Origin of the sequence: Geodermatophilus telluris (genome assembly GCF_900102745.1) — a bacterium.
In the GTDB taxonomy this organism is placed as follows: Bacteria; Actinomycetota; Actinomycetes; order Mycobacteriales; family Geodermatophilaceae; genus Geodermatophilus; species Geodermatophilus telluris.
The window spans coordinates 685,240-741,468 of the sequence record NZ_FMZF01000001.1 but is presented as its reverse complement, the minus strand read 5'-3'; the positions used below and the strand labels follow the sequence as shown (position 1 = coordinate 741,468).

The window sequence follows — 56,229 nt, the reverse complement described above, 5'->3', positions numbered from 1 at the left end:
TCCAGCCCCCACTCGGCGTGCCGCTCGTCGGGGTTGCGCCAGCTGATCATGAACACCTGCTGGCCGGCGGAGACGTAGTGCTCCACGATGCTGCGGCCCGGCGCGAGGTCGGTGACGTAGTACTTGTTGATCGTCGGCGGCACGATCACCAGCGGCACGCTGCGCACCCGCTCGGTGGTCGGCCGGTACTGGATGAGCTCGAAGACGTCGGTCCGCAGCACCACCGCGCCGGGGGTGACGGCGAGGTCCTCGCCCACGGCGAACGCGTCGGGCTCGACCATCGAGGGCACCCGCGGCGGGGACACCAGGTCGCTGACCATCCGGCGCACGCCGCTGACCGCGTTGCGGCCGCCGGTGTCGATGACCGCCTTCCACAGCAGCGGGTTGAGCAGGCTGTTGCTGGGCGCGAGGGCGTCGACGACGTTGGTCAGCGTGAAGCGGATGCGCTCGTCGTCCTGCCAGTCGAGGTCGGCGGCCTCGACCAGCTCCGCGGCGGTCTGCGCGGCGGCGATGTGCGCCTGCATGACCCGCTTGAGCAGCGGGTTGCCCGTCCAGGCGGGATCGGCGAAGCGGCGGTCCTTCGGGTTGGGGGCGATCTCCGAGCTGCCCCGGAGGATGCCGCCCAGCTCGCGGACCAGCGCGCCGGAGCGGCGGGCCACGACGTCGGGCTTGCGGGCGAGCGCGGCCCCGAGCCGGCCCACCGTGCGGGCCGGCGGGACCATCCGCCGCAGCGGACCGCGGGCACCGTCGACGAGCACCATGTCCAGGCCCATCACGGCCTCGGACGCCGGCTCGGTGGCCTCCGTCTGCTCGGCGGCGACCGGCCGCCGACGGGGGCGGTCCTGCGTCGGACGGGGGGCGGTGCTGGTCATCCCCGGACTCCTCCAGCTCGCGTGCGTGGCCCACGCCACTCAAGCACAGGTCCCGGCGACCGGCAGGGGGACGGGGTCAGGGCGGGCGGCCGACGAGCAGCAGCACCACGCCGCCCACCAGCAGGCCGAGCCCCACGCCGCCGACGACGTCCAGCGGCAGGTGTGCCGCGACCCACACCCGGGCGAGGCAGACCGCCGTCGCCGCGGCCACGCCGGCGACCCGGGCGCGGTGGCCCAGCCACGGCCAGGCCACGGTCAGCACGGTGGTCACGACGGCGGCGTGGCCGGAGAGGAATCCGCGGCCCCGGGCGGCGGCCCCGCGGACGACGACGCCGTCGAGCAGCCCGTCGGGGCGGCCGCGCACCACGACGTCCTTGATGCCCTTGGCGGCCAGGTAGGTGCCGGCGCCGGCGAGCAGCAGCCCGGCCGCCAGGCGCCAGTGCCGCAGCGCCGCGGCGACCAGCGCGCTCGCCGGGACCACCAGCACGTTGCCCAGCTGCATGACCGGCCAGACGAGCACGAACGGCACCAGCGCCACCCCGTTGACCGCGTGGAACACCGCCGCCTCGGCCGCGGGCACGCTCGTGCGCTCGACCGGGAGCGCGGCGAGGACCAGCACGAGCGCGCCGGCCGCGGCCAGGGCGGCGTCGCGGCCGCGCCGCACGACCGGGGCGCGCGGGCGGGTGCCCGCGCGGCCGGTCACGCCGTCTCCGGCACCAGCTCCGTGCGCGGAGCGGAGTTGGGCTCCCGCCGCCACGAGCGGTTGTGCCGCCAGAACAGGTAGGTGCCCATGCCGAGGGGGATGGGCAGCACGTACGTCAGCCCCCGGAAGACCAGCACCGCCGCCGCCACCAGCGCCCGGTCGCCGCCGGCCGCCGACAGGCCGGTGATCAGCGCCAGCTCGACCACCCCCAGCCCGCCCGGGGTGAACGGGATCGCGGTGAGCAGCCGGGCGAAGGCGAAGACCGCCAGCGTCTCCACCACCCCGACCTGCGCCGCGGACACGCCCACCGCGCGCAGCGCGACCACCAGCACGGCGAACAGCGACAGGTGGCTGACGAGGGTGGTCAGCGTCAGCCAGTGCCAGCGGGCCCGCAGCAGCAGCGCGGTGCGGTCGCGGAACTTGGTGGTGGCCCGGTCCCAGCCGGTCACCGGCGGGCGCCCGAACGGCCGGACCAGCGCCGAGGCCACCCGTCCGCTGGCGGTGCCGATCCGGGCCGCGCCCTCCCGGCTGTGCAGCAGCAGGCCGAGGACGACGACCGCGGCGACCAGCCCGGCGACACCGGCCAGCCCGGCGGCCACCCGGCCGGGACCGGGGTCGGCGGAGGTGAGGGCCAGCAGCACGAGGGCCACCACCGGCAGGGCCAGCTTGGCGAAGTTGTTCCACAGCCCCGACAGCAGCAGCGAGACCGACGTGCGCGACCGCGAGAAGCCCCACGAGGAGTTCATCGCGTACGTCAGCCCCAGCGACAGCGCCGCGCCGCCGAGGACGGTGTTGGACACCGCCGTGGTGGTCAGGGTCGACACCGTCGCCTCGCGCAGCCGCAGGCCCGGCATGGTCGCGACCATCACGAACTGGTAGGTGGCCAGGTTCCACACCGCGGCCAGGCCGAGCAGGGCCAGCGCCGTCCAGGACATGCCGCGCACCGCCGACCAGACGTCGGAGAGGCTGGTGAACTGCGGCAGGAACCACACGAAGACGGCGACGACCAGCGCGAGGGACAACAGCGGCGGGAGCACCCGGCGCCACAGCGGCCGGCCCCGGGGCGGTCGCGCGGGCGGGGCCTGCGGGGCGACGGCGGTCATGACGGGTCCCCCTCCGCGGCGGGCGGGTCGAGCTGCAGCCGCCCGCCGCTCTCCTCGTGCACCTGCGCGGCCAGGTCCTCGCGGCTGACGACGCCCAGGCTCTGGGTGGCCAGGGCGAGCGGCTCGCCCCGGTTGTCCCCGGACAGCCGGAAGACGACGGTGAGGCAGCCTCCCGGGAAGACGTAGTAGCGCTCGCCCAGGAAGCGCGGGCTCACCTGCTCCACCCGCTCGAAGCGGCGCAGCCCCTCGCGCTCGCTGGGGATCTCGGTCGCCCCGGTGGTGTCGCAGTCGGCGTCCAGCTGCACCTCGATGGCGTGCGCGCCGTCGCGGTCGGAGTCCAGCCAGAACCGCGCGGCGCCGGAGTGCGCGTCCAGGCCGGTGAAGGTCCAGCCGACCGGGACGCTCTCCACGCACGGCAGCCAGGTCGCCGTCGGCACCGCCTGGGCCATGAGCACCACGCCGTGCGCGGCGGTGGCGTCGTCGCCGCTCGCGCACGCCGGGAGCTCGTCGCTCACGCTGGTGTCGCCGCCGCAGCCGGTGGCCAGCAGGGGAGCGGCGAGCAGGGCGGCCGCGGCGGCGGTCCGCCTCGACCGGGTCACAGCGGCGACCCGAGCAGGTCGACGCCGACGGCGACGATGAGCAGCAGCACCACCGCGGTGACCAGGCTCAGCCCGGCCCGGCGCCAGGTCCACCGCTGGATGCGCACGGGCGGCAGCCGGTAGGGCAGCAGCCGGAGGAACTCCGCGTGCAGGTCGCGGCCCTGGGCCCGCAGCATCCGGCGCAGCTGCGAGGGCATGGTCAGCCCGCGGGTGGCCGCGAAGGCCTCGGCGATCTCCTCGTCGGAGAACCACAGCCGGGCCCGGGCGTACACCCGTGCGGCGTCGGTGCGCAGCCCCAGGACCAGCATCATGTTGGCCAGGTCGACGGCCTCCCGCCACGGGCTGGGGCGCACCTCGGCGAACGCCGAGTCGATGAGGTAGAGCGTGCCGTCGCGCACCATCACGTTGGCCGGCTTGACGTCGCGGTGGGCGACGCCGATCTCCCACAGCCTCCGGACGACGGCGAGGCCCTGGTCGATGACCGCGTCGTCCACGACGACCTCGGGGTCGCCGATCTCCCGGGCGCCGGTGAGGAACTCGGCGACCAGCAGGTACTCGCGCTCGGGGGTGATCTCCACGATGCCCAGGGGGTGCGGCACGGGCAGCCCGGCGTCGGACAGCAGCCGCAGCACGTAGTCCTCGTACTGCACCAGCCGGCGCACGCTGTGGTACGGCTTCTCGTCCTCGAGCCGGCCGTAGAGCAGGGTGCGGCCGAGCTTGAACCACCGGTCGGAGCGCACGTGCGTGGCGGCGTAGAGCTTGCCGAAGACGCAGCTCTCCTCCTCCTCCGCCGCGTCGCCGGCCTTGACGGTGATCTTCAGCGGCGTCGAGCCGCCCGAGCCGGCCAGGCCGAAGGGCTTGACGGCGGTGGCGACCAGGCCGAGCTGGTCCTGCAGCGCGCGGGTGATGGCCTCCCCGCGGGCGCCGGACACGTCCAGGTGCGCCGGGCTGCCCCGCCGGTAGACGACGGGGTAGACCTCGTTGGGGGTCAGCAGGCGGAACGCGGCCAGGGGGAGGGTGACGCCGAGGACGACGCCGGCGAGGACGTCGGTGGGGTGGTCCTGTGCCAGGTAGAGCCGGGAGGCGGCGGTGACCAGCAGCAGGCCGCACACCACCCACTTGCCGGCGTTGCGGCGGCGGCCCGCGGGCACCAGCGAGTACAGCGTGCTGACGGCGAAGGCGGCCAGCGCGGCCATCGGCACCGAGGGCATGGAGAAGCCCGACCAGGGCCCGAGCACCGCCACCTCGTAGGGCCGCGGGCGCTGCAGTGTGGCGGCGGCGGTGGCGGCGGTCTGGATGACCAGGAGGCCGACGCCCATCCAGACGAACAGGTGCCGCCAGCGCCGGAACACGGCCAGGACGAGCAGGTTGACCAGCCAGAGCAGGTGGATCGCCCGGCCGGTGGCGAGGACGCCCGTCACCTCCGCCACCCGGCTCAGGCCGGGGGAGCGGGTGGCGGCGAGCGCCTGCAGCACGCGGGTGTCGGCCAGGTCGACGAGCGCCACGCTGCCGGTGAGGACCACGACGGCCCCGCTGAGGACGACGACGCCGCTGAGCGCCACCCACCACCGGCCCGAGGCGCTGAGGTGCCGCGGCAGCGGCGGCGGCTCGCCGGAGGGCCGGCGGCGGCGGTGCACGCGCCGGATGGGCGGCAGGTCCGGCCGCGGCGCGGCCGGCACCGGTCCCGTCGCCGGTGCCCGTGGTGCGGGGGGCCCGGTCGCCGGTGCCCGTGCCGTGGCCGCCATGCCGGCTGATGCTGCACCCGATGCGTCCCGCCGACCATCGACCTTGGTCCCGGGCTAGCGTGGCCCCCGCCCTGCCCGCCGCGGGGCACCGCCTCCTCGGGAGGTCCGCCGTGGTGCGTCCCCGCCCGCTCCCCGCCGTCCTGGCCGTCGCCCTGCTCGCCGTCCTGGCCGCGCTGGGCGGCTGCGGCGCGACCGACCCCGACGCCGGTCCGACCCCGCGGGCCGACGGCGCGGTGGTCCTCGCCTCCTACGACTTCCCGGAGAACCAGGCCCTGGCCGAGGTGTACGCCGAGGCGCTGCGGCGGGCCGGCATCGAGGTCTCGGTGCAGCACGGGATCGGCACCCGCGAGGTGGTGCTCCCGGCGCTGGAGCAGGGCGTGGTCGACCTCGTCGTCGACTACCTCGGGACGGCGTCGGAGTTCCTCCGGCCCGGCGCCGGGTCGGCCAGCGACGACCCCGCCGTGCTGCGCGAGGCCCTGGCCCGGACGCTGGCGCCCCGCGGCCTGACGGTGCTGGCGGCCGCGGCGGCCGAGGACCAGAACGGCATCGTCGTCCGGACCGAGCTGGCCGTGCGCGAGGGCATGACCACCCTCACCCAGCTGGCCGCGCTGGCCCCCGGCCTGGTCTTCGGCGCGCCGCCCGAGTGTCCCGAGCGGCCCTTCTGCCTGCCCGGGCTGCAGGAGGTCTACGGGCTGCGGTTCGCCGCCGTGCGCAGCATGCCCTCGCGGGCGGCCACCGTGGAGGCGCTGCTCACCGGCCAGATCGACGTCGGCATGCTGGAGACCACCGACCCGCACCTGGTCGACACCGCGCTGCTGCTGCTCCGGGACGACCGCTCGCTGCAGCCGCGCGAGAACGTGGTGCCCGTCGTGCGCACCGCGGTGGCCGAGGAGGCCGGCGACCGGCTGACCGCCGCGCTGGACGCGGTCAGCGCCCAGCTGACGACGATCGACCTGATCCGGCTCAACCGTGCCGTGGCCGACGGCCGCACCCCGCGGGAGGCCGCCGCCGGCTGGTGGGACGGCAGGTGACGGACCTCCCTGCCGATCAGGTGGCCTCCTCGCAGGGCCTGCCGCGAGCTCGCGAGTGGTGGGGGGCGAGGAGGTCCTTCACGCGATCGCGCTGGTGCCGGTGATCGCGCGGCCGACGATGAGGCTGTTCACCTCGCGGGTGCCCTCGTAGGAGTAGATGGCCTCCGCGTCGGCCACGAACCGGCCCACGTGGTTCTCCAGCAGGATGCCGTTGCCGCCCATCAGCTCGCGGGCCCAGCCGACCGTCTCGCGCATCCGCATCGTCGAGTAGCCCTTGGCCATGGAGGCGTGCTCGTCGCGCAGCATGCCGCAGTCCTGCAGCTGCGAGGCGCGGGCGCACAGCGCCGCCGAGGCGGTGATGTTGCCGAGCATCCGGAACAGCAGGTCCTGCACCAGCTGGAAGGAGGTGATCGACCGGCCGAACTGGTCGCGCTCCATCGCGTAGCGCAGCGCGTGCTCGTAGGCGCCCCGGGAGCAGCCGACCGCCGACCAGGCCACGCTCACCCGCGTCGCCCGCAGCACGTTGGCGGTGTCGCGGAAGCTGTTCGCGTTCTGCAGCCGGTTCTCCTCCGGCACCCGGACGCCGTCGAGGGTGATCAGCGCGTTCTGCACCGCGCGCAGGGCGATCTTGTCCTCGAGGTCGACGGCGGAGAAGCCGGGCGCCGGTGCCTCGACGACGAAGCCGAGCACCCGGTCGGTGTCCACGTCACGGGCCCAGATGACGACCAGGTCGGCGAAGCTGCCGTTGCCGATCCACTTCTTGTGCCCGTCGAGGACCCACTCGTCCCCGTCGCGCCGGGCGGTGGTCTGGATGCCGCGCGCGACGTCGGAGCCGTGCTCGGGCTCGGTGAGGCCGAAGGCGCCGATGAGCTCCATCCGGGCCATGGCCGGCAGCCAGCGCTCCTTCTGCTCGTCGGAGGCGCACAGCTGCAGCGTGCCCATGGCCAGCCCGCCGTGGACGCCCATGAAGGTGGCCACCGAGGGGTCGCCGCGGCCGAGTTCCATGGCCACCATGCCGTCGAAGAGCGCGGAGCGGCCGGGGCAGCCGTAGCCGGAGTACTGGGCGCCGGCGATGCCGAGCTCGGCCAGCCGGGGGATGAGCTGGCGGGGGAACTCCGCGCGGGTCCAGTACTGGTTGATGATCGGCTCGACCTCGTCGTCCATGAACGCGCGGACGCGGTGCAGCGTCTCCCGGTCCTGGTCGTCGAGCAGCGCCTCCAGGTCGTAGAAGTCCGACGTGACGGTGGGCCGGTCGGCCATGGGTGCCTCCTCGCGTGGGACCGCGGTGTCCCGTGCGCCCGCCCTACCCGCGGACTCCCCGCGCAACCCGGCGCGGGCCCGGTGACCTGCGCGGGAGCCCGCCCGTCGTCGACCCGGGGCGGTCTCCCGGCCGCCGGAGGGAGCACCGCGTCGACACCGGGCGCACACCGGGCGCGCCGGTGGCGGCATGCGGACCGCGCCGCGAGGGCAGGGACGGCGGGTCGCACCCGCACCCGTCCCGAGGAGCCCCCGTGCCCCGATCCACCGCCGACCGCACCGAGGACGAGCTCGGCGGCCCCGGCAGCGTGCTGGTGCGCCAGCGCGCCGACCACGTCGAGCTCGACCGACTGCTGCACGAGCTCGACGCCACCACCGGCCGCGCCCAGGAGGACGTGCTCACCCGGGTCGGCCGGCTGGTGTTCAGCCATGCCTTCGCCGAGGAGACCGTGCTCTGGCCGGTGTTCCGCCGCGTGCTGCCCGACGGCGACGCGCTCACCCGGCGGATCGAGACCGAGCACCAGGAGGTCAACGAGCTCGTCGCCGCGCTCGAGGAGGGCGGCCCCGACCACCCGGAGCGGCCGGCCCGGCTCGCGCGGCTGGTCGAGGTGCTGCGCGAGGACGTCCGCGACGAGGAGGACGTGCTGTTCCCCCACCTGCTGGAACGGGTGGACGACGCGGGGCTGCGCCGGCTGGGCCGCCGGTGGGAGGTGGTGCGCCGGGTCGCGCCGACCCGCCCGCACCCGACGGTGTCCCGCCGGCCGCCGGGCAACGCGCTGTCGGGCCTGCCGCTGTCGCTGCTCGACCGTGGCCGCGACCTCGTCGACACCGTTGTCCGGCAGGTGCCGGTGGCGGCCCCGGCCGGCCAGGTGGTCAGCCGCGGGCTGGCCGCGCTCGCCGGCCTGGTGGAGCGCACCGCGCCGGCCCGCCGCGGCGACGGGCCGCCCACCGCCCGCTGACCACACGCCAGTGGCCCCCTCCCGCGTCGGGAGGGGGCCACTGGCGTGTGCTCGGTGCCGCTAGTTCGTCTTGCGGGCCTTGGGCTCGGCGCGGGCGTCGAGCTGGATCTCCTTCTCCGCCCCCGGCACGCCGTCCTTCAGCTCCTTGGTGCGCTCCTTCTCGGCGTCGAACTCGATGCCGAACAGCAGCGCCAGGTTGATCAGCCAGAACCAGATCAGGAACACGACCACGCCGGCCAGCGCCCCGTAGGTCTTGTTGTAGCTGCCGAAGTTGGCCACGTAGAAGGCGAACAGCGCCGAGGCCACCACCGCGACCAGGATGGCCACGCCGGCGCCGGGGCTGATGAACCGGAAACCGCGCAGCTTCACGTTCGGCGTCGAGTAGTAGAGGACGGCGATCATCAGCGCCAGGACCACCAGGATCACCGGCCACTTGACCACGTTCCACACGGTCAGCGCGGTCGGGCCCACGTTGATCGCCGAGCCGATGGCCTCGACCACCGGGCCGCTGAGCACCAGCATCGCCACGATGACGGCGGCGAACAGGATGCCGATCAGGGTGACCAGCAGCTGCAGCGGCTTGAGCTTCCAGATCTTGCGGCCCTCGGGCGTCTCGTAGACGACGTTCGAGGCGCGGGTGAAGGCACCCACGTAGCCCGACGCCGACCACACGGCGCCGACGAGACCGATGACCAGGCCGAAGCCGGCGGTGCTCTGGTTGCCGGCGACCTGCTCGATGACCGGGCCGAGGGTGTCCGCGGCGCTGGCGGGGACGACGGTGGTCAGCGCGTCGGTGAGCTGCTGCGGCGTGGTCAGCAGTCCGATGATCGAGGTCAGCGCGATGAGCGCCGGGAAGAGCGCGAGGACGCCGTAGTAGGTGAGCGAGGCCGCCCAGTCGGTGAGGTTGTCCTCGCTGAACTCCGTCAGCGTGCGCTTGACCGTGGCGAAGAACGTCGTCTTCGTGTCGGTTCCTCGGGGCGCGTTGTCGAACCGGGTGGAGTTCACCTTGTCGTCGTGCGGCGCCGGGTCTCCGGTGGTGTTGCCGCTGAACCGTGTCTGCGCCTTCTCGCTGGCGGCACGGGAGCCGGTGGGGCGGGCCATCGTCGTCCTCCGGGACTGGGCGGGTGCGCGATCGACCCTGAGGTGCCCCGGACGGCGCCGTTCCATGCTCCCGGTGATCACCCGGGCGCGTCGCGGCTCCGGTCAGCGGATGCCGGAGACCGGCGACCACTCCCCGGCGCACGCGGTCGCCCGCTCGGCGCCGTCCCCGTCCCCGTCGCCGTCCGGCTCGCCGGGGCCGCGCCGCCGGGCCTGCACCATCCCCACGACGCTGACCAGCGCCACCGCCGCGGCGGCCGCGAGGCCCAGCAGCGCCACCGCGGTGAACGCCGAGGCGCGGGGGAACCCCGTGGCCGGGTCCAGGGCGGCCCCGAGCAGGGCCACGGTGACCGTGCTGCCGGCCGCCTGGCCCACCGCCCGCGCGATCGAGTTGACCGCGTTGGCCACCCCGGTCTCGCTGCGCCGCACGGCCTGCACGACCAGCGTCGGCAGTGCCGCGTAGGCCACCGTCACCCACACCTGGGTGAGCAGCCCGGCCGTGACGACCAGCCAGGGCTCACCGCGGGCCACCGCGAACACGGTGAACCCGGCGATGCCGGCGGCCGCCCCGGCGAGCAGCGTGGGCAGCGCCCCGAGCCGGTCGACGATCGTCCCGGCCACCGGCGCGAGCAGGATGCCGGCCACGCCGCCCGGCAGCAGGTAGACGACGGCGGCCTCGAGCACGCCGGCGCCGAAGCCGTAGCCGGCCGCGGGCGGTGTCTGCACGTACTGCATGACCACGAGGAAGGAGACGAACAACCCGACGCCGGTGGTCAGCCCGGCCAGGTTGGGCACCAGCATCCGCGGGTCGGTGAGCAGCGCCGGGCGCACCAGCGGCTGGGCGCGCCGCCGCTGCAGCAGCACCCACCCGGTCAGCACGACGACGGCACCGGCGGCGCTGCCCAGCGTGACCGGCGAGGTCCAGCCCCACGCGTTGCCCTGCGAGACCGGCAGGAGCAGCAGCACCAGGCCGATCCCGAGGACGACGGCGCCGAGCCAGTCGACCCGGCCGGTGGCCGTGGGTGCGCGGCGCGGCAGCAGGACCGCGACGAGGACCAGCGACACCAGGGTCACGCCCAGGCCGATCCAGAACGGCCGCCGGTAGTCGCCGCCGTCGCCGGTGAGCAGGCCGGCGGCGACCAGTCCCACGACGCCGCCGACGCCGAGGGTGCTGCTCACCACCGACATCGCCACGCTGAGCCGCCCGGGCGGCAGTTCGCGGCGCAGCACGCTGATCGACAGCGGGAACAGGCCGTAGGAGGAGCCCTGCAGCACCCGGGCCGCCAGCAGCAGCGGCAGCGAGTGGGTGACGATGGCCAGCAGGGTGCCCACCGCCACCGCCGCCAGGATGCCGACGATCACCGGCCGCTCGCCGCGGGTGTCGCCGAGGCGGCCGAGCACCGGGGTCAGGACGGCGGCGGCGAGCAGATTGGCGGTGAGCACCCACCCGGCGGCCGCGGGGGAGACGCCGAGCTGCTCGCCGATCGGCCCGAGCACCGGCACCACCAGGCTCTGCAGCAGCGACAGCGTCGTCACACCGAGTGACAGGGCGAGGACGAGCAGCGCAGGACGCGGCGGGGCGGACGACGACACGGCGCCGGCTCGCCCGGCTCGCGGACCGGCGGACACGCCCCGATGACACCATGCCCCGACCGCTCACCCCACGGCGGCACCGGTGTCCCCACGGGGTGAGGACTCTCACCCCACCCCTCAGGTGAACAGCGCGCGACGACGATTGAGAGGGCGCCGAGCGGGGGACACAGTCTCCGACGACGTGCTGCGGGAACGGTCCCGACAGCGGGGGAACGAACAGCAAGGGGACGTTCAGCGATGGTGTTGTGGCCTGTGGTCGCTCTCGTGGGCTTCCTGGTCCTGACCGGACTGGTGATCGCGATGGGCACCTCGACGACGGCGCGGTACGAGCGCGAGCAGCGGGCGGCGGCCTCGGCCCCGCGTGCCGCGGCCGAGCCCGTGGGGGCGCGCGCCGTCTAGGCCGCCCTCCGGCTCCCGAGGAGCCACCCGCACCCGGCGCGCCCCGCCGCTCCTGTCGCAGGAGCCGCGGGGCGCCGGTGTCTCCTCAGAGGTGGGCCTCCGGGGTGTCGAGCACCGTCCGGTCCAGCGACTCCAGCAGGTCCAGCCAGGTGTGCACCTTCGGCAGCTCCCAGCGCTGGAAGAACCGCGCGGCGGCGCGCTTGCCCTCGTGGAAGTCGCTGGTCTCGTCGCGGGTGGCCAGTGCCTGCTCCAGCCACAGCCAGCCGACGACGGTGTGCCCGGCCGCGTCGAGGTAGGCGCTGGCGTTGGCCAGGGCCAGTGCCGGGTCGCCGGTGCCCCACAGCGTGCCGGTCACCGCCACCAGCCGGGAGAGCGCGGCGTCGACGTCGGCGGCGAGGTCGGCGAACGGCGTGCCGGCCGCCCGCGCCGTCGTCGCGGTGATCGTCTCGGCCAGCAGCGCCAGGCCGGCCCCGCCGTGCAGGGTGACCTTGCGGCCCAGCAGGTCGAGGGCCTGGATGCCGTTGGTGCCCTCGTGGATGGGGTTGAGCCGGTTGTCGCGGTAGAACTGCTCGACCGGGTAGTCGCGGGTGTAGCCGTAGCCGCCGTGCACCTGGATGGCCAGGTCGTCGGCCACCGGTCCCCACTGGGAGGGCCACGCCTTGGCGATCGGCGTGAGCGTGTCCAGCAGCAGGTGGGCGCGCTCGCGCTCCTCCTGCGTCTCGGCGGTCCGCTCCTCGTCGACCAGCCGCGCGCAGTACAGGCCCAGCGCCAGGCCGCCCTGGGCGTAGCTCTTGGCGGCGAGCAGCATCCGGCGGACGTCGGGGTGGTCGACGAGCCGCGCCATCGGCGAGGAGGCGTCCCGGTTGCTCGCCGGGCGCCCCTGCGTGCGGGTGCGGGCGTAGTCGAGGGCGTGCAGGTAGCCGGTGTAGCCGAGCACGGTCGCGCCCATCCCGACGCCGATCCGGGCCTCGTTCATCATGTGGAACATGTAGGAGAGCCCCTGGTGCGGCTCGCCCACGAGGTACCCCACGGCGCCGGCCCGCCCGCCCGGCCGGTGCACGCCCTCGCCGAAGTTCAGCAGCGTGTTCGTCGTCCCGCGGTAGCCCATCTTGTGGTTGAGCCCGGCCAGCACCACGTCGTTGCGCTCGCCGAGCGAGCCGTCGTCGGTGACCAGGACCTTGGGGACGACGAACAGCGAGATGCCCTTCACCCCGGGCGGACCGCCGGGGATCTTGGCCAGCACCAGGTGGACGATGTTCTCGGTCAGCTCGTGGTCGCCGGCCGAGATCCACATCTTGTTGCCGGTGAGCCGGTAGGTGCCGTCGTCCTGGGGCTCGGCGCGGGTGGTGATGTCGGCCAGGGAGGACCCGGCCTGCGGCTCCGAGAGCGCCATCGTCCCGAACCAGCGGCCCTCGAGCATCGGCCGCACGTAGGTGTCCTTCTGCTCCTGCGAGCCGTGCGCCAGCAGCAGCCGGGCGTTGCCCATGGTCAGGAACGGGTAGCTCGACGTCCCGACGTTGGCCGCCTTGAACCAGGCGAACGCGGCCTGCCCCACGGTCTGCGGCAGCTGCATGCCGCCGTACTCCTCGTCGAAGGTGCCGGCCATGATCCCGGACTCGCGGAAGACGGCGAGCGCCTGCGCGACCTCGGGGATCATCTCCACCCGGCCGTCGACGAAGCGCGGCTCGTTCTCGTCGGCCTTCCGGTTGTGCGGCGCGAAGTGCTCGGTGGCGATCTGCTCGGCGAGCTCCATGACGGCGTCGAAGGTCTCGCGGGAGTGCTCGGCGAACCGCGGCCGCTTCGTGAGCGTCTCGACCTCCAGCCACTCGTGCAGGAGGAACTCCAGGTCGCGGCGGGACAGGATGAGCGAGGACACGACGGCCTCCACGGACGACGGTGGCGGGAGAGGCGGGCGCGCTGCCCGACCGGCCCACGATAGGCCCGCGGACCGCGCCGTCCGGTTGAGGACCGGCGCGTCCCGGGTAGCCGGTCCCCATGGACCTCGACCAGGTGATCGGCCGCGCCGCGGGGCTGACCAGCAACGCGGGTGCGGCCCTCCTCGGGCGGCTGCAGCACGTGCGGCTGCCCGGCGTCGGCACGGCGTCGGCGAAGGACGACCCGGCCACCGCCGCACGCCGGTGGCGCGCGGTCACGGTGCTCGCCGAGCCCGACCGGCTGGCCGACCTGCCGTCCCCGCTCGCCGCGCTGGGGGACCGGGTCGAGACGCGGGTGACTCCGGCACCCGGCGACAAGGGCACCGAGCTCGCCGCCCGGTTCCGCGGGCCGGCCACCGACGACGACATCGGCCGGCTGCGGCAGGCGCTGCGCGAGGCCAAGCAGCTGGTCGAGGTCGGCGAGGTGCTCCGGATGGACCCGCGCCCGCACGGCGAGCGGCCCGACACCCCCGGCGGCCGGCTGCTGGACGGCGCGGTGGCCGCGTCCCGGCGGGAGGGCCTGCTGTGAGGGCGCTGACCTGGACGGGCGTGAACCGGCTGTCGGTGGAGGACGTCCCGGAGCCGCAGCTGCTCAACGACCACGACGTGATCCTGCGGGTCACCCGGACGACCACCTGCGGGTCAGACCTGCACCTGCTCTCCGGCTACATCCCGTTCATGCGCGCCGGCGACGTCATCGGCCACGAGTTCATGGGCGAGGTCGTCGAGGTCGGCAGCGGCGTGCGCCACCGCCGGGTCGGCGACCGCGTCGTCGTCGCCTCGTTCGTCTCCTGCGGGAACTGCTGGTACTGCCGCCACGAGCTGTACTCGCTGTGCGACAACAGCAACCCGAACCCCGGCATCACCGAGGGGCTGTGGGGGCAGTCGATCGGCGGCTGCGTCGGCTACTCCCACGCCGTCGGCGGGTACGCCGGCAGCCACGCGGAGTACGTGCGGGTGCCGTTCGCCGACGTCGGCAGCTTCGTCGTGCCGGACGGCGTGCCCGACGACCGGGCCCTGTTCGCCTCCGACGCCGCCTCCACCGCCTTCACCGGCGTCGACCTGGGCGGGGTGCAGCCCGGCGACACCGTGGCGGTGTGGGGGGCCGGCGCGGTCGGGCAGATGGTCGCCCGGATCTCGGCCCTGGTCGGCGCGGAGCGGGTGTTCGTCGTCGACCGGCTGCCCGAGCGGCTGGAGCAGGCCCGCACGCACGCCGGTGCGGAGACGATCGACTACTCGACCACAGACGTTGCGGCGGAGCTGCGGGAGCGCACCGGCGGCCGCGGGCCCGACGTCTGCATCGAGGCCGTGGGCATGGAGGCGCACAGCCCCGGCCCGCAGGGGGTCTACGACCAGGTCAAGCAGCAGCTGCGGCTGCAGACCGACCGGCCGACGGCGGTCCGCGAGGCGGTCATGGCCTGCCGCAAGAGCGGCAGCGTGTTCACCCTCGGGGTCTTCGCCGCGATGGTCGACAAGTTCCCGCTCGGCGCGGTGATGAACAAGGGGCTCACGCTGCGCGGCGCCCAGGTGCACGGGCCGCGCTACATCCCGCGCCTGCTGGAGTGGATGGAGCGCGGCGAGCTGGTCACCGAGCACCTCGCCACGCACGTGATGCCGCTGGAGGACGCACCGCGCGGCTACGAGCTGTTCAAGGAGAAGCAGGACGGCTGCGTGCGCGCGGTCTTCGTGCCCTGACTCTGTCGGCCTACCGGCCTCCACCGCGGCCAGGTGCTGTCCCCGACCTGCGCTGAGCCCTGCCACGCCGTCCCGGCCGGGAGCCTCCGGCCCCGCGCCCCGTCCGCCGTCCTGCGCAGGGCGGCCTCCGTCGTCGTGCGGCGCTCAGCCTCGCGGCCGGGCCGCGCCGCCGTCCAGGTGGTCGCCGGGGATGGACGCCAGACCGGTCGGCGCCCCCTCGACGGCACCGTGCCGGCCGGTGGGCCGCCGGTGGACACCGCCGACGTGGGCGTTCCCGGGGCGGCCGGTGGGCGGCGCGGTCGACGTCGGGGCCGCCGCGCCCGCGGCCTGCGCCACCTGCTCACCGGCGTCGTCGGGGTCGGCCGCCCCGGCGGTCCGGGCCGCCGCCTCGCGCGCGGCCTGGATGCCGGACTTGTCGCTGAGTGCGAGCTGCGGCAGGAACAGGAAGACCAGGAAGCCCAGCGCCGCGGCGCACGCCGCGATGAGGAACACCAGGTCGATCGCGTTCGAGAAGCCCGTCTTGAAGGGCAGTGCCAGGAACGACGGCAGGTCCTGGATGAACGAGGTGTCCGACAGGTCCCCGCCGCCCTGCAGCTGGCCGCTCTGCAGCGCCTGCTGCACCCGGGGGTCGGTGGAGGCGGTCAGCGCACCCTCGATCTCCACCGGCAGCCGGCTGAACAGCACGGACAGGAACGCGGCGGTGCCGATCGTGGCGCCCATCTGGCGGAAGAAGGTGACCGACGAGGTGGCCACGCCCATCTCGCCCGGCGCGACGGCGTTCTGCACCGCCAGGACGGCCGGCTGGAAGTTGAAGCCCAGGCCGGTGCCGAGCAGGACCATGAAGGGCACCAGCGTCCAGATCGACGTCTCCGCGCCCACCACGAACGACATCGACACCAGCGCCGCGGTCATGAGCACGGTGCCGGCCAGCGGGAAGACCTTGTACCGGCCGGTCTTCGAGATGGTGACGCCCGAGCTCATCGCGCCGATCATGATGCCGAGGACCAGCGGGATCATCTGCAGGCCGGCGACGGTCGCGCTGGAGCCGTGCACGATCTGCAGGTACTGGGGGAGCAGCAGCAGGCCGCCGAACATGCCGGCGCCGACCACGACGCTGCCCGCGGTGGCGATGGTGAAGCTGCGGTTGCGGAACAGCCGCAGCGGCAGCAGCGCCTCGTGGCCGTACGCCCGCTCGGCCAGCAGGAACAGCACGAGGCCGACGGCGCCGATGCCGTAGCAGACGAGGGCGCGGGCCGAGGTCCAGCCCCACAGCCGGCCCTGCTCGGCGACGATCAGCAGCGGCACGATGAAGGTGACCAGGGCGAGCGCGCCGGGCCAGTCGATGCGGTGGTCCTGGCGGTGGTGCGGCAGGTGCAGCACCCGGAACACGGCGGCGAACGCCAGGATGCCCAGCGGCACGTTGACGTAGAAGATCCAGCGCCAGCCGTCGACGCCCAGCAGCGAGGTCTGGCCGGCGAAGAACCCGCCGATCACCGGGCCGAGGACGCTCGAGGTGCCGAAGACGGCCATGAAGTAGCCCTGGTACCGGGAGCGCTCCCGCGGCGGCACGATGTCGCCGATGATCGCCAGGGCCAGCGACATGAGGCCACCGGCGCCGATGCCCTGGATCGCCCGGAAGGCGGCGAGCTGGTACATGGAGTCGGCCAGGCCGCAGAGCACCGAGCCGACGACGAAGACGCCGATGGCGAACAGGTAGAAGGGCCGCCGGCCGTAGATGTCGGAGAGCTTGCCGTAGAGCGGCGTGCTGATCGTCGAGGTGATCAGGAAGGCCGTCGTCGCCCAGGCCTGCAGGTCGTAGCCCTGCAGGTCGTCGGCGATGGTGCGGATGGCGGTGGCGACGACGGTCTGGTCGAGGGCCGCGAGGAACATCGCCACCATCAGCCCGACGATGATCGTCAGGATCTGCCGGTGGGTGAAGGCGCCGTCCGCTCCGGGCGCGGCGGCCGCGGCGCGGGCGTCCCGGCGCTCGGCCGTGGTGGTGCGGGTGGAGTCGGTCATGACTTCTCTCTGGGGGACGGGGCGGCCGGCACGGCGGCGGGCTCGGTCGGGAGGGACGCGGCGAGGTCGTCGACGAGGCGACCGAACAGCGAGACGAGGGTGTGGACGTCCTCCGGGGGCCAGTCGGCGGTCACCCGGGCCAGGTGGGCCTCGCGCTCGGCGCGGAGCTGCTCGAGGGACCGGTGACCGGCGTCGGTGACGACCAGCAGGCTGGCCCGGCCGTCGGTCTCGTCGGCCACGCGCTGCACCAGCCCGTGCTCGATGAGCACCGCGACGTGCCGGCTGACCGTGGACGGGTCGGCGTGCACCAGCTCGGCGAGGGCGCCCTGCCGCAGCGGACCGAGACGGACCAGCGGGAACAGCAGGACCAGCGCGGCGCGCTCCCGTCCCTCGGTGGCCTGGGCCTTGAGGGCGTGCAGGACGCGCAGGAAGCGCGGCAGCTGCTCGCTCAGGGTGCGCAGCTCCGCGAGCCGGTCGGACGGGGGCGCCGCACCCGGGAGGGCGGGGGAGGAGGTCACGGGAGCTCCGGGGACGGAGGAGAGGAACACGTGCACGGTACAACCTGTTGTCCGTAGCAAGCAATCAGTTGTACGTCGCACGCAAGTGGCACGGCGCACGTCCCGGCTCCCTCACCGCGGTGGGACCCTGGTGGGGATCCCCGCGCCCCGGTCACCGGCCCCCTGCCCACCGACGACCGGCCGTGCCGTCCCGGAACGACGAGGAGACCCGCGTGAGCACCCCGCCCGACGACCTGCGCGCGCGGCTGGCCGGGCTCACCCTGGAGGACGGGCACCGGCTGGGCCGCCGGCTCGAGGCCCTGCGCCGCACCCGGGACGACGCCGCCCGCGACCGGGCGCTGGCGAAGCTCGCCACCGACGTCGCCGCCGCCGAGGAGCGCATGGCCCGCCGGCGGGCCGCCGTCCCCGCGGTCACCTATCCCGAGCAGCTGCCCGTCAGTGCGCGCCGCGACGACATCGCCGCGGCGCTGCGCGAGCACCAGGTCGTCGTCGTGGCCGGGGAGACCGGCTCGGGCAAGACGACCCAGCTGCCCAAGATCGCCCTCGAGCTCGGCCGGGGGGTGCGCGGCCGCATCGGCCACACCCAGCCGCGGCGCATCGCCGCCCGCACGGTGGCCGAGCGGATCGCCGAGGAGCTCGACACCCCGCTGGGCGGCGCGGTCGGCTGGAAGGTCCGGTTCACCGACCAGGTCGGCGACGGGACGCTGGTCAAGCTGATGACCGACGGCGTGCTGCTCGCCGAGATCGCGCACGACCGGCTGCTGCGCCAGTACGACACGATCATCGTCGACGAGGCGCACGAGCGGAGCCTCACCATCGACTTCCTGCTGGGTTACCTCGCCCAGCTGCTGCCGCGCCGCCCCGACCTGAAGGTCGTCATCACCTCGGCGACCATCGACGTCGACCGGATCGCCAAGCACTTCGGGGTGGACGGCGCCGACGTCCCGGTGGTCGAGGTCAGCGGCCGCACGTACCCGGTGGAGGTGCGCTACCGGCCCGTCGTGGACCCCGACGACGCGGACGCCGACCCCGACCGCGACCAGGTCACCGCCATCGGCGACGCCGTCGAGGAGCTCGTGGCCGAGGGGCCCGGCGACGTGCTGGTCTTCCTCGCCGGCGAGCGGGAGATCCGCGACACCGCCGACGTCCTGACCGAGCGCTTCCCCGGCGTCGAGGTGCTGCCCCTGTACTCGCGGCTGTCGGCCGCCGACCAGCACCGGGTCTTCCAGCCGCACACCGGGCGGCGGGTCGTGCTGGCCACCAACGTCGCCGAGACGTCGCTGACCGTGCCGGGGATCCGCTACGTCGTCGACCCGGGGACCGCACGCATCTCCCGCTACAGCGCGCGGACCAAGGTGCAGCGGCTGCCGATCGAGCCGATCAGCCAGGCCTCGGCGCGGCAGCGCTCGGGCCGCTGCGGCCGGGTCGCCGACGGCATCGCGATCCGGCTCTACACCGCCGACGACTTCGACGGCCGCCCGGAGTACACCGACCCGGAGATCCTGCGCACCAGCCTCGCCTCGGTGCTGCTGCAGATGGCCGCCCTCGACCTGGGCGCGGTGGAGGACTTCCCGTTCATCGACCCGCCCGACCGCCGCGCCGTCGCCGACGGCCGCGCGCTGCTCGAGGAGCTCGGGGCCTTCGACGAGCGGGGCCGGCTCACCCCGACCGGCCGGGCCCTCGCCCAGCTGCCGCTGGACCCGCGGCTGGGCCGGATGGTGGTCGAGGCCGACCGGCGGGGCGTGCTCGACGAGGTGCTGGTGATCGCCGCGGGCCTGACCATCCAGGACCCCCGCGAGCGGCCCGCCGAGCACCAGCAGGCCGCCGACCAGGCGCACGCCCGCTTCGCCGACGAGCACTCCGACTTCCTCGGCCTGCTGAACCTCTGGCGGTACCTGGCCGAGCAGGCCGACGCGCTGTCGGGCAGCGCGTTCCGCCGCACGATCAAGCGGGAGTTCCTGCACTACCTGCGCATCCGCGAGTGGCAGGACCTCTACGGCCAGCTGCGCGGCACCGCCCGCCGGCTGGGCATGACGCTCACCCCGCCGGCCGCCGAGCCCGACGAGCGCGGCATCACCACCGCCCTGCTCTCCGGCCTGCTGTCGCAGGTGGGCCTGCAGGTCGAGGACGCCAAGGGCGGCAGGGACGCGTCCCGGCGGCGGGGTTCCCGCGAGTACCTCGGCGCCCGCGGGGCCCGCTTCGTCATCGCCCCCGGCACCCCGCTGGCGAAGAAGCCGCCGCGCTGGGTGGTGGCCGCCGAGCTGGTGGAGACCAGCCGGCTGTTCGCCCGCACCGTGGCCCGGGTCGACCCCGAGGACGTCGAGCGGCTGGCCGGGCACCTCGTCCGGCGCGAGTACTCCGAGCCGCGGTGGGACGCCAAGCGCGGCTCCGTCGTCGCCAGCGAGCGGGTCACCCTGTACGGGCTACCGCTGGTCGCGGGGCGCCGGGTGCAGTACGGCTCGATCGACCCGGTGGTCTCCCGGGAGCTGTTCGTCCGGCACGCGCTCGTGCAGGGCGAGTGGACGACGCACCACCGCTTCTGGGCCGACAACCAGCGGGCGCTGGAGCAGGTGGCCGAGCTGGAGGAGCGGGCCCGCCGCCGGGACATCCGGGTCGACGACGAGACGGTCTTCGAGCTCTACGACGCGCGCATCCCGGCCGACGTCGTCTCCACGCGGCACTTCGACCGGTGGTGGAAGCAGGCGCGGCGGGAGACGCCCGACCTGCTCACGTTCACGCCGGAGATGCTGACCAACGCGGCCACGGCCGGGCAGGTCCGCGTCGAGGACTTCCCCGACGAGGTGCCGCTGACGCAGGGCCTGACCCTGCCGCTGTCCTACGCCTTCGCGCCGGGCACCCCGACCGACGGCGTCACCGTCGACGTCCCGCTGGCGGTGCTCGACACCGTCGCCGAGCAGACCTCCGGCGAGTCGCTGGCCTTCACCGTGCCCGGCCTGCGCGGCGAGCTGGTCACCGCGCTGCTGCGGACGCTGCCCAAGCAGCTGCGGCGGGCGCTCGTGCCCATCCCCGACCGGGTGCGCGAGGTGCTGCCGCGCATCGCGCCGACCGAGCCGCTGCTGCCGGCGCTGGAGCGCGAGCTGCGCCGAGCCGCCGCCGTCGTCGTCCCGCCCGACGCCTGGCGTCCCGAGCAGGTGCCCGACCACCTGCGGGCGACCTTCCGGGTGGTCGACGAGCGCAACCGCACCCTGGCCCAGGGCAAGGAGCTCGCCGCGCTGCGCGCCGAGGTCGCACCGCAGGCCCGGGCGAGCCTGGCCCGGGCGGCCTCCGACCTCGAGCGCACCGGCCTGACCGGGTGGACCCTCGGTGAGCTGCCGCGCACCGTCGAGGTCCGCCGCGGCGGGCACGTGGTCACGGCGTACCCGGCGCTGGTCGACGAGGGGGCCACGGCCGGCGTCCGGGTGGTCTCCAGTGAGGCCGAGGCCACCCGGCTCACCTGGCGCGGCGCGCGCCGGCTGCTCCTGCTCGTCGCGGGCTCGCCCGCCCGGCAGGTGGTCAAGGGGCTCGGTCCGCGCAGCCGGCTGGCCCTGCAGTTCAACCCCGACGGCGAGATCCCCGCGCTGGTCGACGACTGCGTCGACGCCGCGGCCGACGAGCTCGTCGCGGCCGCCGGCGGCCCGCCACGCGACGAGGCCGCGTTCACCGCCCTGGTGGCGACGGCGCGGCAGCAGCTGCTGCCGCTGACGCAGGACGCCGTCCGGCGGGTGGAGGCGGTGCTCACCCAGGCCCGCGAGGTCGCCGTGGCCATCGGCGCGGCGCCGGGGCGGCGGGTGCCCGAGGCGGCCGTCGCCGACCTCCGCCGCCAGATGGGCGGGCTGCTGCACCGCGGGTTCGTGGCCGACGCGGGCCGCCGCCGGCTGCCCGACCTCGTCCGCTACCTGCGCGCGATGGCGCACCGGCTGGAGAAGCTGCCGGCCAACGCGGCGCGGGACGCGCTGTGGATGCAGCAGGTGGCCGCGGTGACCGCCGAGTACGAGCAGCTGCGGCGCGAGGTGCCCGCCACCGGGGCGCCCGACGACCCGGTGGCCCGGGTGCGCTGGATGGTCGAGGAGCTGCGCGTCAGCCTCTTCGCGCAGGCCGTGGGCACGCCGCGGCCGGTGTCGGAGCAGCGCGTCTACAAGGCCATCGACGCCCTGACGGCGTAGCCGGCCGCTCCCGGGAGGCCCGGCGGCGGACGTCGGTCAGCCGGCGTCCGACGGGTCGGCGGGGGAGCCCTCGCGGAGCAGGGCGGAGATCCGCTGGCGGGTGACGCCGAACATCGCCGCGATGCGGTTGATGCTCACCCGCTCCTCCTGCAGGGCGCGGGCCTGCGCCCGCCGCCACGTGGAGCCGGCGCCGGAGAGGGCGGAGAGCACCGTGGTGATCCGCTCGACCACCAGCGGGCGGCTCTCGCGGGTGACGATGTCCAGCCAGCTGTGCCCGGCACGCCGGTCGGCGAGCAGCGACTCGGCCCGCGCCCGGGCGCTCTGGAGCTCGGCGGCGCACCGGTCGATCTCCCGGACCAGGTCCTCGAGCGCCCGCACGGCCGTGTCCTCCCCGGAGGGTGCCGCGGCCGGACGGGGACCCGTCCCGGTGTCGCCCGTCCCGGCGTCCTCGACCGGCTCTGCCACCGGTGCTGCGTCCACCGCTCCTCCTCCGCGTCGGCGACCGCGTGCGCGACCGTGTTGCGCACCATACTTCTGAACGCCCGTTGCCTGCAACGGCCGTGACGGGTGAGAGGCGTTGCGTGCAAGGGGGGTTGCGCTGGACCGTCGTGGAGAGGATGGTCGTGTCCCGTTAGATCTCGCACAACGGGCCGGTCGCACCCCGACCCGTCAGGGGGCTGCTCACCGTGTCCACGCTCACCGCCCGGATGGACCTGCCACCGGCCGCGCGCAGCGTCCCGGCGGCCCGCCACCTCGTCCACGAGCTCGTCCGCGCCTGGCAGGCACCGCAGGACGACGGCGACGTCGCCCTGCTGGTCACCGAGCTGGTGGCCAACGTCGTCGACCACGTCGGCGGCGAGGCCGTGCTCTCGCTGGAGGTGGAGCTCTCCGACGGCTGGCTGCGCATCGCGGTGGCCGACGGCTCGGCGGTGCGGCCCGTGGTGGGGGAGCTGCGCGGCGACCAGCCCCGCGGCCGGGGCATGCAGATCGTCGAGGCCGTGGCCGACCGCTGGGGGGCCGAGGACGCCGACGGCGGGAAGCGGGTCTGGTTCGTCGTCGGACCCCCGGTCGACTGAGGCACCGGCGGCCCGCGCGCGTTTCGCCCGAGGGGTCTCCGGGGACGGCTGTCGGGACCGATCCCCGACGGAGGAGACGCGATGAGCGAGCCCACCAGCCACACCGAGAGCGCCGGCGAGGGCCTCAGCGACGAGGAGATGGCGCAGACCGTCGCCGACCAGACCGACAGCGCCTCCGGCCACGCCTACCAGGCCGGCAAGGACTGGGACGGCGACCCGGCCCAGGCGCCCGCGCCGCCGGACGGCGACGCCTGAGCGGCCGTCCTGCCCGGCCCGCGCCGGGCAGGGCGCCGCGGGCGCCGGTCACCGGCCCGCGGCCGGCTCCGGCTCCGGCTCCCGCGACGGGTCGACGACGGCGTCGCGGGCGGCACCCCACCCCACCACCGCCATCGGCGCGACCAGCACCAGCAGCAGGGCGCACGGCCAGGTCCACCCGCCGGTGAGGTCGTGCAGCACGCCCAGCACGACCGGCCCCAGCGAGGCCAGCAGGTAGCCCAGGCACTGGGCGACCCCGCCCAGCCGGGCCGCGGTGAGCGGGGCGGCGCTGCGCAGCACCACCAGCGTCAGCGCCAGCGCGAAGCCGCCGCCCTGCGCCACGCCGAAGAGCGCCACCCACAGCAGCGTGCCGCTGCCCGGGGAGAACGTCAGGCCGGTCAGGCCGACCACGTAGGCGACGACCACGACGGCGACCAGGGGGCGCTGGCCGCGCGTCCGGCCGGCCACGGCGGGCAGCACGAGCGCACCCACCGCCCCCGTGCCGTTGGCCAAGGCCAGCATCAGCCCGCCCTCCCCGACGGGGATCCCCGCGTCGGCCAGCAGCGTGGGCAGCCAGGCGCCGACAGCGTAGAACTGCACGCTCTGCAGCCCGAGGAACGCCGTCACCTGCACCGCCAGCGGCACCCGCAGCAGTGCCCACGCCCCACCGGGCGGCAGGTCACCGGCGGCCGCCCGGGCGGCCGGGGAGCGGCCCGTCCCGGCCACCGGCAGCCACAGCGCCAGGGCGGCCAGGGCCAGCAGCAGCCACAGCGCCAGGGCTCCCCGCCAGCCCAGGCCCAGGGCGGCCCCGAGGGGCACGGTGAGCCCCGCCCCGGCCGCCGCCCCGACGTTGAGCGACGCCGAGTACAGGCCCATGACCGTGCCGGGGCGGGTGAACTCGCGCTTGACGTAGGCCGGCAGGAGCACGTTGGCCAGCGCGATCGAGGCGCCGGCCAGCAGGCTCCCGGCGTAGAGCAGCGCCACCGGCGGGAGCAGCCGCAGCGCGATCCCCGCCGCCAGGAGCACCAGGGACGCCGCGACGGCGGTCTCCAGGCCGATCCGGCGGGCCAGGCGCGGGGCCAGCGGTGCGAAGGCGCCGAAGCAGAGGACGGGCAGGGTGGTCAGCAGCCCGGCCGCCGCGGCGGACAGCCCGGTGTCGGCGCGCAGGTCCCCGAGCAGCGGGGCGGGCGCGACCACCGCGGGCCGCTGGTTGAGCGCCACCGCGACCACGGCCGCCACGAGCAGGAACCCGGCGAGGCGCGCGCGTGCGGGCGCCGTCGTCCCGTCCCGGTGGTCCATCGCGGCCACTCCACCACACCGGTGCCGGGACGGCCGGGTGGTCTGACAGAGTGAGCCGGACCACACCCCAGACCAGGGAGGCCGGATGAGCATCTTGGGGACCCGCGTGGTGCGGACGGAGGACCCCCTCTTCCTCACCCGCGGCGCGGTGTACACCGACGACCTCACCGACGAGCGGCTCGCGGGGGCGCTGCACGCGACCTTCGTGCGCTCGACCGTCGCCCACGGCCGGCTGCTGTCGGTCGACGTCTCCGCCGCCCGCGAGGCGCCGGGCGTCGTCGCCGTGGTCACGGCCGAGGACGTGACGGACCTCGTCCCGATCCCGCCGCCCTTCCCGTTCATCAATGCCGCGATGACCCGCCCCTGGCTGGCCTCGGACCGGGTCCGCTTCGTGGGCGACCCGATCGCCGTCGTCCTCACCGAGGAGCGCTACCAGGGCGAGGACGCCGCGGAGATGGTCGCCGTCGACATCGAGCCGCTGCCCGCGGTCGTGGGCACCGCCGCGGCGGCCGCCGACGAGGTGCTGCTGTTCCCCGAGGCGGGGACCAACGTGATGGCCGCCTTCGGCGAGCCGGCGCCGGCGGACTTCTTCGACGGCTGCGAGGTCGTCGTCACCCAGCCGATGGTCAACCAACGGGTGGCGCCGGTGCCGCTGGAGGGCCGGGCCGCGGCCGCCGCCTGGAGCGAGGACGGCCGGCTGACCGCCTGGTGCACCAACCAGGGCGCGCAGCAGGCCCGCGGCCAGTTCGGCGACTGGCTGGAGATGGACCCCGACCTCATCCACCTGATCACCCCCGATGTCGGCGGCGGCTTCGGCGCGAAGATCGGCGCCGACCCCGAGTACGCGTTCATCGCGTGGCTGGCCAGGCACGTCGGCCGGCCGGTGCGCTGGTCGGAGAGCCGGTCGGAGAACCTCATCGGCATGCTCCACGGCCGGGGGCAGGACCAGGTGGTGACCATCGGCGGGCGCCGCGACGGCACGATCGAGGCGTACAGCATCGTCTTCGACCAGGACTGCGGCTCCTACCCGCGGATCGGCGCGGTGCTGCCCACCCTGACGATGCTCATGGCGCCCGGCGTCTACGGCTTCCCGAAGGTGCACGCCCAGGCGCGCGCCCTGGCCACCACGACGACGTCGATCGGCGCCTACCGCGGGGCCGGCCGGCCTGAGGCGACCGCGGCGCTGGAGCGGGCGATCGACCGGTTCGCCGCCGAGATCGGGATGGACCCGGCCGACGTCCGCCGGAAGAACCTGCTGCCGGCGTTCAGCGAGCCGCACACCACCCCGATGGGCGCGACCTACGACACCGGGGACTACACCGCGGCCCTGGACAAGGCGCTCGAGGCCGCGGGCTACGCGGAGCTCCGGGCCGAGCAGGCCCGGCGCCGGGAGCGCGGGGACGTCCGTCAGCTCGGCATCGGGATGTCGGTCTACGTCGAGATCACCGGCGCCGACAACGGCGCGGGCACCGGCGAGGCCGCCTCCCTGGAGGTCCACCCCGACGGGACGGCGACCGTGCTCACCGGCACCTCGCCGCACGGCCAGGGGCACGCCACGGCGTGGGCGATGATCGCCAGCGACCAGCTCGGCATCCCGATCGAGAAGATCACCGTCATCCACGGCGACACCGACCTGATCCCGCAGGGCGGCGGCACGATGGGCTCGCGCAGCCTGCAGCAGGGTGGCGCGGCGGTGCACCAGGCCGCCGTCGAGCTCGTCGAGCTGGCCAGGGAGCGCGCCGCGGAGCGGCTGGAGGTCGCCCCCGGGGACCTCGTGGTCGACCTGGGCGTGGCCGGGCTCGCCGTCCGCGGCACACCGGGCACGGGGGTCAGCTTCGCCGAGCTGGCCGGCGACGAGCCGCTGCTGGTGCGGACCCGGTTCACCGCCGCGGCCCCGACGTTCCCCTTCGGCGCGCACGTGGTGGTCGCCGAGGTCGACGTCGAGTCGGGCAAGGCCGAGGTGAGCCGGCTGATCGCGGTCGACGACGCCGGCACGATCCTCAACCCGCTGCTGGCCGAGGGGCAACGGCACGGCGGCTACGCCCAGGGCGTGGCGCAGGCGCTGCTGGAGGAGGTCCTCTACGACGAGGACGGCAACCCGACGACGTCGACGCTGGCCGACTACCCGTTCGTCTCGGCCACCGAGCTGCCCACCTTCGAACTGGTCGAGATGGCCACGCCGACCCCGATGAACGCCCTGGGCGCGAAGGGCATCGGCGAGGCCGGGACGATCGGCGCGACACCGGCCGTGCAGAACGCGGTCATCGACGCGGTCGCCCACCTCGGCGTCCGGCACATCGACATGCCCACCACCCCGATGCGGGTGTTCCGGGCCATCCAGCAGGCACGGGGAGGCAACTGATGCAGGTCTCGATCACCGTCAACGGCCAGCAGCGGACCGACGAGGTCGAACCGCGGCTGCTGCTGGCGCACTACCTGCGGGAGGTGCGCGGGCTCACGGCGACCAACATCGGCTGCGACACCACCTCGTGCGGCGCGTGCACCGTGATCGTCGACGGGCTGTCGGTGAAGTCCTGCACGGTGCTGGCGGTCCAGGCCGACGGCGCGCAGGTCACCACGCTCGAGGGCCTGGCCGGGCCGGACGGCGAGCTGCACCCCGTGCAGCGGGCGTTCCGCGAGGAGCACGGCCTGCAGTGCGGGTTCTGCACGCCGGGCATGGTCATGGCGGCGGTGGGCCTGCTGGCCGACAACCCCGACCCCTCCGACCGCGAGGTCCGCGAGGGGCTGGAGGGCAACCTCTGCCGGTGCACCGGCTACCACAACATCGTGCGGGCGGTGCGGTCCGCCGCCCAGGCCGGGCCGGCCGCCGGCCAGGTGCCCCAGGTCCAGGAGGTCGAGGCGTGATCCCCTCGCAGTTCGACTACGTGCGGGTGCAGTCGGTGGACGAGGCCGTGGCCGCGCTCACCGAGCACGGTGAGGACGCCAAGGTCCTCGCCGGCGGGCACTCGCTGCTGCCGATCATGAAGCTGCGGCTGGCCGTCCCGTCGGTGCTCATCGACATCAGCGGCATCCGCGACCTGTCCTACGTGCGGGTGGAGGGTGAGGAGGTCGCCATCGGTGCGGGCACCCGGCACCACGAGCTGGAGCGGGACGCCGTCGCCGCGGCCGAGGTGCCGATCCTGCCGTACGTGGCGAGCCAGGTGGGCGACCCGCAGGTGCGGCACCGGGGCACCATCGGCGGGACCGTCGCGCACAGCGACCCGGCGTCGGACCTGCCGACGGCGCTGCTCGCACTGGGCGGCACCGTGGTGGTGCAGGGCCCGGGCGGGCGCCGCGAGATCCCGATCACCGAGTTCTGGCTGGGCTTCTTCGAGACGGCGCTGCAGCCCGACGAGCTGATCGTCGAGGTCCGGGTGCCGCGCACCGGGTCGGCCGGCTGGGCCTACGAGAAGTTCACCCGCCGGGCCAACGACTGGCCGATCGTCGCGGTGGCCGCCGTCGAGGGCCGGGTGGCGCTGGCCAACATGGCCGGCTCGGTGGTGCGGGCCACCGCCACCGAGGAGGCGCTGGCCCGGGGGGCCTCGATCGAGGAGGCGGCGGCGCTGGCCGACCAGGGCACCAGCCCGGGCGCGGACATGCACGCCGACCAGGAGTACCGCCGCCACCTGGCCCGGCTGCTCACCCGCCGGGCGCTGCAGCGGGCCTCCGGCGGAGCCGCCGCCGCGGCCTGAGCCGGCCGGGGTGCTCCCGTCAGCCGCGGTGCGGCGGGAGCATCCCGGCGGCCACGGTGGCGTTCGTGGCCTCGTCGACCAGGATGAACCGGCCGGTGACCCGGTTGCGGTTGTAGTCGTCGACGAACAGCGGCTGGGTGGTGCGCAGCCGGACCCGGCCGATGTCGTTGAGGCCGAGCTCGCCGGCCTCCTGGTCGCGGTGCAGCGTGTTGACGTCGAGCCGGTACACCAGCTCCTTGACCACCGCCCGCACCGAGCGGGTCGTGTGCTTGACCGCCAGCCGCTGGCGCGGCCGCAGCGGCTCCTCGGCCATCCAGCAGACCAGCGCGTCGAGGTCCTGGGTGGCCTGGGGCGCGTTGGCCGGGCGGCAGACGAGGTCGCCGCGGGAGACGTCGAGGTCGTCGGCCAGCCGCAGGGTCACCGCCATCGGCGGGAAGGCCTCCTGCACCGGGCCGCGCGGGCCGTCGATCGCCGCGACCGTCGTCGTCAGGCCGCTGGGCAGCACCTGCACCTCGTCGCCGACGCGCAGCACGCCGCTGGCCACGGTGCCCGCGTAGCCGCGGTAGTCGTGGTGCGCGTCGGACTGCGGCCGGACCACGTACTGCACCGGGAACCGGACGTCGACGAGGTTGCGGTCGCTGGCCACGTGCACGTGCTCGAGGTGGTGCAGCAGCGAGGGCCCCTGGTACCAGGGCGCGCGGTCGGAGCGGGTGACCACGTTGTCGCCGTGCAGCGCCGAGATCGGGACGACGGTCAGGTCGGGGACGTCGAGGCGGGCGGCGAAGGCGCTGAACTCGTCGGCGATGGCCTCGAAGGTCTCCTGCGACCAGTCGACGAGGTCCATCTTGTTCACCGCGACCACCAGGTGCGGCACCCGCAGCAGCGAGGCCAGGAAGGCGTGCCGCCGGCTCTGCTCGAGCATCCCCTTGCGCGCGTCGACCAGCACGATCGCCAGGTCGGCGGTGGAGGCGCCGGTGACCATGTTGCGGGTGTACTGCACGTGGCCGGGCGTGTCGGCGAGGATGAACGTCCGCCGCGGGGTGGAGAAGTACCGGTAGGCGACGTCGATGGTGATGCCCTGCTCGCGCTCGGCGCGCAGGCCGTCGGTGAGCAGCGCCAGGTCGACGTAGTCGCCCTTGCTGGCCCGCTCGATCGCCTCGTACTGGTCCTCGAAGACGGCCTTGCTGTCGTAGAGCAGCCGGCCGATGAGCGTGCTCTTGCCGTCGTCGACCGAGCCGGCGGTGGCGATCCGGAGGATGTCCTTGCGCGCGGTCGCGATCTCGGCCGCCTGCTCGGCGGCGGGCGAGTGGACGTCGACGACTGGCTCGGACATGCCCCCCATCATCCCCAGCCGGAGCGGACGGCAGCGTCCGGGGCCGGATCGGGGGACGCTGGTGTGAGGAGGGCCACCGGGCCCGCGGGAGGAGCGCGCGTGGGCGGCCTGGTGTTCCTCGTCCCGGTGCTGCTGGTGGTGTCGCTGGGCTACGCCGTCGCCTACGTGGCCGCCGAGGCCCTGGGCGTCGGCGCCCCGGAGGCCGTGGCCTGGCCGGCGGGCATGCTGCTGTTCGCCGTCACCGCCTGGGCGCTGCTGCGCTACCGGAAGCGCCGCCGTCGAGCGCGTGGTGCCCTGCAGCGTGGCCTCCCTGCAGGGGCCCGCCGCGAGCGCGCGAGTGGCGGGGGGCAGGGAGGTCCTTTCAGAAGTAGCCCTCCTTCTTCCGGTCCTCCATCGCCGCGTCGCTGACCTTGTCGTCGCCGCGGGTGGCGCCGCGCTCGGTCATCCGGGTCACCGCGACCTCGGCGATGACCTCCTCGACCGTCGTCGCCCGGGAGCGCACCGCGGCGGTGAGGTTGGCGTCGCCGACGGTCCGGTAGCGCACCGACTCGCGGAACACCCGCTCGCCCTCGCGCGCCGGGACGAACTCGTTGACGGCGTAGAGCATCCCCTGCCGCTCGACCACCTCCCGCTCCTGGGCGAGGTAGAGCGGCGGGATGGCGATGCCCTCGCGGGCGATGTACTGCCAGACGTCGAGCTCGGTCCAGTTCGACAGCGGGAACACCCGGATCGACTCGCCCAGGTGGATCCGGCCGTTGTAGAGGTCCCACAGCTCCGGGCGCTGGTTCTTCGGGTCCCACTGGCCGAACTCGTCGCGGAAGGAGAACACCCGCTCCTTGGCGCGCGCCTTGTCCTCGTCGCGCCGGGCGCCGCCGAACAGCGCGGTGAAGCCGTGCTCCTCCACCGCGTCGAGCAGCACCGGCGTCTGGATCCGGTTGCGGGAGCCGTTGGGCTCCTCCTTGACCTGGCCCTGCGCGATCGCGTCGGGCACCGAGGCCACCACCAGCTGCACGCCGAGCTCGGCCACCCGCTTGTCGCGGAACTCCAGGACGTCGGGGAAGTTGAGCCCGGTGTCGACGTGCATCACCGGGAACGGGATGCGCGCCGGCGCGAAGGCCTTGCGGGCCAGCTCCAGCATGACGATCGAGTCCTTGCCGCCGGAGAACAGCAGCACCGGGCGCTCGAGCTCGGCGGCCACCTCGCGGATCACGTGGATCGACTCGGCCTCGAGGGTCTCCAGCTGGGTGAGCCGGTAGTCGGGGGTCGTCACGCCCCCAGTGTCCGTCACGCGGGTGCGCGCACGGCGGCCAGGAGGCCGGCGGTCAACTCGGGGCGGCAGACCAGCAGGTCGGGCAGGGAGGGGTCGGGCTCGTTGTAGCGCAGCGGCGAGCCGTCCAGCCGCAGGGCGGTGAGCCCGGCGGCGAGGGCGACGGCGACCGGTGCGGCGGAGTCCCACTGGTACATGCCGCCGGCGTGCACGTAGGCGTCGACCTCGCCGCGCACCACGGCCGTGACCTTCCAGCCGGCCGAGCCGAGGGGCACCAGCTCCCCGCCGACCGCCGCGGCGGCCGCGGCCGCCTGGGCCGGCGGGCGGGTGCGGCTGACCGCGATCCGCGGTGCCCGGTCCGTGGTGGCCGGTGGCGGGGGCGCGGGGTCGGTCACCAGCACCTCGCCGACGGCGGGCAGCGCCACCGCGGCCGGCCCCAGCCCGCCGCGCACCCACAGCGCCACGTGGACGGCGAAGTCGGACCGGTCCGTCTCCCCGTACTCGCGGGTGCCGTCGAGCGGGTCGACGATCCACACCCGGCCGGCGCCTAGCCGGCTGCGGTCGTCGGCGGCCTCCTCGCTGAAGACGACGTCGTCGGGCCGGTGCGCGGCCAGCACGCCGGCGATCGCCTCCTGCGCCGCGGCGTCGCCGGCGTCGCCGAGCGCGCGTCCGGTCAGCCCGCCGGCGCGCAGCGCCACCAGCACGTCGGCGGCCGCCCGCGCGGCGGCGGCCGCGACCTCGACGTCCCTCACGCGGCACCGCCCGCCGGCGCGGTGGCGTCGGTGGGGCGCGAGGGCGGGGCGTGCCGGCCCGAGGCGTCGGTGATCTCCGCGAAGTAGGTGGCGCGCAGCTCCTCGCGCGGCAGCACGAACACGCCGCGGGCCTCGACCAGCGGCGTCCCCGGCGTCGCGGCCAGGGCGACGGTGCCGGTGACGACGACCTTGCGGCCCGCGTTCTCGGCGACGGCGGCGCGGAGGACGACGGGGGTCTCCAGCGGCACCGGGCGGCGGTAGTCCAGCTCCAGCCGCGCCGTCATGCCCCACAGCCCCGCGCGGATCGCCGCGACGCCCAGCGCCTGGTCCACGACCAGGCCGCTCATCCCGCCGTGCAGGAACCCCGGCGGACCCTCGTAGGCCAGCCCGAACGAGGTCTCGGCGACCACGCCGTCGGCGTCCTCCCGGAACCGGATCGGCGGGGCCAGCGCGCTGCCCACCCCGGTGACCGGGTTGTAGACGCGGCGGAAGGCGAGCAGGTCGTCGAGGACGGGCAGCTGGGTGGCCGGGCGGGTGCGCGCGGCCAGCCGCCCGCGGGCGGCACGGACGGCGGCGGCGACCTCGCGCAGCTCGGCCGGGGGCACCGTGGTCCGCACCGAGGCGTCGACCAGGCCGCGCAGCGCGTCCCCGAGGTCGGCGACCGCGGCCATCAGCTCGGGGTCGTGGACAGCGCCCTCGGCGTCAGGAGTCACCCGCGGACGGTAGCCCGGACGGCGGCCGCGGCTGCCCGGCGGGCTGCTCGGGCTGGGGCGCCGTCCCGTCGCCCCCGGCCGGGCCGGAGCGGGGCAGGCGGACGGTGAACACCGCCCCCCGGCCGGGTGCGGTGTCCAGCGTGACGTCGCCGCCGTGCGCGGCCACCAGCGCGGCCACGATGGACAGGCCGAGCCCGGTGCCGCCGGCGACGCGGCTGCGGGAGGCGTCGGCGCGGTAGAAGCGCTCGAACACGCGCGCGGCGTCCTCCGCCGCCATGCCGGGCCCCTCGTCGGCGACCCGCAGCACCACCCGGTCGCCCCCGCCGCTGGTGTCCTCCCCGACCGAGACGCGCACCGCGGCGGTGGGTGGGGTGTGCACCAGCGCGTTGGTCACCAGGTTGCCGACCACCTGGCGCAGCCGGGCCTCGTCGCCGAGCACCACCGGCACCTCGGTGAGCGAGTCGTCCAGCTGCAGGGTGACGGGCCGCTCCGGCTGCAGCACGCGGGCGTCGTGGACGGCGTCGCCGGCGACCTCGGCGAGGTCCACCGGCGTGATCGTCAGGGGCCGCTGCTGGTCGAGGCGGGCCAGCTGCAGCAGGTCCTCGACGAGCACGCCCATCCGCGCGCCCTCGCTCTCGATGCGCTGCATGAGCCGGGCGGTCTCCTCCGGGGTGCCCACCGCGCCCTGGCGGTAGAGCTCGGCGAACCCGCGGATGGAGGTCAGGGGGGTGCGCAGCTCGTGGCTGGCGTCGGCGACGAAGCGCCGCATCCGCTCCTCCGAGGCGCGGGCCTGCCCCTCGGAGGCCTGCTGGGCGCGGAAGGCGCTCTCGATGCGGGCGAGCATGCCGTTGATCGCCTGGGACAGCCGGCCCACCTCGGTCCGGCCGTCGCCGGGCGGCACCCGCTGGGAGAGGTCGCCGGCGGCGATGGCCTGCGCGGTCCGCTCGACGGCGGCCAGCGGGCGCAGGCTGCTGCGCACCAGCCCGTAGCCGGCCAGCCCGAGGACGGCGAGCACGACCAGCCCGACGACCACCTCGATGAGCACGAGCTGGCCGATCACCTCGGCGTCCCGGTCGCGGTCGGTCCCGACGACCACGACGGGCCCGCCGGGCAGTTGCTGAGCGGTGAGCCGCCAGGCGCCGTCGCCGTCCGCCGAGTCCACGACCGCCTCCCGGGCGGGCCCGCCCCCGGGCTGCCCGGGGGCGTCGCCGTCCCCCTCGTCGCCGTTGCCCTGCAGGAGGTCGGTGACGACCCCGGCGTCGACCTCGGGCAGCTGGTCCTCCGACGGCGGCCCGAAGACGACCACCAGCACGCCGTCGTCGGGCCGCAGGCAGGCGACGTAGGTGTCCGGGACGACGTAGCGCGTCGGGGGCTGGTCCTGCCAGCACGCGGCCATCACGTCGGGGTTCTGGCGTGCCGCACCCAGCGTGGCGCCCAGGTCGACGTCCTGCTGCTGGCCCAGGTAGCGGTGCAGCAGCGAGGTGGCGGTGACCCCGGTGGCGGTGAGCGCGACGGCCACCAGCACCAGGAGCAGGGCGACCAGCGTGACGCGCAGCGGCACCCGCGGGAGGCGGGTGCCGCTGCGCTCGTCGGGCCGCGGTGCGCTCACGTGCCGCGGGGCAGCCGCAGGGTGTAGCCCACCCCGCGGATGGTGTGCAGCAGGCGGGGCTCGGTGGTGTCCACCTTGCGGCGCAGGTAGGAGATGTAGGACTCCACGACGTTGGCCTCACCGTTGAAGTCGTAGTTCCACACGTGGTCGAGGATCTGCGCCTTCGACAGCACCCGCCCGGCGTTGGCCATCAGGTAGCGCAGCAGCTTGAACTCGGTGGGGGAGAGGCTCACGACGCTGCCGTCCTTGACCACCTCGTGCGACTCCTCGTCGAGCTCGATGTCGGCGAAGGTCAGCCGCGGGCTCGCGGCGGCGCGCTGCTGCGACGAGCTGCGCCGCAGCACCGCCCGGATCCGCGCGAGCACCTCGTCGAGGCTGAACGGCTTGGTGACGTAGTCGTCGCCGCCGAGGGTGAGCCCGGAGACCTTGTCCTCGGCCGCGTCGCGGGCGGTGAGGAACAGGACGGGGGTGTGCCGGCCGCTCTCGCGCAGCCGCCGCACCACGCCGAAGCCGTCCAGGCCGGGCATCATCACGTCGAGCACGAGCAGGTCGGGGCGGAAGGACGACGCCAGTGCCAGCGCCTGCTGGCCGTCGGCCGCGGTGGCCACCTCGAAACCGGCGTAGCGCAGGCTGGCGGAGAGCAGCTCGCGGATGTTGGGCTCGTCGTCGACCACGAGGAGGCGTGCCTCCGGCGTGGTGGCTCGCGCGTCGCGGCTCCCGGTCACGATCTCTCCCGTGGGACGCCTGGCTGCCGTGGTCATGCCGCGAGCGTGTCGCCCGGGCCTGCACCCGTGCTGGACGCTACCTGTGAACTCCCTGGGTGCCTGCTCCCTACCCCGCCCGCTCCCTACCCCGCGGGGGCCATGGCGCGGCCACGGCGCCAGTAGCCGATCGCGTGGTGCTGGGCGCGGGACAGGCCCCAGCGGCCGCGCAGGTCGGCGCGCACCGCCCGGACGGCGGCCGACTCGGCGGCCACCCAGGCGAAGACGTCCGCGCCCTCGGGCCGGTCGAGCGCGGCGACGGCGTCGGCCAGCAGCGTGCTCTCGCCCGGCGCGGTGCCGCCGCGGTGCAGCCAGCGCACCTGCACTCCGGCCGGAGCGGCCAGCGGCTGCTCCTCGCGGCCGTCGGCGACCTCGACCAGCGCCAGGCCGCGCGTGGCCGGGTCGGCGGCGCCCAGGATGCGGCCGATCGCCGGCAGCGCCGTCTCGTCGCCGGCCAGCAGCACGGTGCCGGCGGGCCGGTCCCCCAGCGGTCCGCTGCCGGCGACCCCCAGCAGCGCGCCCGGCTCCGCGGCACCGGCCCAGGAGGCCGCGGGGCCGTCGCCGTGCAGCACGAAGTCGATCTCCACCTCGCCCCGGCCGGCGTCCTGGCGGCGGGCCGTGTAGCTGCGCAGGCTCACCCCGTGGGCACCGGCGGGCCAGACGATGCGGCCGTCCCGGGCCACCGACGGCCAGCGGGGGTCGGCGTCGCCCACCCGCGGGACGAGCAGGTTCACCGTGGGCCCCGCCGCGGTCACGGCGTCCGCGGTGCCCGAGAGGACGACCCGGCGCACCGACGGCGTCACGTCGGCGACGGACACGACGGTGAGGACGTCGACCGGCCGGGGGTCTCCGGGCAGCGGCACGCCGGCGGGGGAGGTCACGCCGGCGAGCGTAGGGACCGGGAGGGGCGCGGGCCGACCCGGCCGACCCCGGGGGAATGAGGTCGACCGGGCCGGCGATCGAGGACGGGGCCCCGTCACCGTGGGTGACGTAAACTGCGCTCTCAGCAGCAGCTTCGTCCGGCGCTGCCCCGTCGACGTGAACGCTACGTGACGACGGCCGGAGCGCCAGTGCTCGTCCGGGTGATCGTCGCGGTCGGCGGGGTGACGCGCGTCGCTCCCGCCCCCGGCGGGGTGTCGCCACCCCGGGGATGTGTGCCCCCTCCCCGCGGCGGGCAGGGCAGTGCCACCCACCGAGACGAGGAGGCCGGGGATGGCCGACGACTTCAGGAAGGGCGACCACGTCGCCTGGAAGAGCCACGGCAGCGAGACCGAGGGCACCGTCCAGAAGAAGATCACCGAGGAGACCGAGGCCGGTGGCCGGAAGGTCAAGGCCAGCCCCGACGAGCCGCAGTACGAGGTCGAGAGCGCGAAGAGCGGCAAGACCGCGGTGCACAAGCCCTCGGCGCTGAAGAAGAAGTAGGAGGTCACCGTGAGCGAGACCGACGACCAGTTCGCCGGCGTGTCGTCGCGCAGCGACAAGCACAACCCGCGCGTCGACGAGGAGCTCGAGCACGAGATCCAGGGGATGCTCAAGGCCGGGCACGCCACGCGCTCCGAGGAGTTCCGCGAGGTGGAGCCGGTCGCCGAGGGCGAGCCGGACACCGCGACGAGCCCGAACAGCACGTTGATCGGCGGGGTTCCGGTCGGCATGACCGAGGACGCCGTGGTCGCCCGCGCGGAGCTGGCGCGCTGGCTGGTGCGGGCCGACTTCCCGGCGGACGGGCCCGGCCTGGTGGAGGCGGCGCTCGACCACCGGGCGCCCGACGCCGTGGTGGCCGAGCTGCAGCGGCTGCCCGACGGGGAGACGTACGAGCGGATCGGCGACGTCGCGCGGGCGCTCGGCTACCCGACCGAGACCTGACCGCCGGACCGACCGCGAGGGGGCTCAGGAGCCGGTGCGCTCCTGGGCCCCCTCGGCGTCCTCGTCGGTGCTCTCGTCGGCGATCTCGTCCCGCCCGCGCCGGCGGAAGAGCTTCGAGCCGGGGAAGCCCTTCACCACCTCGCGGATGTCCTGCATCGTGTCGACGAGGTCGTGCACGTCGGTGCCGACGTCGCCCAATGACTCGAGCACCGGCAGCACGGACTCGTCGAGGTGGGTCACCAGCGTGGGCAGCCGGTCGACGAGGGTGACCAGCGCCTCGACCTCGTGCGGCTCCAGCGTCTCGGCGAGCCGCTGCACCGACGGCGCCAGCGTGGTCAGGGGCTGCTCGTAGCGGCCGAGCAGCGGGTCGATCCGGGTGACCAGCCCCTCGGCGCCCCCGACCGCGCCGTCGGCGCGCTGCTGGGTGCTGGCGACGGCGGTGATGGCGTCGTCGGCGCGCTGTTGGGTGTTGCCGACGGCGGTGATGGCGTCGTCGGCGCGCTGTTGGGTGTTGCCGACGGCGGTGATGGCGTCGTCGGCGCGCTGTTGGGTGCTGGCGACGGCGGTGATCGCGTCGTCCGCGCGCTGCTGGGTGTTGCCGACGGCAGTGATGGCGTTATCCGCGCGTTGCTGGATCTGCTCGACCGCGCCGATGGCCGCGTCGGCGCGTTGCTGGGTGCTGGCGACGGCGGTGATTGCCTCGTCCGCGCGCTGCTGGGTGCTGGCGACGGCGGTGATCGCGTCGTCGGCGCGCTGCTGGGTCTGCTCGACCGCACTGATGGCGCCGTCGGCGCGCTGCTGGGTCTGCTCGACCGCACTGATGGCGCCGTCGGCGCGCTGCTGGGTCTGCTCGACCGCGCCGATCGCGGCGTCCGCGCGCTGTTGAGTCTGCTCGACCGCGCCGATCGCGGCGTCCGCACGTTGCTGGGTCTGCTCGACCGCACCGATGGCCGCGTCAGCCCGCTGCTGGGTGCCGCCGACGGCGGTGATCGCGGCGTCCGCGCGCTGCTGGGTGCCGCCGACGGCGGTGATCGCGTCGTCGGCACGGCGCTGCGTCCCGCCGACCGCGTCGATGGCCCGGTCGACCGCGTCGACGGTGGCCCCGACCCGGCCCACCAGGTCGTCGGCGGACCGGCGGGTGCCCTCCACGGCGGCCACCGCGCCGTCGACCCGGTCCACCAGTCCCTCCGCGCGGCCGACGACCACGTCCACCCGGTCGAGCAGCCCCTCCAACCGCCGCACCGCCTCGGCCAGCCGGGGCACCAGCGCGAGCGCGTCACCGAGCCCCTCGCGCAGGTGCTCGACGGCACCGAAGACGTCGGACGGACCGGGGATCGACGGCAGCCTCACGCGGCGACGCTACGTCCCGGCGCCGTCCCGTGCCCGGCCTCCGCCCGCACGCCCGCCGCCCCGGGTGCGCGAGGACGGCGTCCCGGCGGGTCCACCGGCACGTTCCCCGCCGAGGAGCCCTGCGGGCCGTATCGTTGTGTGCTGCCGCGCGTGCGGTGCGCAACGGTACGGACGACGACGATGGGAAGTCGACACCGGTGGGGGACGAGCGCGGGCGAGACGGCCGGGCCGACGGCCGCGGCGGCTCCGGCGACCCCGGGCCGGTCACCGTCGAGCAGCTGCTCGCCCGCTCCGGCGGCGCCACCGGTCGCCGGGCGGCCCGCCGCACGGGTGAGGTCCCCATCCCGCTCGAGCCGGGTGAGTCCCTGCCCGCCCACCGCGGTCCCCTCCCACCCGTCCCCGGCGAGCGGCCCGCGGCCGCCGACCGGCGGCCCGCCGCACGGCCCGATCCCGTCCCGCCCGCCGACAGCGGCGCGCGCCGCGGGCTGCCGCCGGTCCCGGTCGTGCCGCCGGGGGTGCACCCGTCCCAGCCGGTCCCGCCGCTGCCGGGCGGGCTCCGGCACTCCGGGCCGGTCCCGCCGCTGCCCGGGACCCCCGCCGCCGGCGGGCGGCCCCCCGTGCCGCCCGCACCCGCCGCCCCTCCCGGGGTCCGCTGGTCGCAGCCCGTCCCGCCGCTGCCGGGTGGTCCCGCCGGCGGGGTGCGCCACTCCGCCCCGGTGCCCCCGCTGCCCGGCCTGCCCGGTGACCGTCCCGGCGCGCCGCCGCTGCCCGGCACCAGCACGACCGGCGTGCTGCGCTCCGCGCCCGTCCCACCGATCCCCGGGCTGACGGCGCCGGCGATGTCCGGCGCCGGCAGCACCCGCCGCCCGGCGCGCCCGCGGCCCGAGCGCAGCCCCGGCCGGCGCCGGCTGGTGCGGCTCGCCCTCGCCCTCGCCGCACTGGTGGGCGTCGTGGTGACCTACCACGCCGGCCTCTACGTCTACGTCGACCGCGACGTCTCCCGCGTCGCGGCGCTCGCCCCCGACGCGCCCGAGGTCCTCGTCCCGCAGCTGCAGGAGCGCTCCACCACCTACCTCGTCGTCGGCACCGGACTGCCCGGCGCCGAGGGCCCGGCGGCGGTGACCACCCTGCTGGTGCACGTCGCCGCCGACGGCAGCCGCGCGGTGCTGGTCAGCGTGCCGCCGACGGCGCTGGTGGACACCCCCGGGTGTCGCGGCGACGACGGCGCGTTCCGCGAGCCGGAGACCGAGGCCTTCGCCGCCTCGCTCCTGGCCGGCGGGCCCGCGTGCACGGTCCGCGCCGTGCAGCAGCTGTCGGGACTGCGGGTCGACCACTACCTGGCCGTCGACCTCGGCCGGCTGCCCGCGATGGTCGACGCGATCGGCGGGGTCAGCGTCTGCCTGCCCACCGCTCCCACCGCGGGGTCCGCGCTGGCGCTGCCCGCCGGCACCTCGGAGCTGACCGGCGGGCAGGTCTCGCGCTACCTCTCGCCCGGGGACGCCGGCTCCGACGTCACCGGCGCCGCCGCGGCCGAGCGCACCGAGCGGCTGCTGTCGGCGACGCTGCGCTCGGCGATGACCGTCGGCACGCTCGGCAACACCGTCGAGCTGACCCGCTTCCTCACCCGCGCCGCCGACGCGATCACCGTCGACGAGCAGACCACCCTGGGCGACCTCCGCACGCTGGCCGACGCGCTCGGGGAGCTCGACGGCGAGGCCGTCCAGCGGGCGTCCCTGCCGGTGGCGCAGGTCGGCTACGTGCCCGCCGGCAGCGACCAGGCCTTCGTGCTGCTCGACGGCGCCGGCGTCCGGTCGCTGTTCGACTCCGTCATCGAGGACAGCGCGGTCCCCGCCGAGCTCGCCGCCCCGGTGGTCGCCGCGGCCACCGCGCCCGCCGACCCGGCCGCCACCCCGGCGCCCACCGGCGCCGAGCAGCCGGCCGCCACGCCCGCGGCGCAGCCGCTCACCCTGGCCCCCGCCGCGGTCACCGTCGACGTCCTCAACGGCACCGCCACCTCGGGCCTGGCCGCCACGGTCGCCGACCTGATGCGCCAGCAGGGCTTCACCGTGGGCGAGGTCGGCAACGAGCTCGGCACGGTGAACCAGACCGTCGTCCGGCACGGGCCCGGGGTCCTCGAGCAGGCGCGCACCGTCGCCGCCGCCGTCCCCACCGCGGTGCTGCAGCCCAGCGACGCGATCGGCAACACCGTGCAGCTGGTCGTGGGCCCGGGCTACTCCGGCGTCGTCCCGGTGCAGGTCGCCGCCCCGGTGCCGTCGGCCCCGGAGACGCCGGCCGCCGACACCCCGGCCGCCGCGGAGACCAGCGCCCCGGCGAGTGCCGAGCCCGTCAGCTGCGGCTGAGCGCGTCCGCGGCAGGTGCCCACGCCGCGCACCGGGCGCCCCGCCGTCCGCACCGGGTGCTCACGGTGCGAGCCGGGCGCCGACGCGGGCGGCTCAGCCGAAGCGGCCGGAGATGTAGTCCTCGGTCGCCTTCTGGTCGGGGTTGCTGAAGATCTTCTCGGTCGGGTTGAACTCGATGAGCCGGCCGGGCTGTCCGACGCCGTTGAGGTTGAAGAAGCCGGTGGACTCGCTGACCCGCGCCGCCTGCTGCATGTTGTGCGTGACGATCACGATGGTGAAGCGGTCCTTGAGCTCGGTCATGAGGTCCTCGATCGCCAGGGTGGAGATCGGGTCCAGGGCCGAGCAGGGCTCGTCCATGAGCAGCACGTCGGGCTCGACGGCGATGGCGCGGGCGATGCACAGCCGCTGCTGCTGGCCGCCGGAGAGGCCCGAGCCGGGGCGGTCGAGGCGGTCCTTGACCTCGTTCCACAGGTTCGCGCCGCGCAGCGACCGCTCCACGACGTCGTCGGCCTCGGACTTCTTCATCCGCCTGCTGTTGAGCCGGTTGCCGGCCAGCACGTTCTCGTAGATCGACATGGTGGGGAACGGGTTGGGCCGCTGGAACACCATGCCGACGTGCCGGCGGACGTCCACCGGGTCGACGTCGGCGCCGTAGAGGTCCTGGCCGTCCATGACCACCTTGCCCTCGACCCGGGCGCCGGGGATCACCTCGTGCATCCGGTTGAGCGAGCGCAGGAAGGTCGACTTCCCGCAGCCCGAGGGCCCGATCAGCGCGGTGATGCTGCGGGGCTCGATGGCGACGTTGACGCCCTCGACCGCCAGGAAGTCGCCGTAGTAGATGTTGAGGTCGGAGACCTCGATGCGCTTGGCCACGTGCGTGTCCTCCGTGTCAGTCGATCCGTGTCGGTCGGTCCGTGCGAGTCGGTCAGCGACCGGTCTTGGGGGCGAGGAGACGGCTGATCAGGCGGGCGACGACGTTGAGCGCCATGACCAGGATGATGAGGACCAGGGCCGCCGTCCAGGCCCGGTCGAGGAAGGCCTGGGTGTCGGTCCCGGGCTGGGTGAGCTGGTAGTAGGCGAACACCGGCAGGGTCGCCATCCGCCCGTCGAACGGGTCGAGGTTCGTGCCGGTGATCAGGCCGACGGTGACCAGCAGCGGCGCGGTCTCGCCGACGACCCGGGCGACGGCCAGCGTGACACCGGTGCCCAGGCCGGCGATCGCGGTCGGCAGGACGACCTTGACGATCGTGCGCCACTTCGGCACACCGAGGGCGAGGCTGGCCTCCCGCAGCTCGTTGGGGACGAGCTTGAGGACCTCCTCGCAGGAGCGGACGACGACCGGGATCATCAGCACCGACAGCGCCACGGCGCCCATCACGCCGAGCCGGACGTCGTTGCCGAACAGCAGCGTGAACAGCGCGAAGGCGAACAGGCCGGCCACGATCGACGGGATGCCGGTCATCACGTCGACGAAGAAGGTGATGGCCCGCTTGAGCCGGCCGGTGGCGTACTCGACCAGGTAGACCGCCGTCATCAGGCCGATCGGCACCGAGATCGCCGTGGCCAGCGCCGTGATGACCAGCGTGCCGAGGATCGCGTGGTAGGCCCCGCCGCCCTCGCCGACCACCCGGAACATCGAGTTGGTGAAGAAGGTCGCGTCGAAGCGCGCCAGGCCGTTGCCCAGCACGGTCCAGACCAGCGACACCAGCGGGACCATCGCGAGGGCGAAGGCGGTGGTCACCAGGCAGGTCACCAGCCGGTCGGTGGCCTTGCGGCGGCCCTCGACGGAGCGGGCGGCCAGGTAGACCGCCAGCGTCCCCAGGACGACGCCGTAGACGACGGTCGAGGCCAGGCCGGACCCGGTCAGCGCGGACACCCCGGCACCGAGGGCGAGGCCGGCCAGGTAGAGGCCCAGCGGGGCGAGGCGGGGCAGGCGGCGCTCGACGCGGACCGGCCTGCTGGGCGGCACGGGGGCCGGGGCGGCCGGCCGGGTGTCGGTGCTCATCAGTTGGCTCCGGAGAAGTCGGCGCGCCGGTTGACGATCCAGCGGGCGAGCATGTTGACCGCGAGCGTGATGACGAAGAGCACCAGGCCGCTGGCGATCAGCGTGTTGATCCCCAGGCCGGTGGCCTCCGGGAACCGCAGTGCGATGTTCGACGCGATGGTCGAGGGGTTGGAGCTGCTGATCAGGTTCAGCGTGGCGCCGGCGCCGCCGGACAGGACGATGGCGACCGCCATGGTCTCGCCCAGCGCCCGGCCCAGACCGAGCATGGCACCGCCGATGACGCCGGACTTGCCGTAGGGCAGGACGGCCATCCGGATCATCTCCCAGCGGGTGGCGCCCAGCGCCAGCGCCGCCTCGCGGTGCAGCGCCGGCGCCTGGCTGAACACCTCGCGGGAGATCGCCGAGATGATCGGCAGGATCATCACCGCGAGCACCAGGCCGACGGTGAGCATCGTCCGGCCGCTGGTGGAGGCGGGACCGGCGAAGAAGGGCAGGAAGCCGAGCGTGTCGGCGGCCCAGACGTGGAGGGGCACGAGCGCCGGCGCCAGGACGGCCAGGCCCCAGAAGCCGTAGACGACGCTGGGGATGGCCGCCAGCAGGTCGATGACGTAACCCATCCCGGTCGCGACACGCCGCGGCGCGTAGTAGGTGGTGTAGAGCGCGATCCCGACGGCGAGGGGCGTGGCGACCAGCAGCGCGAGCACCGCGCCGAGCAGCGTGCCCAGCACGAGGGGGGCGACGTAGGCGCCCAGGCCCTCGCCCCCGGGGACGTCCTCCGCCGGCGCGGTGAGGGCGGGGACCGCCTCGCTGACGAGGAAGGCCGCGACCCCGGCGAGGACCAGCAGGATGAAGATGCCGGAGGCCTTGGCGCTGCCGGCGAAGATGCGGTCGCCCGGCCGGCGGACGGCCCGCTGGGACCTGGGCTCGGACGGGGCCTTCGTGGCGGTCACCGCTGCTCCGTGGGATCGATCAGGTGGGTGTCGGGTGCCCGTCTCCGGGCGGCGCGGTGGCCCGGGGCGTCGTCGGACGCTCCCGGGCCACCGCGGGCGGGGTGTGTCAGCCGGCGCTGATGGCGTCGACCGCGGCCTGGGCCTGCTCGCGCAGGGAGTCCGAGATCGGCGCGTTGCCGGCGTTGTCGGCGGCGGCCTGCTGGCCGTCCTCGCTGACCACGTAGGACAGGAAGGCCTGGACGTTGTCGGCGGTGGACTGGTCGTCGTACCGGACGCAGCCGATGTGGTAGCTGACCAGGACGATCGGGTACTCACCCGACCCCTCGGTCTGCCGGTTCACCTCGATGGCGAAGTCGTACTCGCCGCGGCCCTCCACGGCCGGGCTGTTCTCGACGACGGCGGCCGCGGCCTCGGCCGACGGCGCGACGAACTCGCCGCCGACGCCCACGCGGGCCACCCCGAGCTCACCGGCGCGGCTGGCGTCGGCGTAGGTGACCGCACCGACGGTGCTCTCGACGACGCCGATCACGCCGGAGGTGCCGTTGGCGGCCTCGCCACCGGGCAGCGGCCACACGCCGTCGGGCTCGGCGGTCCACACGTCACCGGCGGTCTGGAACAGGTAGTCGGTGAAGTTGTCGGTGGTGCCCGAGTCGTCCCCGCGGTGCACCGGGGTGATGGGCTGGTCGGGCAGCGTCGCGTCCGGGTCGTCCGCGGCGATGGCCGGGTCGTTCCAGTTCGTGATGGCGCCGGTGAAGATGCCGGCGATCGTGGCCGGCTGCAGGTCGAGCTCTTCGACGCCCTCGAGGTTGAACACCACGGCGATCGGCGAGACGTAGTTGGGCAGCTCGAAGACCTCACCGCCGCCGCAGCGCTCCTGCGCGGCGGTCAGCTCCTCGTCGTCCAGCGCGGCGTCGGAGCCGGCGAAGTCGGTGGAGCCGGCGATGAACTGCTCGCGCCCGCCACCGGAGCCGACCGGGTCGTAGCTGAACTGGACGTCGGGGTGCTCACCCTCGAAGCCGGCCTGCCAGGCCTCCATGGCCGCCTGCTGGCTGCTCGCGCCGGCGCCGACGAGGTCGCCGCTGAGCTCCTGCGCGCCGGCGTCGCTGCTGCCGCCGCCGCTCGAGGAGCCGCTGGACTCGTTGGCCGCGCCGCAGGCGGCGAGCGCGAGGGTGCCGGCCAGCGCCGTCGAGAGGACAGCGGCGCGGGACCTGGTGCTGAGCGTCAACCCAGTGCCTTTCGGGAGAGGGGACCCGGACGTCGTTGCCGGGCTGTGGGACCAACGGTCAGCGACGGTAGGCAGCGCAGGTGGCCGGTCTCGGGTGCGTCGGTGAACGGTCGGTGAACGCCTGCGGAGGCTCTGCCGACCGGGTGACGGCGACGTTCCGTCGTCCGGGTGAACGACCGCGTGTCGAGTGGCCGGGGGCACACCCGCGCGGGAGGGAGACCGGTCGCGTCCCGCGAGGGACGGCTACGGCACGCGCCGCCAGGAGACGTCGACGGCGTACCGGGCGAAGCCGCGGCCCTCGTAGAGCCGCACCGCCGCGGTGTTGTCCTCCTCGACGTAGAGGAGCACCTGGTCCAGGCCGCGGCCGCGCAGGTGCGCCAGCCCGAGGTCGGTCAGCGCGCGGCCCAGGCCCAGGCCCTGCGCGTCGGGGTCGACGCCGAGGACGTACACCTCGCCCACGGGGTCGGGGCCGGCGTCGCCGGGCGGGTGCACCTTGGTCCAGTGCGAGCCGAGCAGCGTGCCGCCGGCGTCGCGGTCGCCGCGCCAGGCGAGCAGGAAGCCGGCCGGGTCGAACCACGGCTCGGCCTCGCGCAGCCGCAGGTCCTCCGGCGTCCAGGACCCCTGCTCCGGGTGCGTGGCGAACGCGCGGGCGTTGACCCGCAGCCAGGCCGGACCGTCCCGGCCCGGGCGGTAGGCGGCCACGTGCACGTCCGGGGGCAGCGCGGTGCCGGGCTCGAGGTCGTCGTCGGTGAGCGGCCGGCGCATCTGCAGCAGCACCCGGGCGCGGGTGTAGCCGCGGGCGGTGGCCAGCGCGGTCGCGGGCGGCAGGTCGCCGTGCGCCCACACCCGCAGGGGGCGGTCGCCGGCCAGCTCCTCGAGACGGGTCAGCAGGGCGTCCCCGGTGCCGCGGCCGCGGGCGGCGGGTGCCACGACCAGCTCGGCCTCCGCGTCGTCGTCCGAGCCGGGCCCGCCCAGCTCCAGGCGGGCGTACCCGGCGGGGGCGCCGCCGTCGTCGAGCAGGAGGACGTCGCGGCCGCCGGGCGGGCCGCCGTGCTGCAGCCGCAGCTCCGCCTCCTCCGACAGCGGGCGCACGCCGTCGGCCGCCGCCGCGGCGCGCAGCAGCGCGAGGACGGCGGCGGTGGCGGCCGGGTCGAGTCGCCCGGTGTCGCGGGCGGGGGAGGCGCTCAGCGCAGCGGCGCGGGCGTCGCCCGCTCCTCCGCCTCGGCGCGCGCGGCGGCCGCGGTGGCGTCGGCGACCTGCTGGTCGAGCTTGTAGCCCACGTTGCGCACCGTGCCGATCAGCGCCTCGTGCTCGGTGCCGAGCTTGGCGCGCAGCCGGCGGACGTGGACGTCGACGGTCCGGGTGCCGCCGAAGTAGTCGTAGCCCCAGATCTCCTGCAGCAGCTGGGCGCGGGAGAACACCCGGCCCGGGTGCTGGGCGAGGTACTTGAGGAGCTCGAACTCCTTGTAGGTGAGGTCCAGCGGCCGGCCGCGGAGCTTGGCCGAGTAGCTGTGCTCGTCGATGACCAGCTCACCGGCCTGCGTGACCCCGCCGTCGGCACCGTCGGCCGGGGTGGTCGCGGCGAGCCGGCGGGCGGTGGCCCACTTGAGGCGGGCGTCGACCTCGGCGGGGCCGGCGGTGTCGAGCAGCACGTCGTCGACGCCCCAGTCGGCCGACAGGGCCACCAGCCCGCCCTCGGAGAGGACGGCGACCAGCGCGGAGGCCACCCCCGTGGAGGACAGGAGCCCGCACAGCGTGCGGGCCTGGATCAGGTCGTGCCGGGCGTCGACGAGCACGACGTCACCGGAGTCGCCGTCGAGCAGGCTGGACAGCTCGGGAGCCACCACCCGCACCTGGTGGCCGAGCAGGCCCAGGGCGGGGAGCACCTCGGTGGTGGCCTGACGCGCCGCGGTCATGAGCACGAGTCGCATGTCGTCTCCTCGGGGAGGCTGTCGACGGCGCTGTCGAACCGAGCCCGCAGGATAGCCGACGGCTGCCCGCCGGGTCCGGGAGCTGCCGCAGGGCGACACGCCGGGCCGGCACCCGCCCGGCTCGCCGGGCGCCGGAGCGGCGGGTGTCTGCCACCATCGCTGACGACGCGGCCCGACCCGGCGCCGCCGGGTCCCGGCGAGGAGGGTGCGTGACCACCGCGCTGGAGTCCCGGCCGTCCGCGCGCGGGGGGCAGCTGGCCGCCGCCGTCGCGGTGGCCGGTGCCACCGCGCTGCTGGTCGGGGCGCCCGCCGCGCTGGGCGAACCGGGCCGGCTGGCCGCGGTCGTGCTGCTGCAGGCGGCGCTGGCCGCCGGCTGGGTGGCGGCCACCGCCCCGGCCGGCGCGCGGGGCGTCGCCGTGCTCGCGCTGGTGGCGGGCGTCGTCGCCGACCTGCTGGTCGGCGCGGCCGAGCGCCCCGGCCCGGGTGCGGTGCTCGCCGTCGCCGGTCCGGCGCTGCTGGCCTCGGTGCTGCACCAGATGCTGCGCCGGCCGCCGCGCCGCGACGTCGTCGGCTCGCTCGGCGCCACCGCGCTGCTGGTGACCGCCGTCTGCGCGCTGGCGCTGCTGCTGCTCCCCGACCTCGCGGGCGACGACGGCGACCCGGCCGGCTCCCCGCTGCTCGTCGTCGGCGCGGCGCTGGTCACCGGGCACCTGGTCGACGCCGTGCTGCCCCGGCCCGCGGTCGCCGAGGGCGTCCGCCGCGGCGTGCCGGGGGTGCTGCTGGCGGTGGCCGCGGCCGTGGCCGTCGCGCTGTGGGGCAGCGGCACCGGCACCCTGGTGGACACCGTCACCGGGGTGACGACCGGCCTGGTCCTGGGCCTGGTCGCCGCCCTCGCCGGGCTGGCCGCCTCGTTCGCCCTGGCCGACGCCCGGTCCGCCGCGGGAGCGCGGGCGGCCGCCGGGGTGCTCGGCGACGCCGTCCTGCCGCTGGCCGCCTGCGTGCCGGCGCTGCTCGCCCTCGCCGTGGTCTGACCGGTGCGCGCCCTGCTGGTCGTCCTGACCCTGCTCGTCCTGCTCGCGCTGGGCGTCGACCGGGTCGCCGAGGGGGTGGCCGAGGACCGGGTGGCCACGGCGCTGCAGGAGGCCGGCGCCCTGGCCGGTGCGCCCGAGGTGGACCTCACCGGCTGGCCCTTCCTCACCCAGGCCGTGCAGGGGCGCTACGACGAGGTGCGCATCGGGCTGACCGCCGAGGACCTCGGCCGGCCGGGCACCCGGGCCGACGTCACGCTGCGCGGGGTGCACGTGCCGCTGTCCGACGCGCTGTCGGGCACGGTGCAGCAGGTGCCCGTCGACCGGGTGCAGGGGACGGCGACGCTGAGCTACGCGCTGCTCTCGCGCGAGCTCGGCGCCGACACCACCCTCGAGCGCGCCGGCGACGGGCTGCGGGTCACCCGCACCGTCGAGGTGCTCGGCTACACCGTGCCGCTCACCGCGACCGGCGACGTCGTGCTCGACGGCGACGAGCTGGTCGTCGTGGTGGAGGACGCCGCCGCGGCCGGCGTCGACGTGCCCGACCTCGTCGTCGACCGGGCCGTCGCGCTGCTGGACCTGCGCTACCCGGTCGAGCTGCCCTACGACCTGCAGCTCACCGGTGTCACGCCCGGGGACGACGGGGTGCGGGTCTCGGTGGAGGGCAGCGACGTCGTCCTCGCGGCCACCGCCTGACCGGGTGACCGGGGAATGCCCCCCGGACGGTGCCCGTTGGGGCGGGGGATGAGCGGGACCGGGGTGCTGGTGCTCGTCGCGGCACTGGTCCTGACCGCCGCGGCGGCCTGGTGGGTGCGCGCCCGCGACGGCAGGGTGCGCGCGGCGGAGGAGGAGACGGTGGGCGGACCGACCGCGGTGCTCGAGGGCCTGGGCGTGCGGCCCGGGGACGCCGACCTCACCGTCGTCCAGTTCTCCACCGCGTTCTGCGGACCCTGCCGGACGACGCGCGCCCGGCTGCAGCACCTGGAGTCGACCCGCCCGGGCCTGGCCTACGTGCACGTCGACGCGGAGAGCCACCTCGACGCCGTCCGCGAGCTCGGCGTCCGCCGCACCCCCACGCTGTTCTACCTCGACCGCCGCGGCCGGCTGCTCGGCCGCAGCAGCGGCGCGCCCCGGCCCGACGAGCTCACCGCCGTCGTCGACGCCCACACGGGGGCGCCGTCGTGATCGGCTACCCTCGCCGCGTGGGCACCCTGCTGACCTCGCGCCGCACAGTCGACCTGTGCCGCGTCGGCAGCTGCCTCTGTCGCGCCGCCTGAGGGCGGCCCCGCTCCGCCCAGACGTGCCCCGATCGCCGTCCGGAGAGCCCATCGATGTCCCAGAGTCCTGCCCGCGTGGTCGACGTGCGCGGCCCCCGGTTCGCCGCGTGGGTCACCAGCGCCGTCCTGGCCGTCGTCCTGCTCACCGGCTCCGGCCCGCTGGTCGCCGTCCAGGCGGTGGTGTTCGCCGTCGGCGCCGCGGCCGGGCTGCGCCACGCGCCCTACGCCGTCCTGTTCCGCACCCTCGTCGCGCCGCGGCTGGGTCCGGCGCGCGAGCGCGAGCCCGAGGCGCCGCTGCGCTTCGCCCAGCTCGTCGGGTTCGTCTTCGCCGCCGTCGGCGCGGCGGGCTACCTGCTCGGCGCGCCGCTGCTCGGCGCCGTCGCCACGGGGCTCGCCCTGGTGGCGGCCCTGCTCAACGCCGCCACCGGCTTCTGTCTCGGCTGCGAGCTGTACCTGACCGTCCGGCGGGTCCGCCCCGCCCGCACCACCTGACCACCGCACACCACCACAGGGAGGAACACCCCCCATGAGCCGCAACGACGTGCTCGTTCCCGCCGACTGGGCCCAGGAGAACCTGGGCCGGTCCGGCGTCGTCTTCGTCGAGGTCGACGAGGACACCAGCGCCTACGACAAGGGCCACATCGAGGGCGCGGTCAAGCTGGACTGGAAGACGGACCTGCAGGACCCCCTGCGCCGCGACTTCGTCAGCAAGGAGCAGTTCCAGGAGCTGCTGAGCGCCAAGGGCATCGGCAACGACGACACCGTCGTCCTCTACGGCGGCAACAACAACTGGTTCGCCGCCTACGCCTACTGGTACTTCAAGCTCTACGGCCACGACCAGGTCAAGCTCCTCGACGGCGGCCGCAAGAAGTGGGAGCTCGACAGCCGCCCGCTGTCCTCCGACGCCGTCGAGCGGCCGGCCACCCAGTACCAGGCGAAGGACCCCGACACCTCCATCCGCGCCTTCCGCGACGAGGTCGTCGAGGCGATCGGCCAGAAGAACCTGGTCGACGTCCGCTCGCCCGACGAGTTCGCCGGCAAGCTGGTCGCCCCCGCGCACCTGCCGCAGGAGGGCGCGCAGCGCCCCGGCCACATCCCCACCGCGGTCAACGTGCCCTGGAGCAAGGCGGCCAACGAGGACGGCACCTTCAAGAGCGACGAGGAGCTGGCCAAGCTCTACGCCGAGGCCGGCCTGGACACCTCGAAGGACACCATCGCCTACTGCCGGATCGGCGAGCGCTCCAGCCACACCTGGTTCGTGCTGCGCGAGCTGCTGGGCCACGAGAACGTCAAGAACTACGACGGCTCGTGGACCGAGTACGGCTCGCTCGTCGGCGTCCCGATCGAGAAGGGGGCCTGAGCCCGATGTGCGGTGCCCCGAAGCAGGGCGGTGCCCTCGCCGGCATCGACCTGGACACCCAGACGGTGATCCAGGGCCAGGTCTGGCACGACGGCGCCCCGGTGGCCGGTGCCTACGTCCGGCTGCTGGACGCCACCGACGAGTTCACCGCCGAGGTCGTCACCAGCCCCGAGGGCGAGTTCCGCTTCTTCGCCGCCCCGGGTGAGTGGAAGCTGCGCTCGCTGGCGCCGACCGGCCGTGGCGAGCGCGTCCTCGCCGCCGACGTCGGCCTCAACGAGACCACCGTCGTCCTCGACTGACGAAGGTCCCCCTCGCCCCCCACGGCTCGCCAGCTCGCCGCGGGCCCCTGCGAGGGGGCCGTTCCATCGCGTCACCAGCGCCCGTCCCGGCAGCCGCCGGGGCGGGCGCCGGCGCGTCCGGGCCCCTTGTCGCCGTCCGGCGCGGGGAGTGCACTGCCCGCCATGCGGATCGGCATCCTGGGCAGCGGTCAGGTCGGCCAGGCGCTCGCGCGCGGGTACGCCCGGCACGGGCACGAGGTGCGCATCGGCACCCGCCAGGCCGAGGTCGGGGGCCTGCCCACCGGCCCGCCCGCGGAGGTGGCCGCGGCCGCCGAGCTCGTCGTCCTGGCGGTCCGGGGCTCGGCCGCCGAGGCGCTCGCGGGCTCGCTGGCCGGCGAGCTCGACGGGACGGTGCTCGTCGACGCCACCAACCCGCTCGACGCCTCCACCGGGTCCCCGCAGCTCTTCGTGGGCCACACCGACTCCCTCGGCGAGCGGGTGCAGCGGGCGGCGCCCGGCGCGCGGGTGGTCAAGGCCTACAACACGGTCGGCAACGCGCTCATGGTCGACCCGCAGCTGCCCGGCGGGCCGCCGTCGATGTTCATCGGCGGGGACGACCAGGCGGCCAAGGACACCGTCACCGGGCTGCTGCGGGACACCGGCTGGGACGTCGTCGACCTCGGCGGCATCGAGGCGAGCCGCTGGCTGGAGCCGATGTGCCTGGCCTGGGTCGCGGTCGGCGCGCGCACCGGCACCTGGGGGCACGCCTTCCGGCTGCTGCGGCCCGAGGGCTGAGCGCGGGCGTCAGTCGACGCCGGGCGGCAGCCGGTTGGGGCCGGCCTCGGGCGGGCGCGGGCGGTCCTCCGGGTACGTGCGGACGGCGACCAGCGCGACGTCGTCGCGGCCCGGCCCGGCCACCAGCCGCGCCAGCAGCGTGTCGCAGAGGCGCTCCAGCGGCTCCTCGCCCAGGTCGCTCAGCGCCTCCCGCAGCGCGGCGAGGCCGTCGTCGAGATCGAGGCCGCGCCGCTCGACCAGGCCGTCGGTGACCAGAAGCAGGGTGGACCGGTCGGGCAGGTCGACGGTGTGGTCCCGCCGCGGGGCGTCGGGGTCCACGCCCAGCATCAGGTCCGGTCGGGTCTGCAGCAGGGTGGTCGTCCCGTCGGGGGCGAGCACCACCGGCGGCACGTGGCCGGCGTTGCTCCAGCGCAGCCGGCGCACCCCGGCCACCGGGACGTCGGGGAGCCGCTCGATGCGGGCGAGGACCGCGGTGGCCGGCGTGCTCACCGCCAGCCCGCGCGCCGCGCGCTCCACCCGCGCGAGCGTCCGCGCCGGTGTCTCCTCGTTGTCCCAGGCCAGGGCCCGCACCAGCCCGCGCAGCTGGCCCATCGCCGCGGCCGCGTCGCTGTCGTGGCCGACGACGTCGCCGATGACCAGCACCGTCGCGCCGTCGGGCTGCAGGAACGCGTCGTACCAGTCGCCGCCGACCCGGGCGCCGTGCGCGGCCGGCCGGTAGCGGACGGCGACGTGCAGGTGGTCGGGCTCGGGGGGCGGGGTGAGCAGCGCCCGCTGCAGCCGGTGCGACAGCCCCCGCTCGGCGGCGTTCTCCGCGGCCAGCCGCTGCAGCTCCGCGGCCTGGCGGCGGGCGGCGAGCCGGTCGGTGAGGTCGCGGAAGGAGACCACGACGCCGGTCACCTCGCCGTCCTCCACCACCGGCGCGGCGACCAGCTCGACCGGCACCGGCGTGCCGTCGGCGCGCCAGAACACCTCCTCGTCGGCCGAGACCGTCTCGCCGGTGTCCAGCGCGCGCCACACGGGGCACTCCTCGCGCGGGTAGGGGGAGCCGTCGGGTCGGGTGGCGTGCATGAGCGCGTGCTGGTCGTGCCCGAGGTGCTCGGCGGCGCTGCGGCCGGTGATCCGCTCCGCGGCCGGGTTGACGAACTCCACCCGCCCGTGCCGGTCGAGGCCGTAGATGCCGTCGGCGACGGTGGCCAGCAGCCGCTCGTAGCGGGCCGCCGTGCGGGTCAGCTCGGCCTCCACCGCGCGCGGGGAGGCGCCGTCCGGAGCGGTCGGTCGGCGGTCGATGGCGCGGTCCTCCTCGGGGTGTCGCAGGGCGTGCCGGCTCCCCAGGGTGCCCCATGCCCCGGTCGTCCCACACGCGGCGGGACCGCTCAGGCGCGCCGCCGTCTGCGGACGTGCCAGCCCGCGGCGGCCAGCCCGGCGGCCAGCGCCGTCACCGCGCCGCCCGCCGTGGCCCCGGCGACGCCGGCCTGCAGCACGTCGGGAGCGCGGACGGCGGCGGCGCCCCCGGTCAGCGCGCCGAGCCCGAGCAGGGCGGCCCACACCGGCCGGGCACCGCCCCGCAGGTCACCGGGGGCCGCGGGCGTCCGCCGCCACCAGCGCACCAGCCAGGCGGCGACCACGGCCGCACCGAGCAGCGTGGACGCGTGCTGGGCGACGTCGTGGCCGTACCAGTCCACGCCGCCGAGACGCCCCACCGGCGCGCGCAGGACCGGCAGGTGCCGGGTGCCCCAGCCCCACCCGTGGGTGAACTGGTCCCAGCCGACGTGGGTGGCCGCGCCCAGCGCCAGCGCCACCGGCACCGCGGCGACCGCCCGGACCGGGACCAGCCGCGGTCGCAGCCCGACCGGGACGGTCACCCGCCGGCGCAGGCCGTCCGGTGCGGCGGCCAGCGCCGGTGCCGCGAGCAGGCCGTGCCACAGCGCCCACAGCACGCCCCCGAGGACGACGTCGAGCGTGAGCACCGCCAGCGGGTCGTGCGTGGGCCACCCCGGCCCGCCGGGCAGGAACAGCGGCACGTCCGGTGCGAGGCTGCCCGCCACGAGCGCCGACGCCGGCAGCCCGGTGCGGAGGAGCGGGAGCACCGCGGCGGGGTGACTCCCGGTGAACGGCACCGGGCCATCCTCCCCGCCGCGGTGCGTCCGCCGGCCGGCAGCCGGGCCGCGCGCCTACGGTGGCGGCGTGGTCGCCGCGTGGGTCCTCGTCGCGCTCGCCGCGCTGGGCGCCCTCGCCTGCCTGCTCGCCGCCCGGCGGCTGGCCCGCCCGGGCACGGGGCGGGGCACGGGCCGGGAGGGCCTGCGCCTGCCGCCGTCCGCTCCGGGCCGGACGCCCCGCGGCCGCTGAGGCGCCGCCGGCCGCCGACTACCGTGACCGGCATGTCTGCCCGGGACGCCGGCCGGTGACCGGCCCGACCGAACTGCCCGTCGTCGACACCGTCGACGTCCGCTCGGGGCCGGAGGTGTCGCCGGCGCTGCTCTCGGTGCTGCCCCTGCTCGGGGAGTGGCACGGGGAGGGTGTCCTCGCCGGCGGCGACGCCGGCGACCGGCGCTTCGGCCAGTGGGTGCGCTTCGCCCACGACGGCCGCGACTTCCTCGCCTACGAGGCGCGCAGCTGGCTGATCGCCGACGACGGCCGCGTCGAGGGCCCGGCCACCCGCGAGTCGGGCTTCTGGCGGCCCCGGGGCCAGGACGACGTCGAGCTGATGGTGACCAGCCCGGAGGGCGTCGTCGAGCTCTACGTCGGGACCGCCCGCACCACGACCAGCTGGGAGCTCACCAGCGACGTCGTGGCACGCACCCCCGACGCCCCGGACACCACCCGCGCCGTGCGGCTCTACGGGATCGTCGAGGGGGCGCTCATGTACGCGATCGACCGGGCCGGGGCGGACACCCCGCTGCGGCCCACCATGTCGGCCCGGCTGGAGCGGCTGCGGTGACCGGCCCGGTGCGCACCCCCCGGCAGGTCGCCGACCGCTACGTCGACGCGGTCTGCGACCTCGACCCGATCGTCGCCACCTCGCTGGGCACCCGCCCGGGCGACGACCGGCTGCCCGACCCCAGCCCCGCGGGCCTGGAGGCGGAGGCGGAGCTGACCCGGCGGACGCTCGCCGAGCTCGACGCCGTCCTCGCCGCCGACCCCGCGCTGGGCCCCGACCCGGTGGACGGCGACCCGGTCGAGCGCCGCTGCGCCCGGCTGCTGCGGGAGCGGCTCGGCGCGGAGCTGGCCGCGGACGAGGCCGGTGAGGGCTTCCGGGCGCTGTCGAACCTGTTCAGCCCGGTGCACTCGATCCGGCAGGTCTTCCTGCTGATGCCGACGGCCACCGAGGACGACTGGGCGGTCGTCGCCCGCCGCCTGGCCCGCGTGCCCGAGGCCTACCGCGGCTACGTGCAGACGCTGACCGAGGGCGCCCGGCGCGGGCTGTTCGTGGCGCCCCGGCAGGTCTCCACCGTCGTCGGGCAGCTCGGCGAGTGGCTGTCCGGGCCGTTCTTCGCCGGCCTGGCCGCCTCCGGTCCCGATGCGCTGCGCGGGGAGCTCGACGCCGCCGCGCGGGCGGCCGACGCCGCCGTGGCCGAGGTGCGCGACTTCCTGCGCGACACCTACGCCCCGCAGGCGGAGGGCACCCCGGACGCCGTCGGCCGGGACCGGTACGCGGTGGCCGCCCGCCGCTGGAACGGCTCGGACCTCGGCGCCGGGCAGCGCCTGGAGGAGGCCTACGCCTGGGGCTGGGCGGAGCACCGGCGGATCCTCGCCGAGCAGCGGGCCGAGGTGCGGGCGCTGCGCCCGGGGTCGACGCCGAAGGAGGCCATGGCCTGGCTGGGCGAGCACGGCCCCGCGGTGGAGGGCGCCGAGGCCATCCGGCAGCGGCTGCAGGCCATGATGGACGAGGCGATCGCGGCCCTGGACGGCACGCACTTCGACCTCGCCGAGCCGGTGCGCCGGGTGGAGGCGGTGATCGCCCCGCCCGGGAGCGCGGCCGCGCCGTACTACACCCGCCCGTCGCACGACTTCTCCCGCCCGGGCCGCACCTGGCTGCCCACGCTCGGGCGCACCCGGTTCCCGCTGTGGGACCTCGTCTCCATCTGGTACCACGAGGGCGTCCCGGGCCACCACCTGCAGCTGGCGCAGTGGGTGCACGTCGCCGGCGACCTGTCCACGTACCAGGCGTCGCTGGGCTCGGTGAGCGCCAACGTCGAGGGCTGGGCGCTCTACGCCGAGCGGCTCATGGACGAGCTGGGCTTCCTCACCGAGCCCGGCGCGCGGATGGGCTACCTCGACGCCCAGCAGCTGCGGGCGATCCGCGTGGTCATCGACATCGGCATGCACCTGCGGCTGCCGGTCCCCGACGACGCCGAGGGCGTGCTGGCCGCCCACCGGGGCCGGCCGTGGACGCCGGAGCTGGCGCGCGCGTTCGCCGGCGAGCACCTCGGCAGCGAGCCGGCCTTCCTCGACAGCGAGCTGGTCCGCTACCTCGGCCTGCCCGGCCAGGCGATCAGCTACAAGCTCGGCGAGCGGGCGTGGCTGGCCGGCCGGGCCGCCGCGCAGCGGGCCCGCGGGGCGGACTTCGACCTCCGGGCCTGGCACATGGCGGCGCTGTCGCAGGGGTCGCTGGGCCTCGACGACCTCGAGGCCGAGCTCGCGCGGCTCTAGCGGGGCTCGACCGGGTTGACCGGGTCGCTGTCGGGGGGGACGGGGTCGCCGGGCAGCGCCGGCGCGACCTCGAGCCGGGTGGCCAGCAGCGCGTCGACCGCGTCGACGCCGGCACCCACGTAGGTGCTCATCAGGGCCGGGTCGGTCACCACGCACCAGGCCCGGTCGGCCGGCCACCACAGCGCCGCGCTCTGCTCGCGGGGCTCGGGCGCGAAGTTGACCGCGGCACGCTGCACGGGGCCGCGCACCAGCAGCAGGTCGACGCGGGGGAGGCGCAGCCGGGGCAGGTCGGCGGCGCCGCCGTCGTCCCAGCCGAACCAGCACTCGCCGGGCGTCCCGGTCTGCCCGGCGAGGACGCCGGCCAGCTCGCGGGCGACGTGCTCGACGAGGTGCCCCTCCGCGGGCGCGTCGTTCCACAGCCCCGGCTGGTCGGCCTCGCTGACGTGGTCCCAGGAGCCGGTGACACCCGGCCACTGCATGAGGCGGTGCGGGGTGGTGCCGTTGGCCGCGGCGACCTCGTCCCAGCGGACGAACACGTCGTCGTCGCCGGCGTAGCGCACGGCGGGGTGGAACACGCGCGCGTAGGCGGGGAAGCGGGCCGGCACCAGGGCGGCCACGGTCTCGGGGGGAGCGGCGCGGACCGCCTCGGCGATCCACCGGCCGGCCGGCGCGGTGCGCCCGACGGTCTCCACGGCCGCGCGGTCCTCCGGCG

55 protein-coding genes (1 of these 55 only partly in view) are annotated in these 56,229 nt (G+C 75.7%); 25 read left to right on the top strand and 30 right to left on the bottom strand.

The window, feature by feature from the left end:
- The 5 genes from BLQ97_RS03615 to BLQ97_RS03595 form a co-directional block, all read right to left on the bottom strand.
- Positions 1–872, bottom strand: partial view of a PHA/PHB synthase family protein gene (locus BLQ97_RS03615; RefSeq protein ID WP_091363226.1) — the 5' end (the start) only. The gene continues 880 nt to the left of window position 1, outside the view; the window shows 872 of its 1,752 coding nt (coding positions 1–872); its start codon is at positions 870–872; its stop codon lies beyond the left edge, outside the window.
- A gap of 76 nt (positions 873–948) precedes the next feature.
- Entirely contained in the window at positions 949–1,575 is a 627-nt protein-coding gene (locus BLQ97_RS03610) for a phosphatase PAP2 family protein (protein WP_091363224.1), read from the bottom strand.
- On the bottom strand, positions 1,572–2,678 hold the full coding sequence (locus tag BLQ97_RS03605; RefSeq protein ID WP_091363222.1) for a lysylphosphatidylglycerol synthase transmembrane domain-containing protein: 1,107 nt from the start codon (positions 2,676–2,678) through the stop codon (positions 1,572–1,574). Before BLQ97_RS03605 ends, BLQ97_RS03610 begins: the two co-directional genes overlap by 4 nt.
- A complete protein-coding gene (locus BLQ97_RS03600; RefSeq protein ID WP_245691771.1) occupies positions 2,675–3,277 on the bottom strand; it encodes a hypothetical protein in 603 nt (200 codons plus the stop codon). The genes BLQ97_RS03605 and BLQ97_RS03600 overlap by 4 nt, the downstream gene beginning before the upstream one ends.
- Complete coding sequence (locus BLQ97_RS03595) at positions 3,274–4,914, bottom strand: phosphatase PAP2 family protein (protein ID WP_245691770.1); 1,641 nt, start codon at positions 4,912–4,914, stop codon at positions 3,274–3,276. Before BLQ97_RS03595 ends, BLQ97_RS03600 begins: the two co-directional genes overlap by 4 nt.
- 218 nt (positions 4,915–5,132) lie before the next feature.
- On the opposite strand from BLQ97_RS03595, the gene BLQ97_RS03590 reads away from it, so the two are divergent.
- Positions 5,133–6,053, top strand: coding sequence for an ABC transporter substrate-binding protein (locus BLQ97_RS03590; RefSeq protein WP_245691769.1), 921 nt, complete (start codon positions 5,133–5,135; stop codon positions 6,051–6,053).
- Positions 6,054–6,131: 78 nt separating this feature from the next.
- Here BLQ97_RS03590 and BLQ97_RS03585 read toward each other — a convergent pair whose 3' ends face one another.
- Positions 6,132–7,313, bottom strand: a complete 1,182-nt coding sequence (locus BLQ97_RS03585; RefSeq protein ID WP_091363218.1) for an acyl-CoA dehydrogenase family protein — start codon at positions 7,311–7,313, stop codon at positions 6,132–6,134.
- 251 nt (positions 7,314–7,564) lie between these two features.
- Between BLQ97_RS03585 and BLQ97_RS03580 the strand changes: the two genes are divergently transcribed.
- Positions 7,565–8,269, top strand: a complete 705-nt coding sequence (locus tag BLQ97_RS03580; protein ID WP_091363216.1) for a hemerythrin domain-containing protein — start codon at positions 7,565–7,567, stop codon at positions 8,267–8,269.
- 60 nt (positions 8,270–8,329) lie between these two features.
- Here the strand turns inward: BLQ97_RS03580 and BLQ97_RS03575 are convergent, their stop codons facing one another.
- Together BLQ97_RS03575 and BLQ97_RS03570 are read right to left on the bottom strand one after the other, a co-directional pair.
- Positions 8,330–9,370: a YihY/virulence factor BrkB family protein gene (locus BLQ97_RS03575; protein ID WP_091363214.1), complete on the bottom strand. Its 1,041-nt coding sequence runs from the start codon at positions 9,368–9,370 to the stop codon at positions 8,330–8,332.
- Positions 9,371–9,472: 102 nt separating this feature from the next.
- Entirely contained in the window at positions 9,473–10,960 is a 1,488-nt protein-coding gene (locus BLQ97_RS03570) for an MFS transporter (protein WP_175471569.1), read from the bottom strand.
- Between the two features lie 264 nt (positions 10,961–11,224).
- On the opposite strand from BLQ97_RS03570, the gene BLQ97_RS24130 reads away from it, so the two are divergent.
- Complete coding sequence (locus tag BLQ97_RS24130) at positions 11,225–11,359, top strand: hypothetical protein (protein ID WP_281181359.1); 135 nt, start codon at positions 11,225–11,227, stop codon at positions 11,357–11,359.
- Between the two features lie 85 nt (positions 11,360–11,444).
- Here BLQ97_RS24130 and BLQ97_RS03565 read toward each other — a convergent pair whose 3' ends face one another.
- The gene (locus BLQ97_RS03565) at positions 11,445–13,235 is read right to left on the bottom strand and encodes an acyl-CoA dehydrogenase (protein ID WP_091363211.1); all 1,791 of its coding nucleotides are present in this window, start codon (positions 13,233–13,235) and stop codon (positions 11,445–11,447) included.
- A gap of 119 nt (positions 13,236–13,354) precedes the next feature.
- Here BLQ97_RS03565 and BLQ97_RS03560 point away from each other — a divergent pair, with 119 nt between their 5' ends.
- The gene (locus tag BLQ97_RS03560; protein ID WP_091363209.1) at positions 13,355–13,822 is read left to right on the top strand and encodes a biotin/lipoyl attachment domain-containing protein; all 468 of its coding nucleotides are present in this window, start codon (positions 13,355–13,357) and stop codon (positions 13,820–13,822) included.
- Positions 13,819–14,988, top strand: coding sequence for a zinc-dependent alcohol dehydrogenase (locus BLQ97_RS03555; RefSeq protein ID WP_091363208.1), 1,170 nt, complete (start codon positions 13,819–13,821; stop codon positions 14,986–14,988). Before BLQ97_RS03560 ends, BLQ97_RS03555 begins: the two co-directional genes overlap by 4 nt.
- A 144-nt stretch (positions 14,989–15,132) precedes the next feature.
- On the opposite strand, the gene BLQ97_RS03550 is transcribed toward BLQ97_RS03555, so the two are convergent.
- Positions 15,133–17,007 (bottom strand): MDR family MFS transporter, encoded by a 1,875-nt coding sequence (locus BLQ97_RS03550; RefSeq protein WP_091363206.1) that lies wholly within the window; start codon positions 17,005–17,007, stop codon positions 15,133–15,135.
- Positions 17,004–17,525: a MarR family winged helix-turn-helix transcriptional regulator gene (locus BLQ97_RS03545; RefSeq protein ID WP_091363205.1), complete on the bottom strand. Its 522-nt coding sequence runs from the start codon at positions 17,523–17,525 to the stop codon at positions 17,004–17,006. The genes BLQ97_RS03550 and BLQ97_RS03545 overlap by 4 nt, the downstream gene beginning before the upstream one ends.
- Before the next feature lie 212 nt (positions 17,526–17,737).
- Here BLQ97_RS03545 and hrpA point away from each other — a divergent pair, with 212 nt between their 5' ends.
- The gene (hrpA, locus tag BLQ97_RS03540) at positions 17,738–21,688 is read left to right on the top strand and encodes an ATP-dependent RNA helicase HrpA (RefSeq protein WP_091363906.1); all 3,951 of its coding nucleotides are present in this window, start codon (positions 17,738–17,740) and stop codon (positions 21,686–21,688) included.
- A gap of 36 nt (positions 21,689–21,724) precedes the next feature.
- On the opposite strand, the gene BLQ97_RS03535 is transcribed toward hrpA, so the two are convergent.
- On the bottom strand, positions 21,725–22,066 hold the full coding sequence (locus BLQ97_RS03535) for a hypothetical protein (RefSeq protein ID WP_091363904.1): 342 nt from the start codon (positions 22,064–22,066) through the stop codon (positions 21,725–21,727).
- A 308-nt stretch (positions 22,067–22,374) separates the two neighbouring features.
- Between BLQ97_RS03535 and BLQ97_RS03530 the strand changes: the two genes are divergently transcribed.
- Complete coding sequence (locus BLQ97_RS03530) at positions 22,375–22,764, top strand: ATP-binding protein (RefSeq protein ID WP_091363203.1); 390 nt, start codon at positions 22,375–22,377, stop codon at positions 22,762–22,764.
- 81 nt (positions 22,765–22,845) lie between these two features.
- Positions 22,846–23,019, top strand: coding sequence for a hypothetical protein (locus BLQ97_RS23210; RefSeq protein ID WP_175471568.1), 174 nt, complete (start codon positions 22,846–22,848; stop codon positions 23,017–23,019).
- A gap of 48 nt (positions 23,020–23,067) precedes the next feature.
- Here the strand turns inward: BLQ97_RS23210 and BLQ97_RS03525 are convergent, their stop codons facing one another.
- Positions 23,068–24,318 carry a CynX/NimT family MFS transporter gene (locus BLQ97_RS03525; RefSeq protein WP_091363201.1) on the bottom strand — a complete coding sequence of 417 codons (1,251 nt, stop codon included), beginning with the start codon at positions 24,316–24,318 and terminating at the stop codon, positions 23,068–23,070.
- 85 nt (positions 24,319–24,403) lie between these two features.
- Here BLQ97_RS03525 and BLQ97_RS03520 point away from each other — a divergent pair, with 85 nt between their 5' ends.
- The 3 genes from BLQ97_RS03520 to BLQ97_RS03510 are packed head-to-tail and all read left to right on the top strand — an operon-like array spanning position 24,404 to position 28,010.
- On the top strand, positions 24,404–26,680 hold the full coding sequence (locus BLQ97_RS03520; RefSeq protein WP_091363199.1) for a xanthine dehydrogenase family protein molybdopterin-binding subunit: 2,277 nt from the start codon (positions 24,404–24,406) through the stop codon (positions 26,678–26,680).
- Complete coding sequence (locus tag BLQ97_RS03515) at positions 26,680–27,183, top strand: (2Fe-2S)-binding protein (protein ID WP_091363197.1); 504 nt, start codon at positions 26,680–26,682, stop codon at positions 27,181–27,183. Before BLQ97_RS03520 ends, BLQ97_RS03515 begins: the two co-directional genes overlap by 1 nt.
- Positions 27,180–28,010, top strand: a complete 831-nt coding sequence (locus tag BLQ97_RS03510) for an FAD binding domain-containing protein (RefSeq protein ID WP_091363194.1) — start codon at positions 27,180–27,182, stop codon at positions 28,008–28,010. The genes BLQ97_RS03515 and BLQ97_RS03510 overlap by 4 nt, the downstream gene beginning before the upstream one ends.
- A gap of 19 nt (positions 28,011–28,029) precedes the next feature.
- Here BLQ97_RS03510 and BLQ97_RS03505 read toward each other — a convergent pair whose 3' ends face one another.
- A complete protein-coding gene (locus BLQ97_RS03505) occupies positions 28,030–29,343 on the bottom strand; it encodes a sulfate adenylyltransferase subunit 1 (RefSeq protein ID WP_091363193.1) in 1,314 nt (437 codons plus the stop codon).
- A gap of 99 nt (positions 29,344–29,442) precedes the next feature.
- Between BLQ97_RS03505 and BLQ97_RS03500 the strand changes: the two genes are divergently transcribed.
- On the top strand, positions 29,443–29,751 hold the full coding sequence (locus BLQ97_RS03500; RefSeq protein WP_175471567.1) for a hypothetical protein: 309 nt from the start codon (positions 29,443–29,445) through the stop codon (positions 29,749–29,751).
- Here BLQ97_RS03500 and cysD read toward each other — a convergent pair.
- From cysD to BLQ97_RS03470, 6 genes are all read right to left on the bottom strand, one after another.
- Positions 29,705–30,613, bottom strand: a complete 909-nt coding sequence (gene cysD / locus BLQ97_RS03495) for a sulfate adenylyltransferase subunit CysD (protein ID WP_091363190.1) — start codon at positions 30,611–30,613, stop codon at positions 29,705–29,707. The two genes, BLQ97_RS03500 and cysD, sit on opposite strands and share 47 nt — an antisense overlap.
- Before the next feature lie 14 nt (positions 30,614–30,627).
- Positions 30,628–31,362 (bottom strand): inositol monophosphatase family protein, encoded by a 735-nt coding sequence (locus BLQ97_RS03490; RefSeq protein ID WP_091363189.1) that lies wholly within the window; start codon positions 31,360–31,362, stop codon positions 30,628–30,630.
- Complete coding sequence (locus BLQ97_RS03485; protein ID WP_091363187.1) at positions 31,359–32,075, bottom strand: PaaI family thioesterase; 717 nt, start codon at positions 32,073–32,075, stop codon at positions 31,359–31,361. Before BLQ97_RS03485 ends, BLQ97_RS03490 begins: the two co-directional genes overlap by 4 nt.
- Complete coding sequence (locus BLQ97_RS03480) at positions 32,065–33,684, bottom strand: sensor histidine kinase (RefSeq protein WP_217637018.1); 1,620 nt, start codon at positions 33,682–33,684, stop codon at positions 32,065–32,067. Before BLQ97_RS03480 ends, BLQ97_RS03485 begins: the two co-directional genes overlap by 11 nt.
- The gene (locus tag BLQ97_RS03475) at positions 33,681–34,445 is read right to left on the bottom strand and encodes a response regulator transcription factor (protein ID WP_091363185.1); all 765 of its coding nucleotides are present in this window, start codon (positions 34,443–34,445) and stop codon (positions 33,681–33,683) included. The genes BLQ97_RS03480 and BLQ97_RS03475 overlap by 4 nt, the downstream gene beginning before the upstream one ends.
- 86 nt (positions 34,446–34,531) lie before the next feature.
- A complete protein-coding gene (locus BLQ97_RS03470) occupies positions 34,532–35,326 on the bottom strand; it encodes a siderophore-interacting protein (RefSeq protein WP_091363183.1) in 795 nt (264 codons plus the stop codon).
- 331 nt (positions 35,327–35,657) lie between these two features.
- Here BLQ97_RS03470 and BLQ97_RS03465 point away from each other — a divergent pair, with 331 nt between their 5' ends.
- Complete coding sequence (locus tag BLQ97_RS03465; protein WP_091363181.1) at positions 35,658–35,867, top strand: hypervirulence associated TUDOR domain-containing protein; 210 nt, start codon at positions 35,658–35,660, stop codon at positions 35,865–35,867.
- Between the two features lie 9 nt (positions 35,868–35,876).
- The gene (locus BLQ97_RS03460; RefSeq protein ID WP_091363179.1) at positions 35,877–36,308 is read left to right on the top strand and encodes a DUF2795 domain-containing protein; all 432 of its coding nucleotides are present in this window, start codon (positions 35,877–35,879) and stop codon (positions 36,306–36,308) included.
- Positions 36,309–36,332: 24 nt separating this feature from the next.
- Here the strand turns inward: BLQ97_RS03460 and BLQ97_RS03455 are convergent, their stop codons facing one another.
- Positions 36,333–37,658: a coiled-coil domain-containing protein gene (locus tag BLQ97_RS03455; protein WP_091363177.1), complete on the bottom strand. Its 1,326-nt coding sequence runs from the start codon at positions 37,656–37,658 to the stop codon at positions 36,333–36,335.
- A 155-nt stretch (positions 37,659–37,813) separates the two neighbouring features.
- Between BLQ97_RS03455 and BLQ97_RS03450 the strand changes: the two genes are divergently transcribed.
- Positions 37,814–40,018: an LCP family protein gene (locus BLQ97_RS03450; RefSeq protein ID WP_091363175.1), complete on the top strand. Its 2,205-nt coding sequence runs from the start codon at positions 37,814–37,816 to the stop codon at positions 40,016–40,018.
- Positions 40,019–40,111: 93 nt separating this feature from the next.
- On the opposite strand, the gene pstB is transcribed toward BLQ97_RS03450, so the two are convergent.
- The 6 genes from pstB to BLQ97_RS03420 all read right to left on the bottom strand — a co-directional run bounded on the left by pstB (position 40,112) and on the right by BLQ97_RS03420 (position 46,129).
- Positions 40,112–40,891 carry a phosphate ABC transporter ATP-binding protein PstB gene (gene pstB / locus BLQ97_RS03445; protein ID WP_091363173.1) on the bottom strand — a complete coding sequence of 260 codons (780 nt, stop codon included), beginning with the start codon at positions 40,889–40,891 and terminating at the stop codon, positions 40,112–40,114.
- 52 nt (positions 40,892–40,943) lie between these two features.
- Positions 40,944–42,023 (bottom strand): phosphate ABC transporter permease PstA, encoded by a 1,080-nt coding sequence (gene pstA, locus BLQ97_RS03440; protein ID WP_091363172.1) that lies wholly within the window; start codon positions 42,021–42,023, stop codon positions 40,944–40,946.
- Positions 42,023–42,973 (bottom strand): phosphate ABC transporter permease subunit PstC, encoded by a 951-nt coding sequence (pstC, locus tag BLQ97_RS03435; RefSeq protein ID WP_091363170.1) that lies wholly within the window; start codon positions 42,971–42,973, stop codon positions 42,023–42,025. The genes pstA and pstC overlap by 1 nt, the downstream gene beginning before the upstream one ends.
- 106 nt (positions 42,974–43,079) lie before the next feature.
- Entirely contained in the window at positions 43,080–44,198 is a 1,119-nt protein-coding gene (gene pstS / locus BLQ97_RS03430; protein ID WP_091363168.1) for a phosphate ABC transporter substrate-binding protein PstS, read from the bottom strand.
- A gap of 243 nt (positions 44,199–44,441) precedes the next feature.
- On the bottom strand, positions 44,442–45,386 hold the full coding sequence (gene mshD / locus BLQ97_RS03425) for a mycothiol synthase (RefSeq protein WP_091363167.1): 945 nt from the start codon (positions 45,384–45,386) through the stop codon (positions 44,442–44,444).
- Positions 45,383–46,129, bottom strand: coding sequence for a winged helix-turn-helix transcriptional regulator (locus BLQ97_RS03420; protein ID WP_091363165.1), 747 nt, complete (start codon positions 46,127–46,129; stop codon positions 45,383–45,385). The genes mshD and BLQ97_RS03420 overlap by 4 nt, the downstream gene beginning before the upstream one ends.
- A 209-nt stretch (positions 46,130–46,338) precedes the next feature.
- Between BLQ97_RS03420 and BLQ97_RS03415 the strand changes: the two genes are divergently transcribed.
- The 7 genes from BLQ97_RS03415 (at position 46,339) to BLQ97_RS03385 (ending at position 50,867) form a co-directional block, all read left to right on the top strand.
- Positions 46,339–47,160 (top strand): hypothetical protein, encoded by an 822-nt coding sequence (locus BLQ97_RS03415; protein WP_091363163.1) that lies wholly within the window; start codon positions 46,339–46,341, stop codon positions 47,158–47,160.
- A 3-nt stretch (positions 47,161–47,163) separates the two neighbouring features.
- Positions 47,164–47,853: an LmeA family phospholipid-binding protein gene (locus BLQ97_RS03410; RefSeq protein ID WP_091363162.1), complete on the top strand. Its 690-nt coding sequence runs from the start codon at positions 47,164–47,166 to the stop codon at positions 47,851–47,853.
- A gap of 48 nt (positions 47,854–47,901) precedes the next feature.
- Positions 47,902–48,342 (top strand): thioredoxin family protein, encoded by a 441-nt coding sequence (locus BLQ97_RS03405; protein ID WP_091363160.1) that lies wholly within the window; start codon positions 47,902–47,904, stop codon positions 48,340–48,342.
- 146 nt (positions 48,343–48,488) lie between these two features.
- Entirely contained in the window at positions 48,489–48,926 is a 438-nt protein-coding gene (locus tag BLQ97_RS03400) for a DUF4395 domain-containing protein (RefSeq protein ID WP_091363158.1), read from the top strand.
- Between the two features lie 34 nt (positions 48,927–48,960).
- The gene (locus BLQ97_RS03395) at positions 48,961–49,794 is read left to right on the top strand and encodes a sulfurtransferase (RefSeq protein WP_091363156.1); all 834 of its coding nucleotides are present in this window, start codon (positions 48,961–48,963) and stop codon (positions 49,792–49,794) included.
- 5 nt (positions 49,795–49,799) lie between these two features.
- Entirely contained in the window at positions 49,800–50,093 is a 294-nt protein-coding gene (locus tag BLQ97_RS03390; protein ID WP_091363154.1) for a DUF1416 domain-containing protein, read from the top strand.
- Positions 50,094–50,255: 162 nt separating this feature from the next.
- Positions 50,256–50,867: an NADPH-dependent F420 reductase gene (locus BLQ97_RS03385; RefSeq protein WP_091363153.1), complete on the top strand. Its 612-nt coding sequence runs from the start codon at positions 50,256–50,258 to the stop codon at positions 50,865–50,867.
- Positions 50,868–50,876: 9 nt separating this feature from the next.
- Here the strand turns inward: BLQ97_RS03385 and BLQ97_RS03380 are convergent, their stop codons facing one another.
- Positions 50,877–52,109, bottom strand: coding sequence for a PP2C family protein-serine/threonine phosphatase (locus tag BLQ97_RS03380; protein ID WP_245691768.1), 1,233 nt, complete (start codon positions 52,107–52,109; stop codon positions 50,877–50,879).
- Between the two features lie 131 nt (positions 52,110–52,240).
- Entirely contained in the window at positions 52,241–52,984 is a 744-nt protein-coding gene (locus BLQ97_RS03375; RefSeq protein ID WP_091363899.1) for a DUF4184 family protein, read from the bottom strand.
- Positions 52,985–53,051: 67 nt separating this feature from the next.
- On the opposite strand from BLQ97_RS03375, the gene BLQ97_RS23205 reads away from it, so the two are divergent.
- The 3 genes from BLQ97_RS23205 to BLQ97_RS03360 are packed head-to-tail and all read left to right on the top strand — an operon-like array spanning position 53,052 to position 55,517.
- A complete protein-coding gene (locus tag BLQ97_RS23205) occupies positions 53,052–53,213 on the top strand; it encodes a hypothetical protein (RefSeq protein ID WP_175471566.1) in 162 nt (53 codons plus the stop codon).
- 55 nt (positions 53,214–53,268) lie between these two features.
- Complete coding sequence (locus tag BLQ97_RS03365; RefSeq protein ID WP_091363149.1) at positions 53,269–53,805, top strand: heme-binding beta-barrel domain-containing protein; 537 nt, start codon at positions 53,269–53,271, stop codon at positions 53,803–53,805.
- Positions 53,802–55,517, top strand: coding sequence for a DUF885 domain-containing protein (locus BLQ97_RS03360; RefSeq protein ID WP_091363147.1), 1,716 nt, complete (start codon positions 53,802–53,804; stop codon positions 55,515–55,517). Before BLQ97_RS03365 ends, BLQ97_RS03360 begins: the two co-directional genes overlap by 4 nt.
- Here BLQ97_RS03360 and BLQ97_RS03355 read toward each other — a convergent pair.
- Entirely contained in the window at positions 55,514–56,209 is a 696-nt protein-coding gene (locus tag BLQ97_RS03355; protein ID WP_091363145.1) for a hypothetical protein, read from the bottom strand. The genes BLQ97_RS03360 and BLQ97_RS03355 overlap by 4 nt on opposite strands.
- Positions 56,210–56,229 lie beyond the last annotated feature (20 nt).

What these genes read in the sequence shown, in the direction of transcription:
- BLQ97_RS03605 (WP_091363222.1), bottom strand. Translation starts at nt 2,678, where the DNA reads ATGACCGCCGTCGCCCCGCAGGCCCCGCCCGCGCGACCGCCCCGGGGC.
- BLQ97_RS03585 (WP_091363218.1), bottom strand. Translation starts at nt 7,313, where the DNA reads ATGGCCGACCGGCCCACCGTCACGTCGGACTTCTACGACCTGGAGGCG.
- BLQ97_RS03575 (WP_091363214.1), bottom strand. Translation starts at nt 9,370, where the DNA reads ATGGCCCGCCCCACCGGCTCCCGTGCCGCCAGCGAGAAGGCGCAGACA.
- BLQ97_RS03560 (WP_091363209.1), top strand. Translation starts at nt 13,355, where the DNA reads ATGGACCTCGACCAGGTGATCGGCCGCGCCGCGGGGCTGACCAGCAAC.
- BLQ97_RS03550 (WP_091363206.1), bottom strand. Translation starts at nt 17,007, where the DNA reads ATGACCGACTCCACCCGCACCACCACGGCCGAGCGCCGGGACGCCCGC.
- BLQ97_RS23210 (WP_175471568.1), top strand. Translation starts at nt 22,846, where the DNA reads ATGAGCGAGCCCACCAGCCACACCGAGAGCGCCGGCGAGGGCCTCAGC.
- BLQ97_RS03525 (WP_091363201.1), bottom strand. Translation starts at nt 24,318, where the DNA reads ATGGACCACCGGGACGGGACGACGGCGCCCGCACGCGCGCGCCTCGCC.
- BLQ97_RS03520 (WP_091363199.1), top strand. Translation starts at nt 24,404, where the DNA reads ATGAGCATCTTGGGGACCCGCGTGGTGCGGACGGAGGACCCCCTCTTC.
- BLQ97_RS03515 (WP_091363197.1), top strand. Translation starts at nt 26,680, where the DNA reads ATGCAGGTCTCGATCACCGTCAACGGCCAGCAGCGGACCGACGAGGTC.
- BLQ97_RS03505 (WP_091363193.1), bottom strand. Translation starts at nt 29,343, where the DNA reads ATGTCCGAGCCAGTCGTCGACGTCCACTCGCCCGCCGCCGAGCAGGCG.
- BLQ97_RS03475 (WP_091363185.1), bottom strand. Translation starts at nt 34,445, where the DNA reads ATGACCACGGCAGCCAGGCGTCCCACGGGAGAGATCGTGACCGGGAGC.
- BLQ97_RS03465 (WP_091363181.1), top strand. Translation starts at nt 35,658, where the DNA reads ATGGCCGACGACTTCAGGAAGGGCGACCACGTCGCCTGGAAGAGCCAC.
- pstA (WP_091363172.1), bottom strand. Translation starts at nt 42,023, where the DNA reads ATGAGCACCGACACCCGGCCGGCCGCCCCGGCCCCCGTGCCGCCCAGC.
- BLQ97_RS03420 (WP_091363165.1), bottom strand. Translation starts at nt 46,129, where the DNA reads ATGCGACTCGTGCTCATGACCGCGGCGCGTCAGGCCACCACCGAGGTG.
- BLQ97_RS03405 (WP_091363160.1), top strand. Translation starts at nt 47,902, where the DNA reads ATGAGCGGGACCGGGGTGCTGGTGCTCGTCGCGGCACTGGTCCTGACC.
- BLQ97_RS03400 (WP_091363158.1), top strand. Translation starts at nt 48,489, where the DNA reads ATGTCCCAGAGTCCTGCCCGCGTGGTCGACGTGCGCGGCCCCCGGTTC.
- BLQ97_RS03395 (WP_091363156.1), top strand. Translation starts at nt 48,961, where the DNA reads ATGAGCCGCAACGACGTGCTCGTTCCCGCCGACTGGGCCCAGGAGAAC.
- BLQ97_RS03390 (WP_091363154.1), top strand. Translation starts at nt 49,800, where the DNA reads ATGTGCGGTGCCCCGAAGCAGGGCGGTGCCCTCGCCGGCATCGACCTG.
- BLQ97_RS03385 (WP_091363153.1), top strand. Translation starts at nt 50,256, where the DNA reads ATGCGGATCGGCATCCTGGGCAGCGGTCAGGTCGGCCAGGCGCTCGCG.